The organism is Streptomyces sp. JJ38 (assembly GCF_019303475.1).
Classification (GTDB): Bacteria; Actinomycetota; Actinomycetes; order Streptomycetales; family Streptomycetaceae; genus Streptomyces.
Window position 1 is genome coordinate 1 of record NZ_JABLSI010000031.1, and the last position, 57,302, is coordinate 57,302.

A 57,302-nucleotide genomic window follows, 5' to 3' on the forward strand; every position below is an offset into this window, starting at 1 on the left:
CCGGCCCCCACGGCCTGCGCACGGCGGCGGCCGCCGGAGCGCTGCGCCGCGCGCCGGGCCTCGGCCCGGCCGCCCTGCGCCTGCCCGGGCATGCCGTAGGAGCTGGTGGTGGGACCAGTGGGCGGCGCCGCGGCCCGACGTCCGGACGTCGACGGCTGCGCTGCGCGTCGGCCGCGTTGCTGCGGCGGCTTGCGGCGGTGCTCGCTCATGGGAACAGCTACTCCTCGGTCAGGCACCCGCGCCTGAAGGCGGCAGTGTACTTCCGGTCCCCCCACGTGCGTCCCGTTGGCCTCATGGGCGCACTGCATCCAGGACGAAGACGCGCTCGCGCGTCCTGTGGTTCCTGGAGGACTCCTGCACAGCGTCAGCGTACGGAAGACCAAAACCTGTTTTTCCAGACATTCACCTGAAAGCGGACGGAAGAACACCGGCGAATCACGGAAGTGACCGCGAACACCCCCATCCCGGCCTTGCCGCATGCCTCGGGCCGTTCTATCGTCGGGATGTATCGAAGCGATACATCACAGCGGTACATCACTCCGGCACACGACTCCGGGACGCCGCTCTGGCACATCGCGGCGGTACATCGAACGGTCAGCGCACGGAGCGGTGGGACGAGAAGGGGAGGGGCGTCCATGAGCAGACGGTCCGGCATCCTCGAGTTCGCCGTTCTGGGGCTGCTGCGCGAGGCCCCGATGCACGGTTACGAGCTGCGCAAGCGGCTCAACACCTCACTCGGGGTCTTCCGGGCCTTCAGCTACGGATCGCTCTACCCCTGCCTCAAGACGCTCGTCCAGCAGGGATGGATCACCGAGGAAGAGGCCCAGCTCGCGAACGACGCCCGTGGGGCAGCGTTGACCGGCCGGCGGGCCAAGATCGTCTACCGGCTCACCGCGGAAGGCAAGGAGCACTTCGAGGAGCTGCTCGCGCAGACCGGACCCGACGCCTGGGAGGACGAGCACTTCGGCGTGCGTTTCGCCTTCTTCGGCCAGACCTCCCGGGATGTGCGCATGCGGGTGCTGGAAGGGCGCCGCAGCCGCCTCGAGGAGCGCCTCGACAAAATGCGGGCCTCCCTGGCCCGCACCCGCGAACGGCTGGACGACTACACCCTCGAACTGCAGCGCCACGGCATGGAGTCCGTGGAGCGCGAGGTCCGCTGGCTCAACGAGTTGATCGAGAGCGAACGCGCGGGGCGCGATCGACGCGATCAACGACAGTCAGGAGATACGGGCGATCTGCCCCGGCATCGGGGCGGTACCCGACCGGATTCGTCCGACGACACCACCTGAGTTCCGCACCGTGCGGGATTCTTCGAGTACACAAGGGGAGCAACCGGAATGGGTTCGGTTCGCGTAGCCATCGTCGGTGTGGGTAACTGCGCCGCCTCGCTGGTGCAGGGCGTCGAGTACTACAAGGACGCCGACCCGGACAGTCGCGTCCCGGGTCTGATGCACGTCCAGTTCGGCGACTACCACATCTCGGACATCGAGTTCGTGGCGGCCTTCGACGTGGACGCCAAGAAGGTCGGCCTTGACCTGGCCGACGCCATCGGCGCCAGCGAGAACAACACCATCAAGATCTGCGACGTGCCCAGCACCGGAGTCACGGTGCAGCGCGGCCACACCTACGACGGTCTGGGCAAGTACTACCGCCAGACCATCGAGGAGTCGGCCGAGGAGCCGGTCGACATGGTCAAGGCGCTCAAGGACGCGCAGGCCGACGTCCTCGTCTGCTACCTGCCCGTGGGCTCCCAGAGCGCCGTCGAGTACTACGCCCAGGTGGCCATCGACGCAAAGGTCGCGTTCGTCAACGCCCTCCCGGTGTTCATCGCCGGCACCAAGGAGTGGGCGGACAAGTTCACCGAGGCCGGTGTGCCGATCGTCGGCGACGACATCAAGTCCCAGGTGGGCGCCACCATCACGCACCGCGTGATGGCCAAGCTCTTCGAGGACCGCGGCGTCATCCTGGACCGCACGATGCAGCTCAACGTCGGCGGCAACATGGACTTCAAGAACATGCTGGAGCGCGAGCGGCTGGAGTCGAAGAAGATCTCCAAGACGCAGGCGGTCACCTCCCAGATCCCCGACCGCGAACTGGGCGAGCACAACGTGCACATCGGCCCGTCGGACTTCGTGGCCTGGCTGGACGACCGCAAGTGGGCCTACGTCCGTCTGGAGGGCCGTGCCTTCGGTGATGTTCCGCTGAACCTGGAGTACAAGCTCGAGGTCTGGGACTCCCCGAACTCCGCCGGCGTCATCATCGACGCGCTGCGCGCGGCGAAGATCGCCAAGGACCGGGGCATCGGTGGCCCGATCCTCTCGGCCTCCTCGTACTTCATGAAGTCCCCGCCCGTGCAGTACTTCGACGACGTGGCCCGCGAGAACGTCGAGAAGTTCATCAAGGGTGAAGTCGAGCGCTGAACCGCGCCCGGCTGAGCCGAACGGCGAAGGGTCGTGTTTCACGTGAAACACGACCCTTCGCCGTTTCTCATGCCTGCCGCTCGCGCTCGTCCGACGTTCCCCGTGCGGAACGCCCGGGGCGTGCCTCCGCGCAGTCCGCCGGAGGCGGCTTAGCGCTCGACCAGCCGGTCGTACTGCGTCGTGGTGTGGCGCAGGTGGGCCACCAACTCATCGCCGACGCGCGGCTCGGCCGCCTCGGCGGGGATGAAGAGGATGGAGACCTGCATGTGCGGGGGCTCGGCGAACCAGCGCTGCTTGCCGTCCCAGACGAACGGCGACAGGTTGCGGTTCACCGTCGCCAGCCCCGCCCGGGCGACCCCCTTGGCCCGGGAGGTCATTCCGTGCAGCGCCTTGGGGGCCTCCAGCCCCACACCGTGCGAGGTGCCACCGGCCACCACGGCAAGCCAGCCGTCCCCCGGGGCCTTCTGCTGCCGATAGCCGAACCGGTCGCCCCGCGTCACCCGCGTCACGTCGAGGATCGAGCCCTTGTACTCGGTGGCCGTGTGGTCCCCGAGCCACAGCTTCGTCCCGATCCGCGCCCGGAAGCGGGTCTGCGGGAACTGCTGCTGGAGCCGACGGAACTCCTCGGACCGCAGATGGCTCACGAACATGGTGTCCAGCGGCAGCCGGGCGGCGCGCAGCCGGTCCATCCAGCCGATGACCTCCTCCACCGCGTCGGAACCGTCCGTCCGGTCGAGCGGCAGGTGGATCGCGAAGCCCTCCAGGCGAACGTCCTCGATGGACGACCGGAGCTTGCCGAGTTCCTCCTCACGCACCCCGTGCCGCTTCATCGAGCTCATGACCTCGATGACGACGCGGGCACCGACGAGCGCCCCGACACCGTCCACCGAGGACACCGAACGGATCACCCGGTCGGGCAGCGGCACCGGCTCCTCGCCCCGCCGGAAGGGCGTCAGCACCAGCAGATCGCCGCTGAACCAGTCCTTCATCCGGGCGGCCTCGTAAGTGGTGCCCACGGCCAGGATGTCGGAGCCGAAACGGGTGACCTCCTCGGCCAGACGCTCGTGTCCGAAGCCGTAGCCGTTGCCCTTGCAGACGGGCACGATACCCGGGAACTGCTGCAACACCGTTTGCTGGTGCGCTCGCCAGCCGGAGGTGTTGACGTAGAGGGAGAGCGCCATGCCGGTGGGGGTCCTTTCTCGTGGGCGGTGACCGGACCGTGGGCGGAAAAGGGTCAGCGCCGGGACATGTAGATGTCGAGCGCCTTGTGCAGCAGCTTATTCAGCGGGAAGTCCCATTCGCCCAGGTACTCGGCCGCCTCACCGCCGGTGCCCACCTTGAACTGGATCAGGCCGAACAGGTGGTCGCTGTCGTCGAGCGAGTCCGAGATGCCCCGCAGGTCGTAGACGCTCGCGCCGAGCGCGTAGGCGTCCTGGAGCATGCGCCACTGCATCGCGTTCGACGGGCGCACCTCGCGCTTGTGGTTGGCGGACGCGCCGTAGGAGTACCAGACGTGGCCACCGACGACGAGCATCGTGGCCGCGGCCACCGGCTCCCCCTCGTGCACCGCGAAGTACAGCCGCATCCGGTTGGGGTCCTCGTTGTTGAGGGCCTTCCACATCTGCTGGAAGTAGCCGAGCGGGCGCGGCCGGAACTGGTCGCGCTCGGCCGTCACCTCGTACAGCTGCTGCCACTGCTGCAGATCGTCGAAGCCGCCCTGTACGACCTCGACCCCGGCCTTCTCGGCCTTCTTGATGTTGCGTCGCCACAGCTGGTTGAAGCCCTTGTGCACGTCCTCCAGGCTGCGCTGTTCCAACGGCACCTGGAAGACGTAGCGCGGCTGGACGTCCCCGAAACCGGCGCCGCCGTCCTCGCCCTGCTGCCAGCCCATCCGGCGCAGCTTGTCCGCCACCTCGAACGCCCGGGGCTCGATGAACGTGGCCTCGACGTCCCGCAGCCGTTTGACCTCCGGGTCCTGGATGCCCTTCTTGATGGCGGGGGCGTTCCAGCGCCGGATGACGACCGGCGGGCCCATCTTCACCGAGAAGGCGCCCTGGCGCTTGAGGTGCGCCAGCATCGGCTTGAGCCACTCCTCCAGGTTGGGCGCGTACCAGTTGATGACGGGGCCCTCGGGCAGATACGCGAGATAGCGCTTGACCTTGGGCAGCTGCCGGTAGAGCACCAGCCCGGCGCCGACCTGCTCCCCCGTGCGCTCGTCGAACCAGCCCAGGTTCTCCGCGCGCCACTCGGTCTTCACGTCGGCCCACGCCGGGATCTGGCAGTGGCTGGCCGAGGGCAGGCTCCGGATGTACGCCAGATGCTCTTCGCGGCTGATGGTCCTCAGGGTCAGGCTCATTCGGGGGCGCTCCTCCGGCGTACTTCGCAGGGTCTGGCGCGAAGCCTACTGCGCGGAGCAGCACCCCGTACGGGCACAGTCACCCTCACCAGGACCGTCGGCCCCCGGCGCCTACACCCTGTGCGGCGGATCAGCCCACCACCCTGCTCGGCGGGGCCGTTCCGGGTGAGGCCCTAGTCGAAGAGCCCGACGAAGAAGCCGCCGTTGGCCATCCCCAGGTAGAGCCCGAAGGCCGCCGCACCGAGGCCGATGATCAGCACGAAACGCTCGGCCGTCGTCGCGGAGATCATCTGCCCCCGCAGCCCGGTGAGGACGCCCACGAGGCCGACCCAGGACGCGAGCACATGGAGCCCGCTGAAGAAGGACGTCACGAACGCGACAAGCCCCAGGACCAGCGTCGCCGCGGTGAAGGCGTTCTCCACGGGATGGGGCCTGCCGTCGGTGTTGAGGAGGTCGAAGAGGCCGTGTCTGTGGCCCTGAGGTCGTACTGCCTGTGCCATGTGGCACCTCCCAGCGGAAGGCGGCGAGCTGTGGCGCCGCTCACACCCGTTGTGTCCAGATTGCGGGGTACTCGGGCCGGATTTCAACCGGAAGGGCGAGCACGGGTACGCTGTACCGTCTGCACCGGTGCCTGCCCGGCCACCCCTGATCCGCTCCGGCGAAGTCCGGCGCTGTCAGAGGCGGCCTGTACAACGGCAGGGACCGTGGCTGACACGCATACGACCCTCCTGCCACGGAACGACCGTGGCCGCTGAGTCCAGAGGAGGTGGGTTCCACATGCGTCACTACGAGGTGATGGTGATCCTCGACCCCGATCTCGAGGAGCGCTCCGTCGCACCGCTGATCGAGAACTTCCTTTCCGTTGTCCGTGAGGGCAAGGGGAAGGTCGAGAAGGTCGACACCTGGGGCCGTCGTCGTCTCTCCTACGAGATCAACAAGAAGCCCGAGGGCATCTACTCGGTCATCGACCTGCAGGCCGAGCCTGCGGTCGTGAAGGAGCTCGACCGCCAGATGAACCTGAACGAGTCGGTCCTCCGGACCAAGGTGCTCCGTCCCTCCGCTCGCTGAGCCCCGGCCGGCGAACGAAGGTTCCGAGTAGCGCCACGCAGCCCAAGCAGCCAGCAGCAGCACGCCGAGAGGTACCCCCATGGCAGGCGAGACCGTCATCACGGTCGTCGGCAATCTGGTCGACGACCCCGAGCTGCGCTTCACCCCTTCCGGTGCGGCGGTCGCGAAGTTCCGCGTCGCGTCCACCCCGCGCACCTTCGACCGGCAGACCAACGAGTGGAAGGACGGCGACAGCCTGTTCCTCACCTGCTCGGTCTGGCGCCAGGCGGCGGAGAACGTCGCCGAGTCCCTCACCCGGGGCACCCGGGTCATCGTGCAGGGCCGGTTGAAGCAGCGGTCGTACGAGGACCGTGAAGGGATCAAGCGCACGGTCTACGAGCTGGACGTCGACGAGGTCGGCGCCAGCCTGCGCAACGCGACCGCGAAGGTCACCAAGACCAGCGGCCGCGGCAGCCAGCAGGGTGGCGGTGGCTGGGGCGGCGGCCCCGGCGGCCCCGGTGGTCAGCAGGGCGGGGGCGGCGCCCCCGCGGGCGACCCGTGGGCGACCGGCGCCCCGGCTGGCGGTGGCCAGCAGGGCGGTGGCAACGGCTGGGGCGGCGGCTCCGGCGGCTACTCGGACGAGCCTCCCTTCTGACCGGTCCGTGACCGGTTCGAGGGCGGGCTCTCCCGCAACTTCTTGAACTCACTGGAGAGAGACCATGGCGAAGCCGCCTGCTCGCAAGCCGAAGAAGAAGGTTTGCGTGTTCTGCAAGGAGAAGATCTCCTACGTCGACTACAAGGACACGAACCTGCTGCGGAAGTTCATTTCCGACCGCGGCAAGATCCGTGCCCGCCGGGTCACCGGCAACTGCACCCAGCACCAGCGTGACGTCGCCACGGCTGTGAAGAACAGCCGTGAGATGGCGCTGCTGCCCTACACGTCGACCGCTCGCTGAGGAAGGGTGACCGCATCATGAAGATCATCCTTACCAACGAGGTTTCCGGTCTCGGCATCGCCGGCGACGTCGTGGACGTGCGTGACGGGTACGCCCGCAACTACCTGCTCCCCCGTGGTTTCGCGATCCGCTGGACCCGCGGTGGCGAGAAGGACGTCGAGCAGATCCGCCGCGCCCGCAAGATCCGCGAGATCGCCACGATCGAGCAGGCCAACGACGTCAAGGCGCAGCTCGAGGGCACCAAGGTGCGCCTCAAGGTCCGCGCGGGTGAGGGCGGCCGTCTCTTCGGCTCCGTCACCCCCGCCGACATCGCCACCGCGGTGAAGTCGGCCGGCGGTCCGGACGTGGACAAGCGCCGCGTCGAGCTGGGCTCGCCGATCAAGACCCTCGGCTCGCACGAGGTCTCGGTCCGGCTGCACACCGACGTCGTCGCCAAGGTCGGCGTCGAGGTCCAGGCCGCGTAAGGAATACGCTGCCAACGGCTCGGGAGCGGGCCGCACCCTGCACGGGGTGCGGCCCGCTTTCCGTGTCCGTTGCGCCCCGCACGAGCCCCGGGGTCTCAGCCGCGGACGGCGCCGGTGACGAGCCAGCGCCCGGAGCGGGCCCGCCACCACAGGGTGGCCAGCCGCGTCGTCATCATCAGCCCGGCGATCGTCCACCACAGGGCCGTCAGCCCGCCGCCGAGCGTCGGCACGGCGAGGGCAACCGGAGCGAAGACGGCCAGGACCGCGAGCATCGCCCCGGCGAGGTAGGGCCCGTCGCCGGCGCCCATGAGTACGCCGTCCAGCACGAAGACGACGCCCGCGACGGGCTGGGTGACGGCGACGACGAGCAGCGCCGGGAACAGGGCGTCGTGCACGGCCGGGTCGCCGGTGAACAGCGGCAGGATCAGGGGGCGGGCCAGCAGGACCAGTACCCCGAGCACGACGCCGGAGAGCACGCCCCACTGCACCATCCGACGGCAGGCCGCCCTGGCCCCGGCGGCGTCGTCGGCGCCCAGGTAGCGGCCGATGATCGCCTGGCCCGCGATGGCGATGGCGTCCAGCGCGAACGCGAGGAGGGCCCACAGGGTGAGGGTGATCTGGTGGGCGGCGACGGAGGCGTCGCCCAGCCTGGCGGCGACGGAGGTGCCGATCAGCAGCACCGCGCGCAGGGACAACGTGCGGACGAGCAGGGGAGCGCCGGCCTGGGCGCAGGCCCGGATCCCCGACGGATCGGGGCGGAGCGAGGCGCCGTGCCGACGGGCACCGCGGACGACGACGGTGAGATAGACGGTGGCCATGCCCCACTGGGCGAGTACCGTGCCCCAGGCGGACCCGGCGATCCCGAGGCCCGCCCCGTACACGAGCAGCACGTTGAGTCCCGCGTTCGCCGTGAAGCCGCCGACGGCCACGTAGAGCGGCGTGCGGGTGTCCTGGAGGCCGCGCAGAACGCCGGTGGCGGCGAGCACGGTGAGCATCGCGGGGATACCGAAGAGACTGATCCGCAGATAGGTCACCGCGTGCGGGGCGGCGGTGGCGGAGGCCCCGAAGAAGTCCACGAGCGCCGGGGCGAACGGGTATCCGGCGGCGAGGACGGACAGCCCGAGGAGGAGGGCGAGCCAGATGCCGTCCATGCCCTGCCGGATCGCCGCGGGGAGCTCGTTCGCTCCGACCCGGCGCGCCACGGCGGCGGTGGTGGCATAGGCGAGGAAGACGAAGACGTTGACCCCGGTGGTGAGGATCGCCGCCGCGATGCCGAGCCCGGCGAGCTGCGGGGTGCCGAGGTGCCCCACGATCGCGCTGTCCGCCAGCCGGAAGAGCGGCTCGGCGACAAGGGCGCCGAAGGCCGGTACGGCCAGGGCGAGGATCTCCCGGTCGTGGCGGCGCATCGCCGAACGCCGCGTGCCGGCGGCTACCGGCTCCGGGCGTTCCTCGGCGGCGCTGCGGTCGGTTGCGGGGCGCGAGGAGGGCATGCGGTGATTGAAGCATCCACAGGTAATATCCGCAACCGATAAGCGGTCCTTACATTCCGTGCCCTTCGCATCGCCCCGACCGCCGTCGTCCACGGATCTCCCCGGTTGTCGGCGACTTTTTCTCCTGCACAGCCGGTGGACGGAGAATCCGCAGGTGAACGCATGATTCCCAGAGGCGGTGCGGGCTTCTCCACAGCACTGTCCCCCGGGTCGTACACAGGAAGCCCCGGGTTCTCCACAGGATGTGCCCCATCACCCACAGAGCCCTGTGGATAACCGAATTGGCCCTGCCCGCCCCCGGCTCTACCGTTGTCCGGCGCCCGCCTTCCGTTCCCCCTTTCTTCGCCGCGCGACCGATGCGCCGTAACCGGAGTAGGGCGCCTCAGTTGTCAGAGCTGTGCCGTAGAAAGCCAGAGGAGCTGTGCACTGCGGCTCGCACGGGAGGAGGTGGCAGGGTGACCCAGCCCGAGCACCTGGAGGACCCCTGGGCCGCCACGCCGGCGGCCCGCCCGGCCGAGCACCTCCCCGTCTCCCGGCAGCGCCGTGGCGAGGAGCCCGGGAGCGAACAGCACGACCGCGGCCAGGACACCTTCTCCGGCAACACCTTCGAGCGCGTCCCCCCGCAGGACCTCACCGCCGAGCAGTCCGTCCTCGGCGGCATGCTCCTGTCGAAGGAGGCCATCGCCGACGTCGTGGAGGTCCTCCAAGGGCAGGACTTCTACCGGCCGGCCCACGAGACCGTCTACCAGGCCATCCTCGACCTCTACGCCAAGGGCGAGCCGGCCGACCCGATCACCGTCGCCGCGGAGCTCACCCGGCGCGGCGAGCTGGCCAAGGTCGGCGGCAACGGCTACCTGCACTCCCTCGTCCAGACGGTCCCCACTGCCGCCAACGCGGAGTACTACGCGGAGATCGTGCACGAACGTGCCGTTCTCCGCCGTCTCGTCGAGGCCGGCACCCGCATCACCCAGATGGGATACGCCGCCGACGGCGACGTGGACGAGATCGTCAACTCGGCACAGGCCGAGATCTACGCCGTCACCGAGCAGCGCACCTCCGAGGACTACCTGCCCCTCAACGCGATCATGGAGGGCGCGCTCGACGAGATCGAGGCCATCGGCTCGCGCAGCGGCCAGATGACCGGCGTCCCCACCGGTTTCACCGATCTGGACTCCCTGACGAACGGTCTCCACCCCGGCCAGATGATCGTCATCGCGGCCCGTCCCGCCATGGGTAAGTCCACCCTGGCGCTCGACTTCGCCCGGGCCTGTTCCATCCGCAACAACCTGCCGAGCGTCATCTTCTCCCTGGAGATGGGCCGCAACGAGATCGCGATGCGCCTGCTGTCGGCCGAGGCCCGCGTCGCCCTCCACCACATGCGCTCCGGCAGCATGACCGACGAGGACTGGAACAAGATCGCCCGGCAGATGCCGCAGGTCACCGAAGCGCCGCTCTACATCGACGACTCGCCCAACCTGACGATGATGGAGATCCGGGCCAAGTGCAGGCGCCTCAAGCAGCGCAACGACCTCCAGCTCATCGTCATCGACTACCTCCAGCTCATGCAGTCCGGTGGCGCCCGGCGCCCCGAGTCCCGCCAGCAGGAGGTCTCGGAGATGTCCCGGAACCTCAAGCTGCTGGCCAAGGAGCTGGAGGTTCCGGTGATCGCCCTCTCCCAGCTCAACCGAGGCCCCGAGCAGCGCACCGACAAGAAGCCGATGGTCTCCGATCTGCGTGAGTCCGGCTCCATCGAGCAGGACGCCGACATGGTGATCCTCCTGCACCGCGAGGACGCCTACGAGAAGGAGTCGCCCCGCGCCGGCGAGGCGGACCTCATCGTGGCCAAGCACCGCAACGGCCCCACCGCCACCATCACCGTCGCCTTCCAGGGCCACTACTCGCGCTTCGTCGACATGGCCCAGACCTGACCGCGGGCTGCCGGAGACACCTTTCGGGGCCCGGGGAGCGGCACGCGCCATGGGATGGGTCGATGATGTCGATCAAGAAGATCCACGTCGCCTTCGCCTGCGCGGAACCCGAACGCCTCCCTCGCTTATGGTGCCTCGGCTGAGGGCCCGCGAACGGGGCCTGGTTCTGTCCCCGTCGGCGACGGGCCTGGACATCCCCGCACCCCCTTCGGCGACACCGTGTGCGACCCGAGCCGAACACGGTGACCGGAATCGTGGTGGAGGACCGGGAAGGCGGCGCGGGGCGTAGGGCAGGATGTGGGGCATGACGAGCGTGCGTGACGACGAGGTCGTGCGACCCACCGTCGAGGACGAGGTCGCCGCCGCGGGCAGCGAGGCGATCGGCGGACCTCTCGGCAAGCGGGCGCTGGTCGGACACCACTGGTGGTCGCCGGTGCGGATCATCGTGCTGTGCGCCCTCGGTCTCTTCGCCCTGGGCATGGTGCAGAAGCTCCCCTGCTACGAGGGCGGCTGGTTCTTCGGCCGGGGTGCGCAGTACACCCACGCGTGCTACTCCGATATCCCGCACCTCTACACCGGCCGTGGATTCGAGGCGGGGGTGACCCCCTACGTCGACCGCATCACCCAGTTCTCCGGCGGGATGGAGTTCCTGGAGTACCCCGTGCTCACCGGGGCCTTCATGCAGGTCGCGTCCTGGCTGACCCCGGACTTCGCCCATACGATGCAGGAGCAGCAGGCGTACTGGCTGGTCAACGCCGGGATGCTGATGATCTGCACCGCCGTCCTCGTCGTGTGCGTGGCCCGCACCCATCGTCGTCGCCCCTGGGACGCTCTGCTGGTGGCGCTGGCTCCGGCGTTCGCGCTGACGGCCACGATCAACTGGGACCTGCTGGCGGTGAGCCTGACGGCGGCCGCCATGCTCATGTGGTCGCGCAGTCGCCCCCTCGCCTTCGGCGTGCTGTTGGGGCTGGCCACCGCGGCCAAGCTCTATCCGGTCCTGCTGCTCGGCCCCCTGCTCGTGCTCTGCTGGCGGGCCGACCGCTGGCGGGCCTTCGGGGCGGCCCTCGGCGGGACCGTGGGCACCTGGCTCCTGGTCAATCTGCCGGTGATGCTCTTCGCCACCGAGGGCTGGGCGAAGTTCTACACCTTCTCCCGGGAACGGCCGGTGGACTTCGGCTCACTCTGGCTCATCATCGCCCAGCGCACGAGCTTCCCCACGGAGACCGCGAACATCGCCGGCATCGTCCTGATGCTGCTGGGCTGCGCGGGCATCGCGATGTTGATCCTGTTCGCGCCGCGGCGTCCACGCTTCGCGCAGGTCGCCTTCCTCGTCGTCGCCCTGTTCATCCTCACGAACAAGGTCTACTCCCCGCAGTATGTGCTGTGGCTCATCCCGCTGGCCGCCCTCGCCAGACCCCGGTGGCGGGACATGCTGATCTGGCAGTTCTGCGAGGTCGCCTACTTCCTCGGCATCTGGATGTATCTCGCGTACACGACCAGCGAGAACAACCAGGGGCTGCCGCAGGAGGGCTACCACCTCGCCATCGCGGTGCACCTGCTGGGAACGCTGTACCTGTGCGGCATGGTGGTGCGTGACGCGCTCAGGCCCGAGCACGATCGTGTGCGCCGGGACGGCTCCGACGATCCGTCCGGCGGTGTACTCGACGGCGCTCCGGACGCGTTCACGTCACATGGACTGCAGCCCGCCTTTCCAGATCCACCGATCACCCCTGAAGGCGGCACCGTACGCTGGGGTACCCCGAGACGCTGACTGATCACTGTCGACCGCTGTTTCACGTGAAACATGACGGGCGACGGGAACCGAGGCCCGATGCCTGCCGGACGTGGTGGACTGATCCACGACGCGCGAGTGCTGATCCGTTTCAGGGATTTCCGCCGCCTGCTGGCCGTCCGCCTGCTCTCCCAGCTGGCCGACGGAGTCTTTCAGGTGGCGCTGGCCACCTACGTCGTCTTCTCACCCGAGCGACAGGCCTCAGCGGGCGCCATCGCCGGTGCGCTCGCCGTGCTTCTGCTCCCCTACTCGCTCCTCGGGCCTTTCGCCGGCGTCCTGTTGGACCGGTGGCGGCGCCGTCAGGTCCTGCTGTACGGCAACCTCCTGCGCTCCCTGCTCTCGCTGGGCACCTGCGCTCTGGTGCTGGTGTCCGTACCGACCTGGCTCTTCTACCTCTCCGCCCTCTCCGTCACCGCCGTCAACCGCTTCATCCTCGCCGGCCTCTCCGCCGCCCTCCCCCGGGTCGTGGACGGCGAGCGGCTGGTCATGGCCAACTCCGTGTCCCCGACCGCCGGCACTCTCGCCGCCACCCTCGGCGGCGGCCTCGCCCTGGGGCTGCGGGCCGTCCTTCCCAACGGCACAAGCGTCGACGCCTGGGTGGTCCTCTGTGCTGCCGCGGTGTACGCCACGGCCGGGCTCTCGGCACTGCGGATGGGCCGCGAACTCCTCGGCCCCGAGCCCGGCCAGCGACAACCCCACATCCTCGCAGCGATCGTCAGCACCGCTCGCGGCCTGCTGGACGGCCTCCGGCACCTCGCCCACCGTCGCACAGCCGCCCAGGCGCTCATCGCCATCGGGGTGCTGCGCTTCTGCTACGGCGCGCTGACGGTCATGCTGCTGATACTGGCCCGCTATGCCTGGAGCGAGGATGTCGACCACGGGGTGGCTCTTCTCGGGCTGGCCCTGGCCGTCTCCGGTCTCGGATTCTTCACCGCCGCGGTGATCACCCCCTGGGGCGCCCGACGCCTGGGCCGGCTGGGCTGGATGGCCTGGTGTGCCACTTCGGCGGCCGTGCTCCTCCCGGTGCTCGGCCTGTGGTTCCGGCCCGGGCCCATGCTCGTCGCTGCGTTCCTGCTGGGCGCGGCGTCCCAGGGGGCGAAGATCATCACGGACACGGTGGTCCAGGCGACGGTGGACGACGGCTACCGCGGTCGGGTGTTCTCCCTCTACGACATGCAGTACAACGTCGCCTTCGTCGCCGCTGCCGCGGTCGCGGCTCTCGCCCTGCCTCCCGATGGCCGCTCCGCCCCGCTCGTGGTGGCCGTCGCTCTGCTCTACGGCCTCACCGCGCTGGGGGTGTTCCGCCTCCGCTCCTCGGCGTCGCCATCGCTCTGAGCCGCGGCTCTCGGGAAGGACGACGGAGACGCGTCCAAGGAGGGGCGAGAAGCTGGGATGCGGGGCATGTTTCACGTGAAACACGCCCCGCGCTCGGCTCGGGCTCAGCGGCTCGGCCGACGCTCAGTCCTCGCGGGACGCCCACCACTTCTTCAGCGCGGCCACCGCGGCCTCTCGCTCCATGGGACCGTGCTCAAGCCGCTGGTCCAGCAGGAACCGGTAGGCCGCACCGATCTCCGGGCCAGGCTTCAGCCCCAGCACCTCCATGATCTCGTTGCCGTTGAGATCGGGACGGATGGCGTCCAGCTCCTCCTGTTCCTGGAGTTGGGCGATGCGGTCCTCCAGGCCGTCATAGGCCCGTGCCAGCGCGTTGGCCTTGCGCTTGTTCCGGGTGGTGCAGTCGGAACGGGTCAGTTTGTGCAACCGGTCCAGCAGGGGCCCGGCATCGCGCACGTAGCGCCGTACGGCCGAGTCCGTCCACTCGCCGGATCCGTAGCCGTGAAAGCGCAGATGCAGCTCCACCAGCCGTGAGACGTCCTTCACCAGCTCGTTGGAGTACTTCAGCGCGGTCATCCGCTTGCGGGTCATCTTGGCGCCCACGACCTCGTGGTGGTGGAAGGAGACGCGGCCGTCCTTCTCGAAACGGCGCGTCCGCGGCTTGCCGATGTCGTGCAGCAGGGCGGCGAGGCGCAGGGTGAGGTCGGGCCCGTCCTGCTCCAGGTCCATGGCCTGCTCCAGCACCGTCAACGAGTGCTCGTAGACATCCTTGTGCCGGTGGTGCTCGTCCCGCTCCAGCCGCAGGGCCGGGAGCTCCGGCACCACCCGCTCGGCGAGCCCCGTCTCCACCAGGATCTCCAGCCCCTGCCGGGGGTGGTCGGAGAGCACCAGCTTGTTCAGCTCGTCCCGCACCCGCTCGGCGGACACGATGTCGATGCGCTCCGCCATGTCCCGCATGGCCGCACGCACGGGCGCGTCCAGGGCGAAGTCCAGCTGGGCGGCGAACCGGGCAGCCCGCATCATCCGCAGCGGGTCGTCCGAGAAGGAGGCCTCGGGTGTGCCCGGGGTGCGCAACACACGGCGCGCGAGATCCTCCAGCCCCTGGTGAGGGTCGATGAACTCCTTCTCCGGCAGAGCGACCGCCATGGCGTTCACCGTGAAGTCGCGCCGGATCAGGTCTTCCTCGATGGAATCCCCATAGGAGACCTCGGGCTTGCGGGAGGTGCGGTCGTAGATCTCGGACCGGTACGTCGTGATCTCGATCTGGTACTCCTCGGGCCCCGCCTGCTCCGCCTCGGTGCCCTCCGCGGCCTTGATGCAGCCGACGGTGCCGAAGGCGATGCCCACCTCCCAGACGGCGTCTGCCCAGGGGCGGACGATCTTCAGCACATCCTGGGGACGCGCGTCCGTGGTGAAGTCGAGATCGTTGCCGAGCCGCCCCAGCAGAGCGTCCCGCACCGAGCCGCCGACGAGCGCGAGTGAGAAGCCCGCCTCCCGAAAGCGGCGGGCCAAGTCGTCGGCCACGGGAGACACCCTCAGCAGCTCACTCACCGCACGGCGCTGCGCGGTGCTGAGCTCCTGGTTCGGCTGCTGGACGTTGCTGTCAGTCTTGGCGTTCGGCACAACAGCACAGGGTACGTGCCGTCTCCCCACTCGCGCTCACCCGTTCCACCGGCTCCCCGCCGCAGGGAGCCGGTGGCGGGCGCTGTCGGGCGCACACCGCGGCACCCACGACGCGCGGGGCTCGTTAGCATCGGGGACAGCGGCAGAGCACCAGCGGCAGACCTGCAGCGGCAGGGCGACCAGACGGGACGGACCATCGCGTGGCCGAAGCGCCGAAGAACCAGGGGAGCCACACCCCGGCTGTGCCCGGACGCCGACTCCGCCGTGCCGCCGCGGCCCTGATCATGCCCCTGTCGCTGCTGCTCGCGGGCTCTCCCCACGCCGGTGCCACCACGGTCGCCCCGCACACCGCCGCGCCCGGCGTGGGCCCCGTCAGCGGTACGAGCGACGTGGCCGCCCTGGAGCCCGCCACCAGTGAGTCCGCCACCGGCTCCCGCACGGCGGAGGTCGCGATCACCGGAGTGACACCCGTGACCCCCGGCGAGGAGGACACCCTCACGATCAAGGGCTCCGTGACCAATCGGTCCCAGGAGACGATCACCGGTCTGGAGGTGAACCTGCGCGCCGGCCCACGGCTGACGACCCGCAGTTCGATCGACCGGGCCGCCGGTCGTGAGGGCTTCTCCTACGCGCAGGACGGCAGAGAGGTCACCGACGAGGACTCGGCCTTCGCCCTCGACGACGTCGCCCCAGGCGGCACGCGTCCCTTCACCCTCAAGGTCCCGGTGGAGGAGCTGGAGCTGGACGCGAGCGGCGTGTACCAGCTCGGCGTGGCCGTCTCCGGCCGCGGCGGCGGCTCCGGGGAACAGGTTCTCGGTATGGGGCGGACTTTCCTGACCTGGCAGACCGAACCCGCGTCGGACCGTACCGACGTCACCTTCCTCTGGCCCCTCGTCTCCACTCCGCACCTCACCGCCCGCACTGCCTCGGACGAGCAGCAGACCCCGGTGTTCCGGGACGACGACCTCGTGAACGAGATCTCCCCGGGCGGTCGGCTCTACGAGCTCGTCCGCCACGGCGCCGATCTCCCGGTCACCTGGGTCGTGGACCCTGACCTGCTGGCGTCGGTCAACGCCATGACCGAGCCGTACCAGGTACAGACCCCCGAAGGCCCGGTCGCCGGGACCGGCCGCGACGCGGCGAACCGATGGCTCAACGAGCTCCAGCGGGCCGTCGAGGACGAGGAAGTCGTCGCCCTGCCCTTCGGCGACCCCGACGTGGCCTCGCTCGCGCACCGCGGGCGCGACGTCTCCGGCGCACTGGGCCATCTGCAGTCGGCGACGGAGGCCGCCCAGGTCACGGTCGAGACCATCCTCAACACGCCACCGAGCACGGACTTCGCCTGGCCGGTGGAGGGGGCCATCGACCCGTCGGTCGTCTCCGTTGCCACCTCGGCCGGAGCCCGCAACGTCATCGCCCGCAGCGACAGCCTGCGGGAGGACCGCAGCCTCCCGTACACCCCGAACGCCGCCCGTCCCATCGGCGGTGGCATCACGGCGGTGTCGGCGGACGCCACCCTGTCCACCCTGTTCCAGGGCGATATGACGCGGGCCGACAACTCCACCTCAGCCGTCCAGCGCTTCCTCTCCCACACCCTGGCGATCACCGAGCAGAACCCCACGAAGCAGCGCAGCATCCTCGTCGCTCCCCAGCGCATGCCGACGGCCAGCCAGGCCGCCACCATGGCCACGGCCATCGAGGCCGTGACCGACAGCGGCGGCTGGGCGCGCTTCGTGGACCTCGGCGAGACGGCGAAGGCCAAGCCCGATCCGCAGGCGAAGCGCCAGGTGCCCGGCCGCTCCGCCTACCCCAAGCACCTGCGCGAGCAGGAGCTGCCGACCGCCGCGTTCGAGGCGATGCGCGGGACGCAGAGCACGCTCAACGACTTCACGGTCATCCTCAGCCAGGAGGACCGGGTCGTGACGCCGTTCGGCAACGCCATTCGCCGGGAGATGTCCACGTCGTGGCGCGGCCGGGCGGAGGACGCCGCGGACTACCGCGACTCCGTGCAGGACTACCTCGTCGGACTCACCGACCAGGTGCGTCTCGTGCCAAAGTCCCCCATGACACTCTCCGGCCGCAGCGCGACCATCCCGGTCACGGTGCAGAACAACCTGGTCCAGGAGGTCGACGGGCTGGAACTGCGGCTGACCTCCGGGCGCCGGATCGGCCTGACGGTCGACGACGACGTGAAGCCGGTGGTGGTCGAGGGGGGGCACAGCCAGTCGATCACGTTCGACACGACGGCCAACGCCAACGGACGGACCTTCCTGACCGCACGGCTCTACACGAAGGACGGCGACCCCTACGGTGAGCCGATGACCTTCCAGGTGGACGTCACCGAGATCACGTCCACCGTGCTGCTGGTCATCGCCGGCGGTGTCCTGCTCGTCGTCCTGGCCGGGGTGCGGATGTACACACAGCGCAAGCGCCGCGGCCCGCAGCCCGACCCCGACGCTCCGCTGGCCTCCCAGCGGGACGAGGCCGAGGCCGAGCCGGAAGCCGCGGCGGAGGACGGCGCGGAGAACGGTGCCCGGAACAACGCGACGGCGGACACGGAGACCGAAGCCTCCCCACGCCCGGCCCGTGAGGCTCACGATGACACCCGGCCCGAAAGCGGGGAGTCCTCGGGGCCAGGTGAGAAAGTGGACTGTTGAGCGAGGCAGCGGGCCGAACGCCGGCGCGAATGATGAGGTGGGGTACGCAGTGAATGTGCCGTACGACCGCGACCGCGGCGAGCGGGGTCCGTCCACGCCCGAGGAGGAGGGGCAGGACGCGCATCCGCGGAGCGCCCACGGCGGCGCCCCCCACGGCTACCCGGACCCGGCCGCGCAGCCCTCGGTGGACGAGGCGGGGTACGGGCGTACCCCGTATCCGCCCCCGGGCCCGCAGCCGCCGCACCAGCAGCCGCCCGCGTCTCGCCATTCCTCCGAGCCCCACCACTGGCCCGGCCCGCCCGCCGCCGGGCACCACACACCGTCTCCGCAGGCCCCGCATACCGCCTACGGCGCCGAGCCCGCGCACGCGTCGCACCCAGGCGTCCACGGGCTGGCCGCTCGGGGCCCCGAACACGACGGACGTCCCTCCGCCGTTCCCCCCACACAGCCCGACGACGCCTTCGAGTACCTCTTCCGGGACCAGCAGCAGATCCCTCAGCAGCAGCCGCAGCCGAGGCTCGACGCCGCGGGGCCGCCCCCGCCCCCGCAGGACGGCACGTACCCGCAGCCCGGCCCGCACTACCAACAGCCCCACCCCCAGCAGCCTCACCCGTACCCGCAGCAGCCCCCGTCCGCCCGCTACGAAGCGCCGACACCCGCACCGCAGTCGTATCCACAGCAGCCGTCGGCCTCCCCCGAGCAGCCACCGGCGCCACCGCTCGCCCCCGAGGCCGGGCCCGCCGGTGCGGCGGGCCCGCCGCAGGGCCCGGGCGGCACCCCGCAGGCCCCCGCCGCGGAGCAGCCCGGCGGGCGGGGCGGCGGGCTGCTGCGGTCCAGCGCCGTGATGGCGGCCGGGACGCTGGTCTCCCGCGTCACCGGTTTCGTCCGCAGCCTGGTGATCGCCGCAGCGCTCGGCGTCGCCGTCCTCGGTGACGCCTACACCGTCGCGTACACGCTGCCCACCATGGTCTACATGCTGTCGATCGGCGGCGGTCTCAACTCCGTCTTCGTACCGCAGCTCGTGCGGGCGATGAAGAACGACGAGGACGGCGGCGAGGCCTACGCCAACCGGCTCCTGACCCTGGTGATGGTCATCCTCGGCGCTCTGACGCTGCTCACCGTGGTCGCCGCCCCGCTGCTCGTGCGGATGCTCTCGGTGTCCATCGCGGACGATCCGGACGCCAACAACGTGGCCGTGACCTTCGCGCGCTACTGCCTGCCCACGATCTTCTTCATGGGCGTGCACGTCGTGATGGGACAGATCCTCAACGCCCGCGGCCGCTTCGGCGCGATGATGTGGACGCCCGTCCTCAACAACCTCGTCATCATCTTCGCGTTCGGCTCGTTCATCTGGGTCTACGGCACCTCGGCCAGCTCCGACCTGGGAGTCGCGACGATCCCCCCCGAAGGTGTCCGGCTGCTCGGCGTGGGCACCCTGCTCGGCCTCGTGGTCCAGGCGCTGGCCATGCTCCCCTTCCTCCGGGCCGCCGGCTTCCACTTCCGGCCCCGGTTCGACTGGAAGGGCCACGGGCTGGGCAAGGCTGCCAAGCTCGCCAAGTGGACGTTCCTGTTCGTGCTCGCCAACCAGGCCGGCCTGCTCGTCGTCACCCAGCTCGCCACCGCGGCGGGTGCGGACGCGGCTGCTGAGGACATCGAGGGCGCGGGCATCCTCGGCTACCAGAACGCCCTGCTGATCTGGCAGATGCCGCAGGCCATCATCACCGTCTCCGTCATGGCGGCCCTGCTGCCCCGGCTCTCGCGTTCCGCGCACGACGAGGACAGCGACGCCGTCCGTGAGGACCTCTCCCACGGACTGCGCACCTCGGCGGTCGCCATCGTGCCGATCTCGTTCTCGTTCCTCGCGCTCGGCGTGCCGATGTGTCTGATGCTCTACGCCTCCGCCGGAGCGGACGCCGCCGCCTCCATGGGCTTCATCCTCATGGCCTTCGGGATCGGTCTCATCCCGTACTCGGTGCAGTACGTCGTCCTGCGCGCCTTCTACGCCTACGAGGACACCCGGACGCCCTTCTACAACACCGTGATCGTCGCCATCGGCAACGCAGCGGGTGCCGGGCTCTGCTACCTGCTGCTGCCCAGCCGGTACGCGGTCGCCGGAATGGCGGCGGCCTACGGTGCTGCCTACGCCGTGGGCGTCGGTGTGGCGTGGCGTCGGCTGCGCAGAAAGCTCGACGGCGATCTGGACGGTTCGCGTATCGCCCGTACCTACGCCCGACTGTGCCTCGCCAGCGTGCCCGGCGCCCTGCTGGCCGGCGCCGCCGCCTACGGTGTGATCCGCGCCCTCGGTGACGGCTTCACCGGGGGACTCACGGCGCTGGTCGTCGGTTCGCTGGTGCTGGGCGCGATGTTCGTGGTCACCGCGAAGCGGCTGCGCATCCAGGAGATGACGGCCATGATCGGCATGGTCCGGGCGAAGCTCGGCCGCTGAGACCACCCGTACCGCCGACTCGTGTCGTGCACCACAGCGAGCTGCGGGCACAATTGACGGTGGCCGGTCCCACGGCCGGCCACCGTGTCGGCTGAGTGCACCGGTCGAGGGGATGCGACAACGGGGAGGCAGGAGCGACGGTGGCGGAACGGAGCACTACCGTCGACGTGGCGTACTCGGGCGGCAAGGGCGGCGGGGCCGACAAGCCCCGGTCGGCCGGGTCCGGCGGAGCCGCGGCCGACGGCACCACGTCCCAGGAGGGCCGCGAGGGCGCGGACGGCGCCTCCGGCGAGAACACCGGCGCCGAGTCCGCGCCCGAGCACCGCCCGCGCCGCGGCGTGCGGGACCCCGCGGCGACGGCCGGGGCCGAGCGAGGACGAGCCGGCCCGCCCGACGACGCAGACGACGACGCCCAGGACGGCGGCGGAGACTCTCACGAAGCGCGCAACGAGGGTGAGGACGCCACGGAGGACGACAGGACCGCGGAGCGATCCGAACCCGCGCCGGAGCTTCACAGCGGACACAAGCTCGCACGCCGCTACCGGCTGGAGGAGTGTGTCACCCGGCTGGACGGGTTCAGCAGCTGGCGTGCCGTGGACGAGAAGCTCCGCCGGGCCGTGGGCGTCCATGTCCTTCCGGCGAACCACCGCCGTGTGCGCCCCGTGCTGGCCGCGGCCCGCTCCGCCGCCCTGCTGGGCGACCCCCGCTTCGTGCAGGTGCTGGACGCCGTCGAGGACGGCGAGCTGGTCTACGTCGTCCACGAGTGGCTTCCGGACGCCACCCCGCTCACCACGCTCCTGGCGGCCGGACCGCTGCCCGCGCACGAGGCGTACGAGCTGGTGCGCCATCTCTCCCAAGCCATGGCCGCCGCCCACCGCGAGGGGCTGGCCCATCTGCGGCTCACCCCCGGGGCCGTGCTGCGCACCGGGACGGGCCAGTACCGCATTCGCGGCCTGGCCGTGAACGCGGCGCTGCGCGGGATCACGTCGCACACCCCGCAGCGCACCGACACCGAGGCGATCGGTGCACTGCTCTACGCGGCGCTCACCCAGCGTTGGCCCTACGAGGACGACGCCTACGGGCTCAGCGGTGTCGCGCGGCTCTCCGGCGGTACCGTCATGCCGCCCGACCAGGTCCGGGCCGGCGTCCACCGGGGCCTTTCCGAGCTGGCCATGCGGGCGCTGGTCAACGCCGGCGCCACCGCGTCCGGTGAGAACTCCCCGTGCACCACTCCGGAGGAACTGACCCGCGCGGTGTCCGAGCTGCCGCGCATCCGTCCTCCGGAGCACGGCTTCCTGAATCCGGCACCGTACGAGCGCACCACCTACCAGCAGGGCGTCCTCTCCCCCGATGTCGCGCCGCCCGGCGTCCGGGCGCGCCCGGGCACCGTGGGCGACGCACCGCCCACGCTGCCGGGCCGGACGGGCAAGGTCCTCAAGTGGGGGGTCTCCGCTCTGCTGGTCGCCGCGCTCGGCCTGGGGAGCTGGCAGATCGCCGATGCCCTGCTGCGCGGGGAGCGTCAGACGGACTCGGCCTCCCAGGGGCAGGGCGGCACGGAGAAGCAGAGCGAGGAGTCGCCCGCGGCCAAGCCGGAGACCGGCAAGCCGGTCGACATCGCCTCGGCCCGCATCCTCGACCCCGGCGGTACGGGACGGGAGAGTGCTCAGCACGCCGAGCGGGCCTTCGACGGTGACCCCGACAGTTACTGGCAGACCCTCTACTACGCGAACGCCACCTTCGGAAACCTCAAGCCGGGTGTGGGACTCATCCTGGATCTCGGGTCGGTGCAGCAGGTCAGCACGCTCGACCTCCGCTTCCGTGGCGACACCTCGGTCGACTTCCTCGCCGCCCCGGCCTCAGCCGGGACGGAGCCGGATTCCCTGGGCGACTTCAGCAGGGTCGACAGCGGGAGCGGCAGCGAGGTGTCCCTCCAGACCAAGAAGCCGATCATGACCCGCTACGTTCTGGTGTGGCTCACGGAACTACCGCGCACCGAGGACGACGAATACCGTGGCCGCATCACGGAGATCGGCATCAAGAGCTGATCGGCAGACGGCCAAGGGAGGGCCTTGCGGTGGGCGACGACGCCATGAGGCGCACCCCGGACGGCGACGACGTGGCCCCGGTCGAGGACGGCGAGCTGCTCGCCCGGCATGTCGCGGGGGACCCCGAGGCCTTCGGGGAGCTCGTCCGCCGGCACCGGGATCGGCTGTGGGCCGTGGCGCTGCGCACCTTGGGGGATCGTGAGGAGGCGGCGGATGCCGTGCAGGACGCCCTCGTGTCCGCCTACCGCCGCGCCGAGACCTTTCGCGGGCAGTCGGCGGTGACCACCTGGTTGCACCGCATCACCGTGAACGCCTGTCTCGACCGGGTCCGGAAGGCGGCGTCCCGTCGGACAGCGCTCACCGACGACACCGAGCGCCTCGACCGTCTGCTGGAGCCCGAGGAGTCCGCTTCGGCACCTGCCGAACGGGCCGACCTCCATCGTCAGGTTCTCGAGGCGCTGGCCCGGCTCCCCGCCGAGCAACGGGCCGCCCTGATCCTCGTGGACATGCAGGGCTACCCCGTGGCGGAGGCGGCCGAAGTGCTCGACGTCGCGGTCGGCACCGTGAAGAGCCGCTGTGCCCGGGGCCGGGCCCGACTGCTGCCCCTGCTCAGCCATCTACGGGCGGACAGCGCGTCCCCGGGTGGCTCGGCCGCGAGCAGCTCCCCCGCAGCCCGTGGTGCATCAGGCGACGGAAGACGGAACCGGACGTCGAGGGCATCCGTCCCACCGAGGCAGGGCATCGAGGGAACCGGAGCCATGAAGGGCGGAGGTGGAGCAGCATGACCGCGTCTTTCGCGACATCCGGCGACGGACATCCCGAGGTCGAGGAGATCGCCGACCTGGCAGAGGAGCTGCTTGCTCCGCGTGACGCCGAGCGGCTCCGCGCCCACCTCGCGGAGTGCGGTCCGTGCCGAGACATCCGGGTGGCCCTGGACGAGGTCCACGGCGCCCTCAGCACGCTGCCCGACCCCGGGCCGATGCCCGGGGAGGTGGCGGACCGGATCGACGCGGCGCTCGCCGCCGAGGCTGCGCAGCGCTCCACCCCACCGAGCCCGACCTCCACGACGCCGACGGGTCCACGCTCTGTTTCACGTGAAACACGGCGACCACCCTCCGCAGGGTCGGGGGGGACGACGGGTCCCGGCCGGTCCCCTCGCCCCGGAGGACGCAGGCGGTCTCGACGCCACGCCGTCCTGCTGGGGGCGGCGGGGATCGCGGCCGTCGCCATCGGTGGGCTCTTCGCCGCCGGGATGTTCACCGACAACGGGACCGGCAGCACCAACCAGGTCGCTGGAAAGCAGCAGGAAGCCTCTGCCGACCGGCTGGAAGAGCAGGTTCACGCCCTGCTGGCACCCGCCTCGAAGGCTCCAGAGGACGATACCGCTCGGCCGGAGAAGGTGCCCGAGGGTCCGGGGCCGCAGCAGCAGCCCCAGCACCCCTTCACGGTGGAGACGGCCGACCCTGCCCTGCCGCAGTGCATCGCCCGGGGCGTCGACCGCGAGGAAGTGCCGATCGCGGTGGGCCAGGAGGACTACCAGGGGACGGCTTCCTTTCTGGTGGTCCTGCCCCACCCCGGCGACACCAGCCGCATCGACGCCTACGTCATCGACGCGGCGTGCGTCACACAGGCCCCCGAGTCCCAGGGCGAACGGCTCGCCTTCCGCACGCTCGACCGCCCCTGAGCCAACGCCCCGATGAGGCGCCAGGCCCCGACAGGGCGCGGGCAGGGCGCCGTCGGGGCTCAGCGCACGGAAGAACACGGCGGCGGCCCGCACCACCCGTCCGTGGGGAGCAGCCTCGGGGCGCGGACCCTCGGGAATGCCCGGCCCGTAGTATCCGTTGGGCGGGGTGTGAGCCTCGTCAGAGGAACCGGAAACCGTCGGCAGACAAGGAAGACATCCGTGAGTGACGTCCGCAATGTGATCATCATCGGTTCCGGGCCTGCGGGCTACACCGCTGCCCTCTACACCGCGCGTGCCTCGCTGCGTCCGCTGATCTTCGAGGGCTCGGTCACGGCGGGCGGCGCCCTGATGAACACCACCGAGGTCGAGAACTTCCCGGGCTTCCGCGACGGCATCATGGGTCCGGAGCTGATGGACCAGATGCGCGCCCAGGCCGAGCGCTTCGGCGCGGAGCTGATCCCGGACGACGTCACCGCCGTCGAGCTGACCGGCGACATCAAGACCGTCACCGACTCCACCGGCACCGTCCACCGTGCCCGGACCGTCATCGTCGCCACCGGCTCGCAGCACCGCAAGCTCGGCCTGCCGGGCGAGGACGAGCTCTCCGGCCGTGGCGTGTCCTACTGCGCCACCTGCGACGGCTTCTTCTTCCGCGACCAGGACATCGCCGTCGTCGGCGGTGGTGACACGGCTATGGAAGAGGCCACCTTCCTCTCCCGCTTCGCCAAGTCCGTCACCATCGTCCACCGCCGCGACGCCTTGCGGGCCTCCAAGGCGATGCAGGACCGCGCCTTCGCCGACCCCAAGATCCGTTTCGCCTGGGACAGCGAGGTCGCCGAGATCCACGCCACCGACGGCAAGCTGTCCTCGCTCACCCTGCGCTCGACCAAGAACGCGGAGACCTCGGAACTCCCCGTCACCGGGCTGTTCGTCGCCATCGGCCACGACCCGCGCACCGAGCTCTTCCGGGACACGCTCGACCTGGACGACGAGGGCTACCTCCGCGTGGACGCCCCCTCGACCCGGACCAACGTCCCCGGCGTCTTCGCCGCCGGCGACGTCGTCGACCACACCTACCGCCAGGCGATCACCGCCGCCGGCACCGGTTGCTCCGCGGCGCTGGACGCCGAGCGCTTCCTCGCCGCCCTGTCGGACGGCGAGCCGGCCGAGCCCGAGAAGACGGCGGAGGCCACTCCGGCCGCCGCCACCGCCTGAGCCGCGGCATCGAAGCTTCCCCACACAGACAACCTGAGGAGACCCCATGGCCACCCTGACCGTTACCGACGCCGACTTCGAGCAGGTCGTGCTGAAGAGCGACAAGCCTGTGCTCGTCGACTTCTGGGCGGCGTGGTGCGGCCCGTGCCGTCAGATCGCCCCCTCGCTGGAGGCGATCTCCGAGGAGCACGCTGAGAAGATCACCGTCGTGAAGCTGAACATCGACGAGAACCCGGAGACGGCCGCCAAGTACGGGATCATGTCCATCCCGACGATGAACGTCTACCAGGGTGGCGCGGTCGCGCAGACGATCGTCGGTGCGAAGCCGAAGGCCGCGCTCGAGCGCGAGCTGGCCAACTTCCTCGCCTGACCCTGACGCCGAGGGCTTCTCGGCTCGTCGCCCGGCGTTTCACGTGAAACGGCCCAGCCCGATCAAGGGCTGGGCCGTTTCCTTGTCTTCCACACCGTCCCCGCTGTGCGTCCTGACCGCATGCGTCGCCCGAGTCATGGACCACCACTTCACGCGCCGGGTTCATGGGCTGGCCCGTGGCACGCACGGCCTACAGCGGTCGCGGCACCGGGTCCTTGTGAACGGCCCCGAGAAGCTGGTCGAGTGCCCGCTCGACATCTGCCTTCCAGGACAACGTCGTGCGCAGCTCCAGCCGGAGGCGGGGATAGCGCTGGTGCTGTCGCACCGTCTTGAACCCCACCGCCCGCAGCGGCTCGGCCGGGAGCATGCAGCGCGGTTCCTTTCCCCGAGCATCCGCGATCACCTCAAGCGCGCGGAATCGGCGCTGAAGAGCGTCCTTCGCCACGGTCTGCACCATCACCCGGCCGAGTCCCTGTCCCCGGAACTCCGGCAGCAGGGCGGCCGTCATGAGCTGCACCGCGTCCGGGGACACGGGGCCGGTGGGAAAGGCCGTGGCCCGGGGCACGAAGGCGGGCGGGGCGTACAGCGCGAATCCCACGGGCCTCCCGTCCACCAGGACGACCCGGCCACAAGAGCCCCACTCCAGGAGCACGGCGGAGACCCAGGCCTCCTTCTCCGCCTCGGATTCCCCGGCACGTTCCGCTCGTCCGCCGCGTACCGGATCCAGCTCCCAGAACACACAGCGACGGCACGTCGGTGGCAGATCGGACAGACGGTCCAGGGTCAGCGGAACGAGTTGACGCCCCATGGATCCATCGTATCCATGGGGCGTCGACGGGGATCGCTCAGCCGCTGCTTCCCGGCGGAACGCCCGGCCCAGCGGCTCCTTCTACCTGGCGGTGTCCTCGTCCTCCTCGGCTGCGAGCCGCTGCTCCAGCACGCGCCCCTCGCCGGGCGCGAGGGAGCCCAGAATCCGCTCCAGATCCTCTATCGAGGCGAACTCGACGACGATCTTTCCCTTCTTCTGCCCGAGGTCGACCTTCACCCGGGTCTCGAAGCGGTCGGAGAGCCGGTGGGCCAGATGGTCCAGGGCGGGGGAGAGCCGCTTGCCGGCTCTTGGCGCCTTGGCCTTGGTGGGCCGGCCCGGCTTGTCGTTCATCAGGGTGACGATCTCTTCGACGGCCCGCACCGAGAGCCCCTCGGCCACGATGCGATGGGCCAGGCGGTCCTGCTCCTCCGAGTCGTCGACGGAGAGCAGAGCCCGCGCGTGGCCCGCCGAGAGCACCCCGGCGGCCACTCGACGCTGCACGGGAGGCGACAGACGCAGCAGCCGGAGGGTGTTGGACACCTGAGGCCGCGAACGGCCGATCCGGTCGGCAAGCTGGTCATGCGTGCACTCGAAGTCCTTCAGCAGCTGGTCGTAGGCCGCTGCCTCTTCCAGCGGATTGAGCTGCGCCCGGTGCAGGTTCTCCAGCAGGGCATCCAGGAGGAGTTGGTCATCGCCCGTGGCGCGGACGATGGCCGGGATCGCCTCCAGACCGGCTTCACGGCAAGCGCGCCAGCGGCGCTCACCCATGATGAGTTCGTAGCGCTCCGCTCCGAGTTGCCGCACGACGACGGGCTGGAGCAGACCCACCTCCTTGATGGAGGTGACCAGCTCGGCCAAGGCGTCCTCGTCGAAGACCTCACGAGGCTGACGCGGGTTGGGCGTAATCGCGTCGAGCGGGACCTCGGCGAAGTGTGCGCCCGCCACCTCCGCGAGCTCCGGCCCGCTCGGAGCCTCCGAGGCCTGGGCCGTTGCCCCGCTGCGCCCCGCGACGGGCTGGCCCTCCTCGGCCATATCCGGAAGGGCGGTCACGGCAGCGGCGGCGACGCCTCGCTCGGAGTTGATCACCGGGACCGCTGAGGGCGAGGTGGCACCGTTGATTCCGATCGTCGGAACCGGGGCGTTGTCGTCCTGACTCTTGGGGGCCTCGGGAATCAGCGCGGCGAGCCCGCGGCCCAGTCCCCTACGTCGTTCGCTCACTGGATCCCCTCCGCCGTACTGTGCTGGTGGTTCTGATGCGCCTCGGTGTTGCGCAGAGCGATTTCCCGGGCGGCTTCCAGGTAGGAGAGCGCACCGCTGGAGCCCGGGTCGTAGGTGAGTACTGTCTGCCCATAGCTGGGTGCCTCGGAGATCCGTACAGAGCGCGGGATGTTGGTGCGCAGGACCTCGTTCTGGAAGTGTCCTCGGACTTCGTCGGCCACCTGGGAGGCCAGCCGGGTCCGCCCGTCGTACATCGTGAGCAGAATGGTGGAGACATGGAGCGCGGGGTTGAGGTGCCCCTTGACCAGGTCCACATTCCGCAGCAACTGCCCGAGTCCTTCCAGCGCGTAGTACTCGCACTGAATCGGGATGATGACTTCGGTGCTCGCCACGAGCGCGTTGACGGTCAGCAGACCCAGCGATGGCGGGCAGTCGATGAGGATGTAGTCCAGCGGCTGTTCATAGGCGGAGACCGCGCGCTGTAGCCTGCTTTCCCGCGCGACCAGTGACACGAGTTCGATCTCCGCACCGGCGAGATCGATCGTGGCAGGCGCGCAGAAGAGGCCCTCCACGTCCCGGACGGGCTGGACCACCTCGGACAGCGGCTTGCTTTCCACGAGGACGTCGTAGATCGAAGGCACTTCCGCGTGGTGATCGATGCCCAGCGCGGTGGACGCGTTGCCCTGTGGGTCCAGGTCGACCACGAGAACACGGGCACCGTGCAACGCCAGCGAGGCTGCGAGGTTCACCGTCGTCGTGGTCTTCCCCACGCCACCCTTCTGGTTGGCGACGACCATCACGCGGGTCTGAGCGGGCCTGGGAAGCCCCTCACCGGCGCGGTGCATCGCCTCAACGGCCTGCTGGGCGGCACGGCCGATGGGAGTGTCGTCCATGGGAGGCAGCGTCTCACGCGTTTCACGTGAAACATCCGCCAGTTCAGCGCGGGGACCAGGGACCGGGTCGGCCATCGGTCCCGCGGTATCAGCGTCGGACCGCAACGGTTCACTCTCCTCGGAAGGCACCTTCGCAGAGTCAAAGACTGCCATGCTTTCCGAACGGTGAACCACTGAGCCCCGCTGTTCTGTGGACAACTCGCCAGTTGTGGACAAGTTCTCCGGGCGGGAAGGACGCTTGGTACGGGCCTGCGGCTCGGCGGCAGCACGACCCCGACTGATGATTCCATGCAGAAGGGAGCGGCGTTTCACGTGAAACACGATGCCCCCGCGGCGCGCACCACCTCGGCCGACACTCCGCAATTGGGCATTTTTGCCGCTTTTATGGAGTAGGCGGGTCCGGGGCGGTGCCGGCTCCCCCGCCCTGACGGGAGGCCAGGCCCGCACCGAGGAGAATCCCGGCGGACCCAGCCTGGCAGGCCCAGAAACCTAACGTCGCCGGCGTCCGGAACGGCCCGCCCGCGCCGCCTTGGCGCGTTTGGCCGCGAAGCGCACACCCCCGGGGCTCTCACCCACCTCGGCGCGCACCACGGTCGACAGAGGATCGACCACGCCAGCCCCCACCTGGACGACCGAGGCCTTCACCACGCCGAGCTTCTGCAGCGCCGAGCGGGCGCCCTTCAGCTCCTCCTCCGCGGTGTCGCCCTTCAGCGCGAGCATCTCGCCGTACGGCCGCAGCAGGGGCACACCCCAGCCGGCGAGCCGATCCAGCGGAGCCACCGCCCGCGCCGTGACGACGTGTACCGGGGCCAGGGTGCCCAGGACCTCCTCGGCCCGGCCCCGCACCACGGTGACATGGTCCAGGCCGAGCAGCTCCACGGCCTCCTGGAGGAACGTCGTCCGCCGCAGCAGCGGTTCCAGCAGCGTGATCCGCAGATCCGGGCGTACGAGCGCGAGCGGAATCCCGGGCAGGCCGGCGCCGGACCCCACGTCGCAGACGGTCACGCCGTCCGGAACGACCTCGGACAGCACCGCACAGTTCAGCAGGTGCCGGCCCCACAACCTGGGGACCTCACGCGGGCCGATCAGCCCGCGGCGCACTCCCGCGTCCGCCAGCAGTTCGGCGTAGCGGATCGCGTCGGGCAGGCGGTCCCCGAAGACCGCCTCCGCATTCTCCGGGGGAGGAGCGAGTTCCTGCGAGACAGGGGCCTCGCCGTTCTCGCCCTCACCCCTGACGCCGCCCTCCGCTGTCACGGCAGGACGACCACACAGCGCTGCGGCTCCTCACCCTCCGACTCGCTCCGCAGCCCCGCCGCCTTGACGGCGTCGTGGACGACCTTGCGCTCGAAGGGTGACATCGGCTTGAGCTTCACGGCCTCGCCGCTGCTCTGCGCCTGCTCCGCGGCCTCGGTGGCGAGCTTGGTGAGCTCCTCGCGCTTACGTGCGCGGAACCCGGCGATGTCGAGCATGAGCCGACTGCGGTCGCCGGTCTCCCGATGCACGGCGAGCCGGGTCAGCTCCTGCAGGGCCTCCAGCACCTCGCCATCCCGGCCGACGAGCTTCTGCAGGTCGCGGCTGCCGGCGTCGCTGATGATCGAGACGGCGGCACGGTCGCCCTCGACGTCCATGTCGATGTCGCCGTCCAGGTCCGCGATGTCGAGCAGACCCTCCAGGTAGTCGGCCGCGATCTCCCCTTCCTGCTCCAGGCGGGAAAGGGTGTCGGTGCCCTCAGCGGCTTCGGTGGTGTCCGTCACTGATGGACTCCCTCTCACTTCTTCGACTTCGCGGACTGCGGCTTCTTCTTGCCCTGCTGGGGCTTCTTGCCCTGCTGCGGACGGTTCGGCTTGGCCTGCTCCGTCGTCGGCTGTGCGGGCTTGCCCGGGGCCTGCTTGGTGCCGCCATGGGCGGCGGCCGTCTGGCGCTGGGACTTGGACTGTCGCTTGGGCTGGGTGCGGTTGGCCCGCGCCTGCTCCACGGCCTCCTTGGCCGCGACCTCGACCGGGTCCTCCTTGATCTTGCCCTTCGCACGCAGCTTCTCCTGCCGCTGCTTGAAGGCCAGGGACCCCGGCGTCGGGTTGCGCTTGATCACGTACATCTGCTGGCCCAGCGTCCACACGTTGGTGGTCAGCCAGTAGACGAGGACACCGACCGGGAAGTTGATGCCGAAGACGGCGAACATGATCGGGAAGATGTACATCAGCAGCTTCTGCTGCTGCATGAACGGCGTCTTGACCGTCAGGTCGACGTTCTTCGTCATCAGCTGGCGCTGCGTGTAGAACTGCGACAGCGACATCAGGACGATCATGATGACGGTGACGACCCGCACGTCCATCAGCGTGGCTTGCAGCGCCTCAACGGTGCTGGCGCTGTCCATGAACTTCGCCGCGATCGGGGCACCGAAGATCTGGGCGTTCCGGGCGCTGTCGACCATCTCCTGGTTGTCGATCACGCCGACCGTCTGGTCGTTGGCGATCTTGTTCAGCACCTGGAAGAGCGCCAGGAAGAACGGGGACTGCGCCAGGATGGGAAGGCAGCTGGAGAGCGGGTTGGTACCCGTCTCCTTGTACAGCTTCATCATCTCTTCGGACTGACGCTGCTTGTCGCTCTTGTAGCGCTCCTGGATCGCCTTCATCTTCGGCTGGAGCGCCTGCATGTTCCGCGTGGCCTTGATCTGCTTGACGAACAGCGGGATCAGGGCGATCCGGATGACCACCACCAGGCAGACGATGGACAGACCCCAGGCCCAACCGCTGTCCTCGTCGAAGACCAGGCTGAACAGCGAGTGGAACTGGACGATGATCCAGGAAACTGCGGTATAGAGAGGACCGAGGATCGTGTCCACGAATCAGGCTCCTTGGGCGTGGGACTGGGTCCGATGCTGCCAGCGGCTCCGCAGCCGCTGATGCCAGACCGGGTGCTTCCGGGCAGGAACATGGTCGACGCCACCGGGCGACCAGGGGTTGCAGCGCAGGATGCGCCAGGCGGTCAGTGCCGTGCCCTTCACCGCGCCGTGCAGGCGAATGGCCTCATAGCCGTAGTGCGAGCACGACGGGTAGTACCGGCACACCGGCCCGAGCATCGGGCTGATGGTCCACTGATACAGCTTGATCAGCCACAGGAGCGGGTACTTCACGTCGGCGGCCCTCCAAGCAGCCGCTGCAGCGCGGAGTCGAGATCACGGGCGAGCGAGTCATGACCCGCGTCTCCCGCGCCGGGCAGCGCCCGTACGACAACCAGGCTACCGGGGGCCAGCAGCCTCAGCCGCTCACGCATGAGATGCCGCAGGCGCCGCTTCACCCGATTCCGGACAACGGCGTTCCCCACGGCCCGGCTCACGACGAAACCCGCACGCGGCGGGGGAGCGTTCTCCCCCGTCCCGTGCGGGTCCGTTCCGCTGCGCAGATGGACGACGAGTAGCGGGCGGCCGGCCCGCCTCCCTCGCCGTACCGCGGCCGAGAAGTCCTCGCGCCGCCTCAGCCGGTGCTCGGTAGGCAGCACGTCATGGACCTGAGGCCGAGGCTCAGGCCGACAGGCGGGCGCGGCCCTTGCTGCGCCGGTTCGCGACGATGGCGCGGCCGGCGCGGGTCCGCATGCGCAGCCGGAAGCCGTGGGTCTTCGCGCGGCGGCGGTTGTTCGGCTGGAAGGTGCGCTTGCTCACTCGGGGGCTCCAGAAATGCTTGTGTCTCACTGAGACGATGTGGGGCGCCGACTGGCTGTCACCGTGCGCCCACGAGTAGCTCGCAACGCCCGAGTGCACCGCTTCTTCTTCCCGATCTCCGGCTGACCGGAGCGTCGGGATCGTGCCCATCGGAGGCAGGCGGCAGCAGCCATCGACAACTCGACCTGGTTACGGTACGCGCGGCTGAGCCATCCGGTCAAACCGGGGTTGTTCGGGGGACATGATCACGCCCCTCCACAGACTGACACAGCCATTCCGCACCCGACCGGACGGGCGCGGGGAGGAGCAGCCGCCGACGCATGGCACAGTTGTGCACACCCTGTGGACAACAACTTGAGCAGCGCCAGCCGGGCCGACTACCGTAGCCGGACTCCGATTCCTTCCCAGCCGTCCCAAGAGCCACACTTTCGCGGAAAGTGTCCCCCAGCGAGTGAGAGAGCGTGCCCTGTGGCTGACGTACCTGCCGATCTTGCCGCAGTGTGGCCACACGTTCTCGAGCACCTCCTGGGTGACGGACAGGGCATCGAGGCGAAGGACCAGCGCTGGCTGCGCGACTGCCAGCCCCTCGTCCTCGTCTCCGGCACGGCTCTGCTCGGGGTGCCGAACGAGTACGCCAAGGGCGTCCTCGAAGGCCGCCTCGCCCCCATGATCAGCGAGGCCCTGAGCCGCGAGTGCCAGCAGCCGATCCGGCTGGCGATCACCGTCACGGGCCCGGCGCCCGACCCCGGCCCACCGCCCGCCCCGGGCCCGCCCACGGCGGGGCAGCCGGCCCCCGGACAGGCCCCGGCCCCCGTCCCCGAGCAGCGCACGCCGCAGCACCGCTATGACGAGCAGCCGCGCTATGAGGACGGCCGCTACGACGACAGCCGCTACGAGGACGCCTCCCGGTACGACAAGCGGCCCTACGAAGAGGCCCGCTACGAGGAACCGGCCCGGTACGACGAGGCGCGCTACGAGGAACCGCGGTACGAGGAGCCCCCGCGCTACGACGACACGCGGTACGAGGAGCCCCGCTACGAGGAGCCCCCGCGCTACGACGACACGCGCGAGCTGCCCACCGTCCGACCGGCGTACCCGAACTACCCACACGCCCCGCAACCCGGGCGGCAGCACCAGCCCGGGGCCTGGCCGCGCCAGGCGGAGGCCGAGAGCTGGGCACCGCCGCGGGACCCGTACCCGCCTCCGCAGCAGCACGGCTACGGCGGGCGGCCGGGCCAGTCCGCGTACGACCCGCAGCACCAGCCGCCCCCGAAGCGGTTCGACGAGCCTCCGCAGCTGCCGGCTCCCAGCGGCGCTCCCGGTCCGCTGGCCGCGCAGCCCGCGCCGGCGGCGGGCCCGGGCGAGCCCACGGCCCGCCTCAACCCCAAGTACCTCTTCGACACCTTCGTGATCGGCGCGTCGAACCGGTTCGCCCACGCCGCGGCGGTCGCGGTGGCCGAGGCCCCGGCCAAGGCGTACAACCCGCTCTTCATCTACGGCGAGTCCGGTCTGGGCAAGACGCACCTGCTGCACGCCATCGGCCACTACGCCCGCAGCCTCTATCCCGGCACGCGGGTGCGCTACGTGAGCTCCGAGGAGTTCACGAACGAGTTCATCAACTCCATCCGGGACGGCAAGGCGGACGCCTTCCGCAAGCGCTACCGGGACATGGACATCCTGCTCGTGGACGACATCCAGTTCCTCGCGAGCAAGGAGTCCACGCAGGAGGAGTTCTTCCACACCTTCAACACGCTGCACAACGCGAACAAGCAGATCGTGCTGTCCAGCGACCGGCCGCCCAAGCAGCTCGTCACGCTGGAGGACCGCCTCCGCAACCGCTTCGAGTGGGGCCTGATCACCGACGTCCAGCCCCCCGAGCTGGAGACGCGCATCGCGATTCTGCGGAAGAAGGCGGTCCAGGAGCAGCTCAACGCGCCGCCGGAGGTCCTGGAGTTCATCGCCTCGCGCATCTCGCGGAACATCCGCGAGCTGGAGGGCGCGCTCATCAGGGTCACGGCCTTCGCGAGCCTGAACCGTCAGCCGGTGGACCTGGGGTTGACGGAGATCGTCCTGAAGGACCTCATCCCGGGCGGCGAGGACGCCTCTCCGGAGATCACGGCCGCCAACATCATGGCCTCGACCGCGGACTACTTCGGGCTGACGGTGGACGACCTGTGTGGCTCCTCGCGCAGCCGTGTCCTCGTGACCGCGCGGCAGATCGCGATGTACCTGTGCCGTGAGCTGACGGATCTGTCGCTGCCGAAGATCGGCGCGCAGTTCGGCGGCCGGGACCACACGACCGTCATGCACGCCGACCGGAAGATCCGGGCGCTCATGGCCGAGCGGCGGTCCATCTACAACCAGGTGACGGAGCTGACGAACCGGATCAAGAACGGCTGAGCCCTCCGCGGGCCCGCGCCGCCGCTTCTCCCTCCCTCTCCCCTTCCAGACTCCCTCGGGTTCTCCTGGCTCTCGCGACCGGGCGGGCAGTCGGCCCATCCGGTCTCCCGGCCTCCGTCATGCCGCCCCGCTGCCGCGCCACGTCGCCGCGCGCCCCCGCCGTGTGATCCCGCGCTGACCGGGAGGCGGGCGGGGGTCCATCGCTGTTCGAATGAGCCCCGAGCGTCCACAGCTACGGCTGTCTTTCCACGTCCACAGCCTGGGGACCGGTGAGTTGTCCCGACTGTGTCCACAGCGGAAGCAGGATGGACGGCATCATGGCAGGTCGGACGGCTGGGGACATGTGCACTCGCGGCCTCCACAGGCTGTGGACGGAAAATCGCACGTCAACACCTGTCCAGAGTTGTCCACGCACCGCCCACAGCCGAGCGGCCGTTGTCCCCAGGACGAAGGGGGTTCTCCACACCACTGTCCACTGTTCGACAACGCGACGCGGCCGCTCACCGCTCGGAGTGAAAGCGGTCACATGGGCGGGGTGGATTGGGCTGTTGAGAACCTGGGTAAATCTGGGGACGCCGCTGTGGGCAAGTAGCCGTCTCCTGTGAACCGCGTGTGCACAGAGCTCTCCCATCCACAGCACCCCCCTGTTCGTCCACCGCCGCGCCCACAGGGCCCGTGGACAAAAAATGGTGCCTGACCTGCGGGGATCGAGTTATCCCCGGAATCCACAGCACCTACTACTGAGACCACAGAGATAAGCCGGGAAACTCGTGTCGAAGCGGGTCCTGTGCACAACTCGGCTCTCCGCCTCGTCCCGGCCACCCCGCCGAGTTGACCCGAGCGCTCACGGCTGTCAGCGACGTGCGTCAGACTGGTGCCCGGCAACCAGCAACAGCAGGAGGCGGCTGAAGGTGAAGATCCGGGTAGAGCGCGATGTCCTGGCGGAGGCGGTGGCATGGGCGGCCAAGAGCCTTCCGGCCCGTCCGCCGGTGCCGGTCCTCGCCGGCCTGCTGCTGAAGGCGGAGGAAGGTCTGCTCAGCCTCTCCGGGTTCGACTACGAGGTGTCCGCGCGGGTCTCGGTGGACGCCGAGGTCGAGGAGGAGGGCACGGTCCTCGTCTCCGGCAAGCTGCTGGCGGACATCAGCCGTGCGCTCCCCAACCGCCCCGTGGAGATCTCCACAGACGGTGTACGGGTCACCGTGGTCTGCGGATCCTCGCGGTTCACGCTCCACACCCTGCCGGTGGAGGAGTACCCCGCGCTGCCGGAGATGCCGTCGGCCACCGGCACCGTGCCGGGTGAGGTCTTCGCCTCCGCCGTCTCCCAGGTGGCCATCGCCGCCGGCCGTGACGACACGCTGCCGGTGCTCACCGGTGTGCGCATCGAGATCGAGGGCGACACCGTCACCCTCGCCTCGACGGACCGCTACCGCTTCGCCGTCCGCGAGTTCCTGTGGAAGCCGGAGACGCCGGACGCGTCCGCTGTCGCTCTGGTCCCCGCGAAGACGCTGCTGGACACCGCGAAGTCGCTGAGCGGCGGCGAGCAGGTGACGCTGGCGCTGTCGGGTTCTGGCGCGGGCGAGGGCCTGATCGGTTTCGAGGGCGCCGGCCGACGGACGACGACACGGCTGCTGGAGGGTGACCTGCCGAAGTACCGCACCCTGTTCCCCACGGAGTTCAACTCGCTCGCGACGATCGAGACGGCGCCGTTCGTCGAAGCCGTGAAGCGTGTGGCGCTGGTGGCCGAGCGGAACACCCCGGTGCGGCTCAGCTTCGAGCAGGGCGTGCTCACGCTGGAGGCCGGTTCGAGCGACGACGCACAGGCCGTGGAGCGGGTGGACTGCACGCTGGAGGGCGACGACATCTCCATCGCGTTCAACCCGGGCTTCCTGCTGGAGGGGCTGAGCGCGATCGACTCCCAGGTCGCCCAGCTCTCCTTCACCACCTCCACCAAGCCGGCGCTGCTGCGGGGCAAGCCCGCGGTCGACGCCGAGGTGGACGACGCCTACAAGTACCTGATCATGCCGGTCCGGCTCAGCGGCTGATCCGGGGCCGAGGTCGAAGCCGGGCGTGGCTCCGGGCGTAGGCTCGGAGCCGGGCGGGGCGCGCTGGTGCGCGCCCGGACCTGGAATCCGCGCCCACACGCACTGCGAGAAACGTCAAGGAGAGCCCACAGATGGAGCTCGGTCTCATCGGCCTCGGCAAGATGGGCGGCAACATGCGCGAGCGCATCCGCCGCGCAGGCCACACCGTCATCGGCTACGACCGCAACCCGGAGCTCGCCGACGTCCACAGCCTGAGGGAACTGGTGGACGCGCTGCCGAGCCCGCGTGTGGTGTGGGTGATGGTGCCGGCCGGCGAGCCGACCCAGGCGACGATCGACGAGCTCGCCGGGCTGCTCTCCCCCGGTGACGTCGTCGTGGACGGCGGGAACTCCCGCTGGACGGAGGACGAGAAGCACGCCGCGGAGCTGGCGGAGCGTGGTATCGGCTTCGTCGACTGCGGCGTCTCCGGCGGGGTGTGGGGGCTGGAGAACGGCTACGCCCTGATGTACGGCGGTGCGGCCGAGCACGTGGCGCGGGTGCAGCCGGTCTTCGACGCGCTGAAGCCGGAGGGCGAGTTCGGTTCGGTGCACGCGGGCGACGTCGGCGCCGGGCACTTCGCGAAGATGGTCCACAACGGCATCGAGTACGCCATGATGCAGGCCTTCGCCGAGGGCTGGGAGCTGCTGGAGGCCGTCGACTCGGTGACGGACGTGCGGGAGATCTTCCGCTCCTGGCAGCAGGGCACCGTGATCCGCTCCTGGCTGCTGGACCTCGCGGTGAACGCGTTGGACGACGACCAGCACCTGGAGAAGCTGCGCGGCTACGCACAGGACTCGGGCGAGGGCCGGTGGACGGTGGAGGCCGCGATCGACCACGCGGTGCCGCTGCCCGCGATCACGGCGTCGCTGTTCGCGCGGTTCGCCTCGCGGCAGGAGGACTCTCCGCAGATGAAGATGATCGCCGCGCTGCGCAACCAGTTCGGCGGGCACGCCGTCACCGCGAAGAGTGACGCACTCGGTGCCGACGCCCCGGGCGCCGACGTCGAGCCGCCGGTCGGTGGCTGACGGGGCTGGCGGTCACGGTCACGGATGCACGTCGCGCACCTTTCCCTAGCCGACTTCCGGTCGTACGCCCGGGCCGAGGTTCCGCTCGGCCCGGGCCCGACGGCGTTCGTCGGGCCCAACGGCCAGGGCAAGACGAACCTCGTCGAGGCGATCGGCTATCTGGCGACCCTCGGCAGCCATCGGGTGGCGTCGGACGCCCCGCTGGTGCGGATGGGGGCCGACCGGGCGGTGGTGCGGGCCGCGGTGGTGCAGGGGGAGCGCCAGCAGCTCGTCGAGCTGGAGATCAATCCGGGGCGGGCGAACCGGGCGAGGATCAACCGGTCCTCCCAGGTCCGACCGCGGGACGTGCTCGGCATCCTGCGCACCGTGCTGTTCGCTCCGGAGGATCTGAGCCTGGTCAAGGGCGATCCGGGTGAGCGGCGGCGGTTTCTGGACGAGCTGGTCACCGCCCGCTCGCCGCGGATGGCGGGGGTGCGCTCGGACTACGAGCGGGTACTCAAGCAGCGCAACACGCTGCTGAAGTCGGCCGCGATGGCACGGCGGCACGGCGGCAGGTCGCTGGACCTGTCGACGCTGGACGTGTGGGACCAGCATCTGGCCCGGGCGGGGGCGGAGCTGCTGGCGCAGCGCTTCGCGCTGGTGGCTGATCTGGAACCGCTGGCGAATCGATCGTATGAGCAACTCGCCCCGGGCGGTGGCCCGTTGGCGCTCTCCTACCGTAGCCCGGTGGAGGGCGGCGGACGCGAGGAGCTGTACGCCCAGCTCCTCGCCGCTCTGGGGGAGGCCCGGCGGCAGGAGATCGAGCGCGGGGTGACGCTGGTGGGTCCGCACCGGGACGATCTGCTGCTGAACCTCGGGGGGATGCCCGCGAAGGGCTACGCCAGCCATGGGGAGTCGTGGTCGTACGCGCTGGCCCTGCGCCTGGCCTCGTACGAGCTGCTGCGGGCCGAGGGCAACGAGCCGGTGTTGATCCTGGACGACGTGTTCGCCGAGCTGGACGCCCGACGGCGGGAGCGGCTGGCGGCCTCGGTGGCGTCGGCCGAGCAGGTACTGGTGACGGCCGCGGTCGAGGAGGACGTGCCGAAGACGCTCGCGGGGGCACGGTTCTCCGTCGCGGACGGGGAGGTCACGGCGGTATGAGCGATCAGGAGCTGCCGGAGGGCGACGTCCCGTCGGACGGGCGGACGGAGGCCCCGGCCCCGCCGGTGTCGGGTGTCGATCTGGCCCGTGTCGCGCTGCGGGCAGCCAAGGAGCAGGCCCGGGCGCGCGGCGAGGCGACGCGGCAGAAGCAGCAGGCGCGACGCGGCGGGCTGCGCTCGGGGGCACGGCGGGACGGCCGTGACCCGATGCCGCTGGGGGCCGCGCTGGAGCGGCTGAAGACGGAGCGGGGCTGGGAGATGCCGATCGCGGTCGGCGGGGTCATGGGGCGCTGGCCGCTCATCGTGGGAGAGAAGAACGCCGAGCACTGTCGTCCGGAGCGGTACGACGAGGAGCGCCGGGTTCTCCATGTCCGCTGTGACTCGACGGCGTGGGCCACGGAGCTGCGCCGCCTGGCGCCCCAGCTGGTGCGGCGTCTCAACGAGGATCTGGGGCACGGCACCGTCTCCGTCATCAAGGTGCTGGGCCCCGGAGGGCCGCCGCCGCGCTACGGCCGGCTGCGTGTGCGCTGATCCGGCCTCGGGCGCCCTTCCGAGGTCCGGACGTTTCACGTGAAACAGACACCCCGACGTGATCCCGGTCACGGTAACGGTAGGTTGACAGTCCGAAGCGCTGAGGGCGCCCGTGAGCCTCCTGAAGCCCCCAGTCGCATATGGGGAGTCGGTGGTCGCTCCCTGAGGGCGCCACATGGGGACTCAGGCGGCGGCAAACCCCCATTCATGTCGGCGCTACCGGTAGACTGAACTACAGCCGCCGTACCGCGGATCAAGTCGAACGACGCAGTCGCTCCCGTCGGATCGGGAGACGCTGTGTGCTGTGCCAGAAAGGGCGCTTCGTGGCCGACTCCGGCAATTCCATCGAGAATCCCCTGTCCCCCGTCGAGGACGCCGCCGCTGCCTCCGTACCCCTGGGTGAGCCGTCGTATGACGCCAGTGCGATCACCGTCCTGGAGGGGCTGGACGCGGTCCGCAAGCGTCCCGGCATGTACATCGGTTCGACCGGTGAGCGGGGCCTGCACCACCTGGTGCAGGAGGTCGTGGACAACTCCGTCGACGAGGCGCTCGCCGGCTTCGCGGACCGGGTCGACGTGACCCTGCTCGCCGACGGCGGTGTGCGAGTGGTGGACAACGGCCGAGGCATCCCGGTGGGCATCGTCCCCTCGGAGGGCAAGCCGGCCGTCGAGGTCGTCCTCACCGTGCTGCACGCGGGCGGCAAGTTCGGCGGTGGCGGCTACGCCGTCTCCGGCGGTCTGCACGGCGTCGGCGTCTCCGTGGTGAACGCCCTGTCGCAGCGGGTGTCCGTCGAGGTCAAGACGGACGGCTACCGCTGGACGCAGGACTACAAGCTGGGCGTCCCCACGGCTCCGCTGCAGCAGAACGAGGCCACCGAGGAGACGGGCACCAGCGTCACCTTCTGGGCCGACGGCGACATCTTCGACACCACGGACTACTCCTTCGAGACGCTGTCGCGCCGCTTCCAGGAGATGGCCTTCCTCAACCGGGGCCTGACGATCTCGCTCACGGACGAACGTGCGGCGGCCAAGCAGACGGCCGGCGCCGACACCACCGACTCCGCCGACGACGACCAGGCCCGCTCGGTCACGTACCACTACGACGGCGGCATCTCGGACTTCGTCCGGCACCTGAACTCCCGCAAGGGCGATCCGGTGCACCCGACGATCGTCTACTTCGACGCTGAGGACTCGGAGCGCAGCCTCTCGGCGGAGATCGCGATGCAGTGGAACACCCAGTACAGCGAGGGTGTCTACAGCTTCGCCAACATCATCCACACCCATGAGGGCGGTACCCACGAGGAGGGGTTCCGGGCGGCGCTGACGGGCCTGGTCAACCGCTACGCGCGGGACAGGAAGCTGCTGCGGGAGAAGGACGACAACCTCACCGGCGAGGACATCCGCGAGGGCCTGACGGCGATCATCTCCGTCAAACTGGGCGAGCCGCAGTTCGAGGGCCAGACGAAGACGAAGCTGGGCAACACGGAGGTGAAGACCTTCATCCAGAAGATCGTCCACGAGCACGTCACCGACTGGTTCGACCGCAACCCCAACGAGGCCGCGGACATCGTCCGCAAGGGCATCCAGGCGGCCACGGCACGGGTCGCCGCCCGCAAGGCCCGCGACCTCACCCGCCGCAAGGGCCTGCTGGAGACGGCCTCGCTGCCGGGCAAGCTGTCCGACTGCCAGTCCAACGACGCCAGCAAGTGCGAGATCTTCATCGTCGAGGGTGACTCCGCGGGCGGCTCGGCCAAGTCCGGCCGTGACCCGCAGTACCAGGCCATCCTGCCGATCCGCGGCAAGATCCTGAACGTGGAGAAGGCGCGCATCGACAAGGTGCTGCAGAACGCCGAGGTGCAGGCGCTGATCTCCGCCTTCGGCACGGGCATCCACGAGGACTTCGACATCGACAAGCTCCGCTACCACAAGATCATCTTGATGGCGGACGCCGACGTCGACGGTCAGCACATCAACACGCTGCTGCTGACGCTCCTCTTCCGCTTCATGCGTCCCCTGGTGGAAGCCGGGCACGTGTACCTCTCCCAGCCGCCGCTCTACAAGATCAAGTGGGGCCGCGACGATCACCAGTACGCCTACTCCGACCGCGAGCGCGACCAGCTCATCGCCCTCGGCCGGGAGCAGGGCAAGCGCATCCGGGACGACTCGGTGCAGCGCTTCAAGGGTCTGGGCGAGATGAACGCCGAGGAGCTGCGCGTCACGACGATGGACACCGAGCACCGGGTGCTGCGCCAGGTGACCATCGACGACGCCGCGGCCGCCGACGACCTGTTCTCCATCCTCATGGGGGAGGACGTGGAGTCGCGGCGCTCCTTCATCCAGCGCAACGCCAAGGACGTCCGTTTCCTCGACATCTGAGTCGGCCCGCCGTAGGCACGATGGCCGCCAGAAAGGGACTTTGAACAGCAATGGCCGACGATATGACCGTGGGAAACCCGGACCAGCCGGACGATGTTCCGGTGACGGCGCCGCCTGTCGACGAGGAGGGCGCCCTGCGCATCGAGCCGGTGACGCTCGAGACCGAGATGCAGCGCTCGTATCTCGACTACGCGATGAGCGTCATCGTCTCCCGCGCCCTGCCCGACGTCAGGGACGGTCTCAAGCCGGTGCACCGGCGCGTGCTGTACGCCATGTACGACGGCGGGTACCGACCGGAGCGGGGCTTCTACAAGTGCGCCCGCGTCGTCGGCGACGTCATGGGCACGTACCACCCGCACGGTGACTCCTCCATCTACGACGCGCTGGTGCGCCTCGCCCAGTCGTGGTCGATGCGGATGCCGCTGGTCGACTCGAACGGCAACTTCGGCTCACCGGGCAACGACCCGGCCGCGGCCATGCGGTACACCGAGTGCAAGATGGCCCCGCTGGCCATGGAGATGCTCCGGGACATCGACGAGGAGACCGTCGACTTCCAGGACAACTACGACGGCCGCAACCAGGAGCCGACGGTCCTGCCGGCGCGCTTCCCGAACCTGCTGGTCAACGGCTCGGCGGGGATCGCCGTCGGGATGGCGACGAACATCCCGCCGCACAACCTGCGCGAGGTCGCGGCCGGCGCCCAGTGGTACCTGGAGAACCCCGAGGCCTCCAACGAGGAGCTGCTGGAGGCCCTGCTGGAGCGGATCAAGGGGCCGGACTTCCCGTCCGGCGCGCTGGTCGTCGGCCGCCGGGGCATCGAGGACGCCTACCGCACCGGCCGCGGCTCCATCACCATGCGGGCCGTGGTCGAGGTCGAGGAGATCCAGGGCCGGCAGTGCCTGGTCGTCACCGAGCTGCCCTACCAGGTGAACCCCGACAACCTGGCGCTGAAAATCGCGGAGCTGGTGAAGGACGGCCGGATCGGCGGCATCGCCGACGTCCGGGACGAGACGAGCTCCCGTACCGGCCAGCGGCTCGTCGTCGTCCTCAAGCGGGACGCGGTGGCCAAGGTCGTCCTCAACAACCTCTACAAGCACACCGATCTGCAGACGAACTTCGGCGCGAACATGCTCGCGCTGGTCGACGGCGTGCCGCGCACCCTGTCGCTGGACGCGTTCATCCGCAACTGGGTCACGCACCAGATCGACGTCGTGGTCCGCCGCACCCGCTTCCGGCTGCGCAAGGCCGAGGAGCGTGCCCACATCCTGCGCGGTCTGCTCAAGGCGCTGGACGCGATCGACGAGGTCATCGCGCTGATCCGGCGCAGCGAGACGGTCGACGTCGCGCGCACCGGCCTGATGGGGCTCCTGGAGATCGATGAGATCCAGGCCAACGCCATCCTGGAGATGCAGCTGCGCCGGCTGGCCGCCCTGGAGCGGCAGAAGATCACCGCCGAGCACGACGACCTCCAGGCCAAGATCGACGAGTACAACGCGATCCTCGCCTCGCCGGTGCGCCAGCGCGGCATCATCAGCGAGGAGCTGGCGGCGCTGGTCGAGAAGTTCGGCGACGACCGGCGCAGCAAGCTGGTGCCCTTCGAGGGCGACATGTCCATCGAGGACCTGATCGCCGAGGAGGACATCGTCGTCACGATCACCCGTGGCGGCTACGTCAAGCGCACCAAGACCGTCGACTACCGGGCGCAGAAGCGCGGCGGCAAGGGCGTGCGCGGCACGAAGCTGAAGGAAGACGACATCGTCGACCACTTCTTCGTGTCGACGACGCACCACTGGCTGCTGTTCTTCACCAACAAGGGCCGGGTCTACCGGGCGAAGGCCTACGAGCTGCCGGACGCGGGCCGCGAGGCGCGCGGCCAGCACGTGGCGAACCTGCTGGCCTTCCAACCGGACGAGCAGATCGCCGAGATCCTCGCCATCCGCGACTACGAGGCGACGCCGTATCTGGTGCTGGCCACGAAGTCGGGCCTGGTGAAGAAGACGCCGCTGAAGGACTACGACTCGCCGCGCTCCGGCGGCGTCATCGCGATCAACCTCCGGCAGATGGAGGACGGCCGGGACGACGAGCTGATCGGCGCGGAGCTGGCCTCGGCCGAGGACGACCTGCTGCTGATCAGCAAGAAGGCCCAGTCGATCCGGTTCACCGCCACCGACGAGGCGCTGCGGCCGATGGGCCGCGCGACCTCCGGCGTGAAGGGCATGAGCTTCCGCGAGGGCGACGAGCTGCTCTCGATGAACGTCGTCCGGCCCGGCACGTTCGTCTTCACCGCGACGGACGGCGGCTACGCCAAGCGCACCGCCGTGGACGACTACCGCGTGCAGGGACGCGGCGGTCTCGGGATCAAGGCGGCCAAGATCGTCGAGGATCGCGGCGAGCTCGTCGGCGCGCTCGTGGTGGAGGAGACGGACGAGATTCTGGCCATCACGCTGGGCGGCGGCGTGATCCGCACGCGGGTCAGCGGTGTGCGGGAGACGGGCCGTGACACCATGGGCGTCCAACTGATCAACCTGGGCAAGCGGGACGCCGTCGTCGGTATCGCCCGGAACGCCGAGGCCGGCCGCGAGGCGGAAGAGGTCGAGGCGGTGGTCGACGAGGCGGTGGCCGGGCAGGACGCCGCCGAGCCGGGCGCCGTGTCCGACACCGAGGCCGGTTCCGTGGCGGGTGAGCCGGTGGCCGGGCAGGCCACGGACAGCGAGGAGTGAGGCGTGAGCGGTACCTCGGGCGGGGCGGGCCAGGGCCCGGTCCCCGGCGGTAGCCCCGGGCCCTCGGCCGGTCGGGCGCATTATCCGGGTCAGCCCGGCGACGTCCTGGCCGACGGCGGGACGACGATGACGAGCGCGGCCGAGCCGCACCACCCGCCGCACGCCTACCCGGCGCCCGGTCACGGTCCGGGCGCCCCCCGTTCGTCCTCGGAGCCGTCCGCCGTGCGGCTGCCCCGCACCGGGGCACGCACGGTGCCGCGCACCCGCAAGGCGCGGCTGCGGGTGGCCAAGGCGGACCCGTGGTCGGTGATGAAGGTCAGCTTCCTGCTGTCCATCGCCCTGGGCATCTGCACGATCGTGGCCGTGGCGGTGCTGTGGATGGTCATGGACGCCATGGGCGTCTTCGCCACCATCGGCGACACGGTCACCGACGCCACGGCCTCGCCGGAGGGCTCGGGCTTCGACGTGGAGGCGTTTCTGTCGCTTCCGAGGGTGCTGATGTTCACCAGCCTCATCGCGGTGATCGACGTCGTGCTGGCGACGGCGCTCGCGACGCTGGGTGCCTTCGTCTACAACCTGTCGGCCGGTTTCGTCGGCGGTGTCGAGCTCACCCTCGCGGAGGACGAGTAAGCCCAGGCCGGGGGCTCGCACGTGCGGCGGGCCCCCGGCGGGGAACCGATTTTGGGCCAGCGCGGGAATGCGCTAATCTTTCGGTGCAGCGCGGGGCTATAGCTCAGACGGTTAGAGCGCTTCCCTGATAAGGAAGAGGCCACAGGTTCAAGTCCTGTTAGCCCCACAGAAGCAGAACGCGGAACGCCCGGATCCTCCTCGAAGGGGCCGGGCGTTCCGCGTTTCCGGGCGTGGTTCTTCGCGGGGCACGGTCTCCGCCCCGGAGTGGGGCCGTCCGGCAGGCGACAGGCCCCCTGCGGAAGCTCCCTGCGCTCGGGCTGGGGGCCCGAGGACGTCGCGGATGTGGTTCTCGGCGAGACCGGGCGGCCAGGGTCTCGGGCCTGGGCTGCGAAGGGTTCCTCGAAGCGTGGGTCCGACCTCCGTACGAGGGCGTCCCCCAGCGGGCCGTTCTCCCGCCCCGGCCGGGATCCCCGGCGGCACCGCTGCCCTCGCACACCACGTGGGGGATGAACACGGGGGCGCTTCCGCCGTGTGGTCCTCCAGCTCCCAGAGCTGTGTGCGGCTGAGCCGCGGCGGCTCGCCGGTCGTGTACCGCTCGGCGGGCACGGTGTTCACGTCGGCGTCCGGCGGCTCCGCCCGCGTGTGCAGCTCGTCCTGACCGGCACGTGGGAACTCCGCCTCGGCGGTGTCGTAGGACGACATGGCTCCCTCTGGGCTCCGGAGAGTTCTCTGACTAGAGTCAGAGGATGGACGTGACAGAGATCGAGCAGGTGCGACGGTTCCAACGTGCCGTGACCGAGCGCGTGGGTGTGCTCCACGACCACTTCCTGGGCCGCGACCGGCCCTTCGGCGAGGCCCGGCTGCTCTGGGAGATCGGCGAGCGCGGGCGGGACGTGCGGGAGCTGCGCGAGCGGCTCGGGCTCGACTCCGGGTACGTCAGCAGGCTGCTGCGCTCCCTGGCGGACGACGGCCTGGTGACCGTCGAGCCGCATCCCGGGGACCGGCGGGTGCGGACCGTCCGGCTCACCGAGGCGGGGCGGGCGGAGCGCGCGGTGCTCGACGGCCGCAGCGACGAGCTGGCCGCATCGCTGCTGGAGCCGCTGAGCGGTGTTCAGCGGGCCCGGCTGGTCGGGGCCATGGCCGAGGTCGAGCGGCTGCTGACGGCGGCCACCGTCGCGCTGGACGTCGTCGACCCGGATCACCCGGACGCCGAGCACTGCCTGCGCGCGTACTTCACCGAACTGCAGGAGCGCTTCGAGACGGGCTTCGACCCGGAGCGGAGCCTGTTGCCCGACGCGGGGGAACTCCGCCCGCCGCGTGGAGAGTTCCTCGTGGCCCGGCTGCACGGTGAGCCCGTCGGCTGCGCGGGGCTGAAGCTGCCGGCGGGGGCTCCGGCCGAGATCAAGCGCATGTGGGTCGCCCCGCGGGCGCGGGGCCTCGGGCTGGGCCGCCGGTTTCTGGCCGAGCTGGAGGCGCGGGCTGCCCGGCACGGCCGCGAGCTGCTGCGCCTGGACACCAACAGGGCCCTCGAGGCCGCGATCGGGCTGTATCACGCGTACGGCTTCCGGGAGGTGCCCGCGTTCAACGACGAGCCGTACGCCCATCACTGGTTCGAGAAGCGGATCGCCGTGCCGTGACGGCACGGGTCCGAGTCCGGCCCGACCGCTTTCCTACTGGGGGGTTGTATCATCGGGCGCCAGTAGGGTCTGACGTCGTTGAAGGACGAGGTAACGCCGTGAAGAAGCTTCTCCTGTTCGCGCTTGCCGCCATCGGCGGACTCCTCGTGTACCGCCAGATTCAGGCGGACCGTGCGGAGCAGGACCTGTGGACGGAGGCCACCGACTCCGTGCCCGCGGGCACCGGAGTGTGAGCAGCTCCGCAGTCCGACGCGAGCTCGGTGAAAGCCCCGGCCACGAGGCCGGGGCTTTCACCATTCCCGGGGCGTGACCACTCGCGAATCTGTGCGACAGCAAATGCTTCGAGGGTGCCTCTGGTCGGCCCGGCGGCCCGTCGGCCGAGCTGACGGTGCGTCAGATCAGCGGAATGATCAACGTATCGGTGGTGCCGGACCGTTCCCCGCGCCGGTACCGGGGGTTAGCGAAGGCGACGCGGCGCGGGCGGTGCGGCGGGCGGGTGTCGGGCGGCCCACGGGGGCGGGGCAGGATGGTCGGCGTCGGCCGGCGCACCGCGCGGGGCGCCGGGTGGCACGTCCGACACGGAGGAGGGGCGACGCATGGTGAAACGGCGTGGGACGAGGGCGGGGATCGCCGCCGCTGCGGCGGCGCTCTGCGTGGCCGGGAGCGTCCCGGAGACGGCGGTGGCGGCGGAGCTGCCCGAGTACGCCATGGCCGTGGACGCCGAGCCGGTGAAGGGCGCGGAGAGCAGCGCGGGCGGTCCGGAGCTGGCCCCCGGCCGGTACACGGACAGCATCGGCCCGGGTGAGGAGAAGTTCTACAGCGTCACCCTCGACGCCTCCTCCACCGTCTACCTCGCCGCCACGGCGGCCCCCAGGCCCGGCGCCGAGGTGAAGGGCTACGGCGACGGCCTGTCCATGCGCCTGCTGACGACGGACGGCGAGGAGTGCGAGACGCGCGGCCGGACGAGGTTCGACGCCGCGGGCTCGGCCTACCCCGTCAGCGACTACGCGGCCCGGCGCGTCGGCGGCGGCATCGAGGAGTGCCAGCAGGCCGGCCCGTACCTGTTCGAGGTGGTGCGCGAGAGCCCGGAGGACTCCGACCAGTCCCGGTGGCCCATCGAGATCAGCCACCTGGTCGAGCCCGGGCTGAAGGGCACGGTCCCCGGGCCGCCGTCCACCCTCCCCGAGGAGGACGAGGAAGCGCCCACGCTGCCGGCGGGCACGCCGAAGAAGGCCCGGGGCGGGACGGGCTTCAACGACGCCGGAGGCGTCGGGGCCGGGGTGTGGCAGGACCGGCTGCGGCCGGGGGAGTCGCGGTTCTACCGGGTGCCGGTCGACTGGGGGCAGCGGCTCTTCGCCCGCCTGGAGATGCCCAACGCCCCGGAGGACGGGGGCGCTTCGCCCGGCTTCCTCGCGGACGCCTTCGCCCTCCAGGTGTACAACCCGGCGAGGGCCGGTCTGTACGACAACACCTTCGAGTCCTACACCGGCGAGCATGCCTCCGGGGAGCTGTCCACCGGCGTCGTCCAGTACGGCAGCCGGTTCGCGGACAAGAGCCGGGGCACGAGCATGGCCGGCTGGTACTACCTCCAGGTGACCCTGCACAAGGAGCTGGCCGCATACTTCCCGGACGGCACCGACGTCACGCTGCGCGTGGTGCTGACCGGGGAGCCGAAGGAGGCGCCCGAGTACGACGGGGACGCCGTCGAGGCCGGGTTCGGCGTCACGGACGAGGACCGTGAGGCTGCGGCGGACGGGTTGACGGCGGCGGAGGTGGCCGATGCCGCGGCCGACGGCGAGACCATGCGGCTCGTCGCCTACACGGGCTTCGGCACGGGCACCCTGCTGCTGGCGGGCCTCGCCGTGTGGTGGCTGGTGGCCCGGCGGCGCCCGGCGGGGCCTCCCGGGCCGCCGGCGGGCGCCGTGCCGACGGGATACGGCTACCCCCAGCAGGGCCACGGCGCGCCGTACCGGTGAGCCGTCAGGGCCCCGGGGCGGCCGTCAGGACTGCGTGAGGGCCCAGGCGCCCACGACGTAGCACAGCAGCGCGAGCGCGATCATCGGGACGGCGACGGCCGCGCTCGGCCCCGCCCGTCGGCCCGGAGCCGGGGCCACGGGCGCCGTCGGGGCCGGGGCGCCCGTCCCGTACCCCTGGGACGCCTGGGCGCCCGGCAGGGGCTGGAGCGGCGTGGGGCTGGGCGTCCCCGGCCCCATCGGCACCCCGGCGGGGGCGGGCCCCGGCGGCGGGCCGGGCGGCGCCAGGTGGAAGCTCCCGGTGGCCGAGGCCGAGGCCGAGGCCGCAGCGGCGGAGCCGTCGGCCGGCGCCGCCTCCGTGCCGCGCGCGGGGCCGCCGGGGTCGTGCCCCGTGCCGAGGGGGCCGTCGGGCCCGAAGCCCTGCGGCAGCGGCCCGAGCTGGTCGAAGACCTCCACCGTCTCCGCCGCCCTCAGGGCCACCGTGGCGCCGTCGTCCAGCAGCTCCAGGGCCCCGCTCAGCGCCTTGCGGACCCCGGTGGCGGTGCGGAACCGGGCGTGCGGATCGGGCTGGAGCAGCCCGCCGAGAACCTGCCACAGCGGCTCGGGCACGCCGTCGGGGGCGGGCGGCACACCGTGCTCGTACGCCTCGACGAGCGCCTGGGAGTCGGGCTTGCGCCCGGTGAGCAGGTAGAGCCCGAGGAGGCCGACGGCGTAGAGGTCGGCGGGGAAGTCCGGCTCGGCGCCGAGCATCTGCTCGGGGGCGAAGTAGCCGGGGGTGCCGACGACGTAGGCCGTCTCGGTGAGCCGGGGCTCGCCCTTGCGCATGGCGATGCCGAAGTCGGACAGCCGCAGGTGCGGGCGGCCGCGCCCGGTGGCGTCGAGGAGGATGTTGGCGGGCTTGATGTCCCGGTGGACGACGTCCTCGGCGTGCACGGCGGTGAGGCCCGCCAGCAGCTGGTCGAGCAGGACGCACACGAGGCGGGGCGGCAGGGCGCCGTAGTCCCCGATGAGGTGGGCGAGGGAGCCGCCGCGGACGAGGTCCATGGCGAACATGACCTTGTCGTCGTCGGCGGCCCAGCTCGTCGGGGCCAGCACGTGCGGGTGGTCGATCCGCAGTGCCTGCTCGCGGACGAACCGCAGCAGGGAGTGGGCGTCGCTCTGCTGGAGGACCTTCGCCGCCACGTACCGCTTCCTGCGGTGGTCCCAGGCCCGCCAGACGGCGCCGGCGCCGCCTCGGCCTATGGGGTCGACCAGCTCGTACCGGCCCGCGAAGACCTCGCCCATCCCGGACTCCCGCCCCTCTCCGCTCCCGCGGCTCAGCTCTGGTGGGCCTCGTAGTGCTTGACGGCGTCCGCCGTCTTGCCCGCCCCGTAGACGCGCAGGAACTCCGCGAGCTCCGGGTGGCTCGTGGCGAGCGCCGCGGAGGCGTCCAGGATCTCCTGCGCGTCCGAGACCGCCCGCAGCAGGGACTGGATCTCGCGCACGACGCGCTTGACGGTGTTCTGCTGCCCGGAGGCGGTGTGGTTCGTGCCGCCCCCCAGCACGCTCTGTCCGGCCGAGCGGCGGATCTCCTCCATGCGCCGGGTGGCGTCGGCGGCGCTGACCTGCCCGTCCGCCACCTCACCGGCCAGCTCCTGGAGCGCCTGCACGCGCTGGACGACGGCCGGGTTGCCGATCTTGGCCCGCTGCCCGCTCATGAGCTGCGACAGCATCGGGGCCGACAGGCCGAGCACGGAGGCCAGCCGTGCCTGGTTGAGTCCCAGGTCGTCGATGAGCCGCCGGAACAGCGTGCCCAACGGCTCGCCGTACCAAGCGCTCTGCAGCTCCCGGGCCTTGGCCGTGGGGTCCTGCTGTGCTGCGTCCATGTGTCTCCCCTGAGTCTCCCCTGTTCGCTTCGCGCCAGCGAACTTGCCGTGCATCCTACGGAGCCGGGCCCTCCGGTGCGATACCCGGTCGGAATGGAGCTGCCGGAGCGGGTACTCTTGTGGCCGACGGGGCCTTAGCTCAGTTGGTAGAGCGCTGTCTTTGCATGGCAGATGTCAGGGGTTCGACTCCCCTAGGCTCCACGTGACAGGACCTCTCTGACCTGCCGAAACGCGGTCAGAGGGGTCTTTTTCGCGCCAGCGCGGCGCCGTGCCTCGGGTGAGCCAGCGCGGTGTGCGTGCCCGCCGCGCGCGGGGCGGCTCGCGGCGGCCCGTGACCCCGCATGGCCGGGGTTTCAGAGGTAAGGGGTCGGCGCAGGGAACCTTCCAGGCCCGAGGCACGCTGTGACTGTAGTAGTCCAAGGACGGAGATGCGCACGCATGATTACGCTCACCAAGGAAGACGGCCCGGCCGATCTGGACGGCGTGACCCACATGTCCATTGGCGTGTCCTGGGATCCGACGGCCGGGAGCAGCGGCGGGGTGCTCGGTCAGCTCCGCCGTAAGAAGGGCACCGACCTCGACCTGATCGCCATCGCGATGCACGGGGAGGACCCGGTGCGCCTGGCGGGCATCGACTCTCTCGACCCCATGGGCAACGGCTCCCTGCTGCACAGCGGCGACAACCAGACCGGCCACGGGGACGGCGACGACGAGACCGTGACCGTCGAGTTCGCGCAGATCCCGGCCCACATCACGTCGATCGTGTTCATCGCCGCCGCGTACAAGAAGGGCAGCTCCTTCCAGAAGGCACGCAACGTCAGCTTCAAGGTGTACGACGCGACGGGCGGCAGCACGCAGCAGGTCGCGGACATCTGGCCCAGCATGCTCACCCAGGACAACGGCTGCGCCGTGGCCAAGGCCATGCGGTCCGGCAACAGTTGGAAGCTTCAGGTGATCAACGAGACCGGGAAGATCAAGCAGGGCGACGAGCACTCCCTGATGCGCTTCGCGGTCAGCAAGTAGGACGAACCGGGCCCGGGCCGCGGGCCGCGAGCGGTGCCCTTCGAGACGGCCCGCCGCCGGTTCGGCTCCGCGTCCGGCGCCGTCAGTCCCAGCGGAAGGCCCAGGTGCGTCGGGTGCGTACCGCCTCGGCCGCGTACGTGTGCAGGTTCGTGCGGTGATGCCGGGTCACCCCGTCGGGGCAGAAGGCGAGATGCTCGGCGGCCACGGCTTCCGCCTCGGCCGGGGTGGTGGGCGGGGCGGCGACGGAGAGGGTGAGCTGGTCGGCGGTCAGGGCCACGACCCGCGTGCCGAAGCGGGTCTCCCAGGAGCGCAGGACGGCGGAGAGGACCCCGGGGTCGTCCTCGTGGTTCAGCGAGCCGGTCCAGCCGATGGCCGCGAGGACGTCGGCGTTGCGCTCCGCCGGGACGAGGGCGAGGTGCGGCTCTCGCAGCAGGGTGTCGCCGTCCAGCAGGGTGTCGGCGGTCTCGGCGGCGAGGGCGTCCGGGTCGGCGTCGGGCCGCCGTGCCGGGGCGAGCCCGGGCCAGGCCCGGCCGGAGGGGGCGGTGGGGCCGCCCTGGGGCAGGGCGTTCCAGTAGTCGGCGAGTATGTCCTCGGCTTCGAAGTCCTCGGGGTAGGACAGGTTTCCGCACATCAGGTCCCAGCCCTCCGGGCCGCCCCGGTGCCCGCCGACGTCCACCAGCACCGGGAGGAGGCCGACCGCCCGGCACCCGGCTTCCAGGGCGGACCACTGGCCCCGGGTCGCGGGGGCGTCGGCCTGCCAGAGCAGCGGGTAGGGCCACGTGCCCTGGTCGGTCTCGTCGATGAGCCTGCCCGGGGGCAACACGAGGCCGAGGGAGCGTCCGCCCGGGTCGTCCGCGAGCTGGGTCAGGGGTTCCGGCGCCATGTGGGGCACGGTAGCGGCGGCGGTGGCCGAATGGCGGGGCCGCCCCCAGGAACCCGGCACGTTGCGCCGGGTCGGGGCGGTTACGGGGTACCGGGGGTGCCCGTCGGCGGCGGTGGGGCGGGGCAGTCGACGGCGCCGCGCCGCACGCTGAGGTCGAGCTGGGGCGTCGTCAGCAGGCCGGGGATCTGGATGTCCTGGACGGTTCCGGTGATCTTGTCGAACTTGGCGTAGCGGGCCTGGATGCCGAAGCGGTGTTCCGGGGCGCCGAGGGGGTTGTCCACGGGGTTGCCGGCGTCGTCCTCGATGGTCTTGACGTCGGCGCCGTTGACGTTGAGGTCGACGATGCCGTCCATGTCGAGGACGCCGGTGGCGTCGCGCACGTCGAGCACGGTGTTCTCGGTCCTGATCTCCCACGAGCCGGGGTCCTCGTCGCCGAGGGTGAACAGGAGGGTGTAGGTGACGCCCATGATGTCCTGCCGCTGGCTGAGGCAGAGCCCGTTGATGACGCCGTCGGCGAAGCCCATGCGCAGGACGCGGACGGTGCCGGTGGTGCCGTCGGGGCGGGTGTAGGGGACGTCGACGACGGCGGCGCCGTACTTGGTGCCGTAGACGCTGCTGGTGGCGAGGGAGAGCGGACGGTCCTGGATCCGCAGGTCGAGGGCGAGCGCGCCGGCGGACAGGGCGGCGCCGAGGCCGCCGGCCGTCAGCAGGGCGGGGAGGGCGACGAGGGCTCCGCGCCGCCAGTGGGTGCGGCCTTCCGTCAGTGGCTCGGTCAGCGGCTCGGTCAGAGGCTCGGTCCGCGGCTCGGACGTGGCCGGCCGGACGGCGGCGCGGAGTAGGTCTCGGAGGCTCATGGCGAGGTCACCGTGATCGTTCCGGGGAGGTGGACGGGGTTGTTCGTGGAGTCGAGGGCGGCGTGGTCGTCCGTTGTGCGGATGGCGTAGACGGTGGCGTCGAAGTCCTCGGCCCCGGCGGTGAGCGGGATGATCGAGCCGAAGAAGTCCAGCAGCCCCTGGACGCCGCAGATCTTGATCAGGACGCGGACGCAGATGTTGTCGATGTCGCCCCACATCTCGGTGGTCTCGGGGTTGCCCTGGGTGTCGTAGCCGCCGAGGGAGCCGGTGTCGGGGACGTCGAGGACGACGGTGTGGCCGTCCGCGCGCTGCGTCATGTTGAGGTGCTCGCGGATCTTGAGCTTGGTGAAGGTGTACTTGTTCGTGGTGCGGGTCGTGCCGTCGGACAGCCGGATGGTGACGCCGGTGTCCACGGTCAGCGAGACGGCGACGAGGCTGTCGATGGTGACGTGCATCGGGTCGGCCGAGGGCAGGAACGGCATGCCCAGCGGGGTCGTCTCGGCGGCGACGGGCCCGGCGGCGGAGCTGTCCCGCTGGGGCAGGACGGCGGTGGCGACGGCGAGCAGCAGGACGGCGGTGACGGCCAGGGCCCGGCGCCAGGGGCGGCGGAGGGTGCGGTGTGCCGGTTCCATCACTCGGCCTCCGCGAGCGCGGGTTCGGCGAGGGCCGGCCGGGAGTGGGCCGCGGCGGCCCGGCGCTCCCGGCGGCGTGGCCGTTTGGGGCCCCAGCCGACCATCATCGAGGAGCCCAGGACGCCGAGGAGCATGCCGACGACGAAGCCGCCGAGGTTGGAGACGACCAGGGACACGACGGCGAGGACGGCGCCGATCAGCCCGAAGGTGTAGCGCTGCCGGGGGGCGGCGAGCGGGATGAGCCCGCACAGGATCATGCCGCCGCCGGTGAGGTAGCCGGCCACGGCGCCGAAGCCCGTCTCGACGACCAACTGGAGTGAGCCGAGGGAGAACTTGAGGACGGTCCAGCCGCCCAGGACGAGCCACACGGCGCCCCAGAACGGGCGGGTGCGGCGGAAGGCGCGGAACCACAGCCAGGCGGCGCGGCCGAGGGCCGGGGCGCGGCTCAGCATGACGTGGCCGTTCCCGCGACGACGCGGAGGTTGAGCTTGGGCAGCACCAGGGAGCCGGCGATCTCGGCGTCGTAGGCGGTGGCGTCGAGGCCGTACAGCTTGATGGAGCTGCCACCGTTCTCGCCGGTGGAGCCGAGCCCGAAGGCCCCGGGGACGGCGCCGGTCAGGGGCCTGCCGTCGACGAGGACCTGGTCGGCGGACTGGCCGATGACGGCGTTCTCCAGGGTCGTCGTCCCCGCGGACTTGATGTCGGTGGCCTGGAGGAAGAGGTTCGAGGCGTCGATGTCGGTGGTGAACTCCGCGGGCGGCTCGGCCGTCACCTCCTGCCCGGCCGTCAGCAGGAGCGAGTAGGGGACACCGGCGATGGACTGGTGGACGATGCCGCACAGCCCGGCGAGGTCGGCGCTGGCGAAGCCCATGCGGGTCATGCCGACGTCCGTGCTGGTGCTGCCGTCGCCGTGGCCGACCGACGGCGTGTTGACGATGGCGCCGAAGCCCAGCCCGTCGATGCCGTTGGAGGTCAGGGTGAAGGGCTTGTCGGTGACGTTGAAGCTCGCGGCGAGCGCGCCCTGGGAGATGGCGGTGCCGAGCGCTCCGACGGCGAGTGCGGTGGGGACGAGGGCGAGGGCGCCGCGCCCCCACCGGGTGCCGCGCCGGGTGTCGTCGGCGGCCTCGTCCAGCATGCGCCGGTTCCAGGAGGTCACGCCGTCGAGGGAGGCGTCCCGGAGCCGGCGGAGGGCCCGCAGGGCCTGGCGGGGGGCCCGCAGGGCCTGGCGGGGGTGAGCTGGAATCTTCATGCCCGGGTTCTCCCTACGCGTGGGGCGGGTCTCAGACGTGTTGGGACGAGGGGGTGGTGCTCGGACGGGCGCTCGGCTCAGCAGCCCGGTTCCCGCTGGCGGCGTCGGTGGCGTGAGTGTCCTCGGCCGGGGCGTCGGCGGGCTCGGCCGGGGCGTCCTCGGCCGTCCCGGCGGCCACCGGGACGCGCCGGAACCGCCGCCACCTGCGGGCGGGCTTCTCCGGCAGCCAGCCGAAGGCCATGGAGCCGCCGAGTACGGCGAGGAACATGCCGACGAAGAAGCCGCCGAGGTTGGAGAGCGGGAACGAGGCGACCCCGGCGATGACGGCGATGACTCCGGCGGTGTGCCGCTGGCCGGGCAGCGCGAGCATGAGCAGGGCCATGGCCATCAGGACGATGCCGCCGGCCATTCCGGCGATGCCGCCGATGCCGACCTGGAGGATCTTCCCGAGGGGGGCCATGGGCAGGAAGAAGATGATGAACCCGCCCAGGCCGGTCCACACGGCGGACCAGAAGGGCCGGGTGCGGCGCCAGCGGCGGAAGGCGCTCCGTCCACGGGTCAGCGCTGCGCGTGGGGTGGGTTCCGGACCCGTCGTCATGGCTGGCCTCACAGGGTGCTCGGGTGCGGGCGAGATCGCGCTGACGCGATCGTGGGGACGTCGGTGCCAGGCGGGGCCGGGTGCGGGGCCCCGCCTGGCGGGTGCGGGACGCGGGTGGAACGGTTCAGCAGCCCACGTCGCCGTGCTTGATGCCGATGGAGAGGTTCGGCAGGGTGATGGCGCCGGAGAGCGTGGCGCCGTTGGCGTCGGCGTCGAGGCTGGCCAGGTTGGTCTGGCCGCCGGTGGCGTCCAGGCCGAACTGGCCGGGGGTGCCGTCGGTGATGCCGGCGGCCTTGATGTTGTCGCTGTCGGCGGCGGCGCCGATGACGTTGGGCGAGGTCGGGCTGGCGTTGAGGGTGGCCGTCGCGGCCTGCACGGACTGGGCGTCCAGGACGAGCCGGTTGGCCTGGAGGCCCTCACCCGCGGCGAGTTGCTCGGGAGTGAGCGGGGTCGCCGACTCCGGTGAGGAGATGTTGAGGGACCAGGTGCCCAGGTCGCCGACGATGGGCAGGTTGACGGACTGGGTGGCGTGGACGCAGATGCCGTCCAGCCCGGCCTTCGGGATGCCGACCTCGGCGGTGGAGGTGGGGCCGCCCGCGTCGACGGTGCTCATGACGGCGGCGATGCCGTCGGGCGCCGCGACCGTCTTGGAGCTCAGCGTGAAGGGGACGCTGGTCAGGGAGAGGTTCGCCGCGAGGGCGCCCTGCACCATGGCCATCGTCATGCCGCCGATGGCGAGCGTGGCGGGCAGGGCGAGCAGGGCGGACCGGCGCCAGCGGGTCACGCCCCTGGGCTCGACGGCCGTCTGCGGCTTCGCTCCCGGGCCCTCGGGTCTCGCCTCGGCGGTTCTGTCGTCTCGCATGTGGTCTCCAACCGTGTGTTCCGCGCGTTGTCGCGTGGGTGCGGATGTGTCGCGGCCGTGCGGCGCCGGCCTCCCGGGGTCGGGTGGGGCCGGACGTTTCAGGGGACGGGTCCGGAGGTGGGGGTGAGGGCGGGGCGGTCGCCGAGGTCCCGGGGTGCGGAGGGCGGCCAGACCCGGACGCCGACCCGGCCGGTGACGTCGTCGAGGTGGCCCCAGCCGTGGTCGCGGGAGTCGTCGGACGCGTCGGGGTTGTCGCCGAGGAAGAAGAACCGGCCCGGGGGGACGGTGCGCATCCGGGGCTGGGCCGACCGGGTGCCGTCGGGGGCGCAGCAGTTGCCGGTGTGGCGGGCGCGTTCGGTCCAGGCGGGGTCGGTGACCCGGTACACGGTGTCCTCTCCGGCCTTCCGCAGCAGGACCTGGTAC

The 57,302-nt window shown here is 70.8% G+C and carries 53 protein-coding genes and 2 tRNA genes (1 of these 55 running past the window's edge); 30 read left to right on the plus strand and 25 right to left on the minus strand.

Going from position 1 to position 57,302, the window contains the following annotated elements; all coding sequences use genetic code 11:
* Positions 1–209: hypothetical protein (locus HPT28_RS17470; protein ID WP_219092046.1), on the minus strand; the 209-nt coding region annotated here is incomplete at its 3' end.
* Between the two features lie 426 nt (positions 210–635).
* Between HPT28_RS17470 and HPT28_RS17475 the strand changes: the two genes are divergently transcribed.
* Positions 636–1,289 (plus strand): PadR family transcriptional regulator, encoded by a 654-nt coding sequence (locus HPT28_RS17475; protein WP_219092047.1) that lies wholly within the window; start codon positions 636–638, stop codon positions 1,287–1,289.
* A 48-nt stretch (positions 1,290–1,337) separates the two neighbouring features.
* Positions 1,338–2,420, plus strand: a complete 1,083-nt coding sequence (locus HPT28_RS17480) for an inositol-3-phosphate synthase (protein WP_219092048.1) — start codon at positions 1,338–1,340, stop codon at positions 2,418–2,420.
* 149 nt (positions 2,421–2,569) lie between these two features.
* On the opposite strand, the gene HPT28_RS17485 is transcribed toward HPT28_RS17480, so the two are convergent.
* The 3 genes from HPT28_RS17485 to HPT28_RS17495 all read right to left on the minus strand — a co-directional run bounded on the left by HPT28_RS17485 (position 2,570) and on the right by HPT28_RS17495 (position 5,276).
* Complete coding sequence (locus tag HPT28_RS17485; protein ID WP_219092049.1) at positions 2,570–3,601, minus strand: alanine racemase; 1,032 nt, start codon at positions 3,599–3,601, stop codon at positions 2,570–2,572.
* A gap of 53 nt (positions 3,602–3,654) precedes the next feature.
* Entirely contained in the window at positions 3,655–4,776 is a 1,122-nt protein-coding gene (locus HPT28_RS17490) for a peptidoglycan bridge formation glycyltransferase FemA/FemB family protein (protein ID WP_219092050.1), read from the minus strand.
* A 173-nt stretch (positions 4,777–4,949) separates the two neighbouring features.
* Positions 4,950–5,276 carry a hypothetical protein gene (locus tag HPT28_RS17495; RefSeq protein WP_219092051.1) on the minus strand — a complete coding sequence of 109 codons (327 nt, stop codon included), beginning with the start codon at positions 5,274–5,276 and terminating at the stop codon, positions 4,950–4,952.
* A 277-nt stretch (positions 5,277–5,553) separates the two neighbouring features.
* Between HPT28_RS17495 and rpsF the strand changes: the two genes are divergently transcribed.
* From rpsF to rplI, 4 genes are all read left to right on the plus strand, one after another.
* Positions 5,554–5,844 carry a 30S ribosomal protein S6 gene (gene rpsF, locus HPT28_RS17500; RefSeq protein WP_219092052.1) on the plus strand — a complete coding sequence of 97 codons (291 nt, stop codon included), beginning with the start codon at positions 5,554–5,556 and terminating at the stop codon, positions 5,842–5,844.
* Between the two features lie 79 nt (positions 5,845–5,923).
* Positions 5,924–6,478 (plus strand): single-stranded DNA-binding protein, encoded by a 555-nt coding sequence (locus HPT28_RS17505; RefSeq protein WP_219092053.1) that lies wholly within the window; start codon positions 5,924–5,926, stop codon positions 6,476–6,478.
* 64 nt (positions 6,479–6,542) lie between these two features.
* The gene (gene rpsR, locus HPT28_RS17510) at positions 6,543–6,779 is read left to right on the plus strand and encodes a 30S ribosomal protein S18 (RefSeq protein WP_003978893.1); all 237 of its coding nucleotides are present in this window, start codon (positions 6,543–6,545) and stop codon (positions 6,777–6,779) included.
* 17 nt (positions 6,780–6,796) lie between these two features.
* The gene (gene rplI / locus HPT28_RS17515; RefSeq protein ID WP_219092054.1) at positions 6,797–7,243 is read left to right on the plus strand and encodes a 50S ribosomal protein L9; all 447 of its coding nucleotides are present in this window, start codon (positions 6,797–6,799) and stop codon (positions 7,241–7,243) included.
* Between the two features lie 95 nt (positions 7,244–7,338).
* On the opposite strand, the gene HPT28_RS17520 is transcribed toward rplI, so the two are convergent.
* Positions 7,339–8,649: an MATE family efflux transporter gene (locus HPT28_RS17520; RefSeq protein WP_219092096.1), complete on the minus strand. Its 1,311-nt coding sequence runs from the start codon at positions 8,647–8,649 to the stop codon at positions 7,339–7,341.
* A gap of 539 nt (positions 8,650–9,188) precedes the next feature.
* On the opposite strand from HPT28_RS17520, the gene dnaB reads away from it, so the two are divergent.
* From dnaB to HPT28_RS17535, 3 genes are all read left to right on the plus strand, one after another.
* Positions 9,189–10,661, plus strand: coding sequence for a replicative DNA helicase (dnaB, locus tag HPT28_RS17525; RefSeq protein WP_219092055.1), 1,473 nt, complete (start codon positions 9,189–9,191; stop codon positions 10,659–10,661).
* A 304-nt stretch (positions 10,662–10,965) separates the two neighbouring features.
* On the plus strand, positions 10,966–12,432 hold the full coding sequence (locus HPT28_RS17530; RefSeq protein ID WP_219092056.1) for a glycosyltransferase family 87 protein: 1,467 nt from the start codon (positions 10,966–10,968) through the stop codon (positions 12,430–12,432).
* A 60-nt stretch (positions 12,433–12,492) separates the two neighbouring features.
* A complete protein-coding gene (locus HPT28_RS17535) occupies positions 12,493–13,788 on the plus strand; it encodes an MFS transporter (RefSeq protein WP_219092057.1) in 1,296 nt (431 codons plus the stop codon).
* 123 nt (positions 13,789–13,911) lie between these two features.
* Here HPT28_RS17535 and HPT28_RS17540 read toward each other — a convergent pair whose 3' ends face one another.
* Positions 13,912–15,408 (minus strand): CCA tRNA nucleotidyltransferase, encoded by a 1,497-nt coding sequence (locus tag HPT28_RS17540; protein WP_219092058.1) that lies wholly within the window; start codon positions 15,406–15,408, stop codon positions 13,912–13,914.
* 200 nt (positions 15,409–15,608) lie between these two features.
* Here HPT28_RS17540 and HPT28_RS17545 point away from each other — a divergent pair, with 200 nt between their 5' ends.
* The 7 genes from HPT28_RS17545 to trxA all read left to right on the plus strand — a co-directional run bounded on the left by HPT28_RS17545 (position 15,609) and on the right by trxA (position 25,825).
* Positions 15,609–18,065 (plus strand): DUF6049 family protein, encoded by a 2,457-nt coding sequence (locus HPT28_RS17545; protein WP_219092059.1) that lies wholly within the window; start codon positions 15,609–15,611, stop codon positions 18,063–18,065.
* Positions 18,066–18,114: 49 nt separating this feature from the next.
* Positions 18,115–20,511 carry a murein biosynthesis integral membrane protein MurJ gene (gene murJ, locus HPT28_RS17550; protein WP_374226979.1) on the plus strand — a complete coding sequence of 799 codons (2,397 nt, stop codon included), beginning with the start codon at positions 18,115–18,117 and terminating at the stop codon, positions 20,509–20,511.
* Between the two features lie 338 nt (positions 20,512–20,849).
* Entirely contained in the window at positions 20,850–22,556 is a 1,707-nt protein-coding gene (locus tag HPT28_RS17555; protein ID WP_374226981.1) for a serine/threonine protein kinase, read from the plus strand.
* Positions 22,557–22,600: 44 nt separating this feature from the next.
* Entirely contained in the window at positions 22,601–23,341 is a 741-nt protein-coding gene (sigM, locus tag HPT28_RS17560; protein WP_219092098.1) for an RNA polymerase sigma factor SigM, read from the plus strand.
* Positions 23,338–24,240 carry a zf-HC2 domain-containing protein gene (locus HPT28_RS17565; protein WP_219092061.1) on the plus strand — a complete coding sequence of 301 codons (903 nt, stop codon included), beginning with the start codon at positions 23,338–23,340 and terminating at the stop codon, positions 24,238–24,240. Before sigM ends, HPT28_RS17565 begins: the two co-directional genes overlap by 4 nt.
* Before the next feature lie 219 nt (positions 24,241–24,459).
* Positions 24,460–25,455 carry a thioredoxin-disulfide reductase gene (gene trxB, locus HPT28_RS17570; protein ID WP_219092062.1) on the plus strand — a complete coding sequence of 332 codons (996 nt, stop codon included), beginning with the start codon at positions 24,460–24,462 and terminating at the stop codon, positions 25,453–25,455.
* Positions 25,456–25,501: 46 nt separating this feature from the next.
* Positions 25,502–25,825, plus strand: a complete 324-nt coding sequence (trxA, locus tag HPT28_RS17575) for a thioredoxin (protein ID WP_219092063.1) — start codon at positions 25,502–25,504, stop codon at positions 25,823–25,825.
* A 190-nt stretch (positions 25,826–26,015) separates the two neighbouring features.
* Here trxA and HPT28_RS17580 read toward each other — a convergent pair whose 3' ends face one another.
* The 9 genes from HPT28_RS17580 to rpmH all read right to left on the minus strand — a co-directional run bounded on the left by HPT28_RS17580 (position 26,016) and on the right by rpmH (position 32,402).
* On the minus strand, positions 26,016–26,633 hold the full coding sequence (locus tag HPT28_RS17580; protein ID WP_219092064.1) for a GNAT family N-acetyltransferase: 618 nt from the start codon (positions 26,631–26,633) through the stop codon (positions 26,016–26,018).
* A gap of 81 nt (positions 26,634–26,714) precedes the next feature.
* Complete coding sequence (locus HPT28_RS17585) at positions 26,715–27,851, minus strand: ParB/RepB/Spo0J family partition protein (RefSeq protein WP_219092065.1); 1,137 nt, start codon at positions 27,849–27,851, stop codon at positions 26,715–26,717.
* The gene (locus tag HPT28_RS17590) at positions 27,848–28,897 is read right to left on the minus strand and encodes a ParA family protein (RefSeq protein WP_269737291.1); all 1,050 of its coding nucleotides are present in this window, start codon (positions 28,895–28,897) and stop codon (positions 27,848–27,850) included. Before HPT28_RS17590 ends, HPT28_RS17585 begins: the two co-directional genes overlap by 4 nt.
* Before the next feature lie 336 nt (positions 28,898–29,233).
* Entirely contained in the window at positions 29,234–29,998 is a 765-nt protein-coding gene (gene rsmG / locus HPT28_RS17595) for a 16S rRNA (guanine(527)-N(7))-methyltransferase RsmG (protein ID WP_219092066.1), read from the minus strand.
* Positions 29,995–30,498, minus strand: coding sequence for a R3H domain-containing nucleic acid-binding protein (locus HPT28_RS17600; RefSeq protein WP_219092067.1), 504 nt, complete (start codon positions 30,496–30,498; stop codon positions 29,995–29,997). The genes rsmG and HPT28_RS17600 overlap by 4 nt, the downstream gene beginning before the upstream one ends.
* Positions 30,499–30,512: 14 nt before the next feature.
* Entirely contained in the window at positions 30,513–31,586 is a 1,074-nt protein-coding gene (gene yidC, locus HPT28_RS17605) for a membrane protein insertase YidC (RefSeq protein ID WP_219092068.1), read from the minus strand.
* Between the two features lie 3 nt (positions 31,587–31,589).
* Positions 31,590–31,877, minus strand: a complete 288-nt coding sequence (gene yidD / locus HPT28_RS17610) for a membrane protein insertion efficiency factor YidD (protein WP_219092069.1) — start codon at positions 31,875–31,877, stop codon at positions 31,590–31,592.
* Positions 31,874–32,242 carry a ribonuclease P protein component gene (gene rnpA / locus HPT28_RS17615; protein ID WP_219092070.1) on the minus strand — a complete coding sequence of 123 codons (369 nt, stop codon included), beginning with the start codon at positions 32,240–32,242 and terminating at the stop codon, positions 31,874–31,876. The genes yidD and rnpA overlap by 4 nt, the downstream gene beginning before the upstream one ends.
* 22 nt (positions 32,243–32,264) lie before the next feature.
* Complete coding sequence (rpmH, locus tag HPT28_RS17620) at positions 32,265–32,402, minus strand: 50S ribosomal protein L34 (protein ID WP_016906158.1); 138 nt, start codon at positions 32,400–32,402, stop codon at positions 32,265–32,267.
* Between the two features lie 468 nt (positions 32,403–32,870).
* Between rpmH and dnaA the strand changes: the two genes are divergently transcribed.
* The 12 genes from dnaA (at position 32,871) to HPT28_RS17680 (ending at position 48,916) form a co-directional block, all read left to right on the plus strand.
* On the plus strand, positions 32,871–34,802 hold the full coding sequence (gene dnaA / locus HPT28_RS17625) for a chromosomal replication initiator protein DnaA (protein ID WP_219092071.1): 1,932 nt from the start codon (positions 32,871–32,873) through the stop codon (positions 34,800–34,802).
* A 911-nt stretch (positions 34,803–35,713) separates the two neighbouring features.
* Positions 35,714–36,844 (plus strand): DNA polymerase III subunit beta, encoded by a 1,131-nt coding sequence (gene dnaN / locus HPT28_RS17630; protein ID WP_219092072.1) that lies wholly within the window; start codon positions 35,714–35,716, stop codon positions 36,842–36,844.
* 80 nt (positions 36,845–36,924) lie between these two features.
* On the plus strand, positions 36,925–37,908 hold the full coding sequence (gene gnd / locus HPT28_RS17635) for a phosphogluconate dehydrogenase (NAD(+)-dependent, decarboxylating) (RefSeq protein WP_257578833.1): 984 nt from the start codon (positions 36,925–36,927) through the stop codon (positions 37,906–37,908).
* A 24-nt stretch (positions 37,909–37,932) separates the two neighbouring features.
* The gene (gene recF, locus HPT28_RS17640) at positions 37,933–39,048 is read left to right on the plus strand and encodes a DNA replication/repair protein RecF (RefSeq protein WP_219092074.1); all 1,116 of its coding nucleotides are present in this window, start codon (positions 37,933–37,935) and stop codon (positions 39,046–39,048) included.
* A complete protein-coding gene (locus tag HPT28_RS17645) occupies positions 39,045–39,578 on the plus strand; it encodes a DUF721 domain-containing protein (protein WP_219092075.1) in 534 nt (177 codons plus the stop codon). Before recF ends, HPT28_RS17645 begins: the two co-directional genes overlap by 4 nt.
* A gap of 299 nt (positions 39,579–39,877) precedes the next feature.
* Complete coding sequence (gene gyrB, locus HPT28_RS17650) at positions 39,878–41,953, plus strand: DNA topoisomerase (ATP-hydrolyzing) subunit B (RefSeq protein WP_219092076.1); 2,076 nt, start codon at positions 39,878–39,880, stop codon at positions 41,951–41,953.
* Between the two features lie 50 nt (positions 41,954–42,003).
* A complete protein-coding gene (gene gyrA / locus HPT28_RS17655; RefSeq protein ID WP_257578821.1) occupies positions 42,004–44,673 on the plus strand; it encodes a DNA gyrase subunit A in 2,670 nt (889 codons plus the stop codon).
* Between the two features lie 3 nt (positions 44,674–44,676).
* Positions 44,677–45,303, plus strand: a complete 627-nt coding sequence (locus tag HPT28_RS17660; protein WP_374226980.1) for a DUF3566 domain-containing protein — start codon at positions 44,677–44,679, stop codon at positions 45,301–45,303.
* 92 nt (positions 45,304–45,395) lie between these two features.
* Positions 45,396–45,469 (plus strand) — tRNA-Ile (locus tag HPT28_RS17665).
* Between the two features lie 580 nt (positions 45,470–46,049).
* Positions 46,050–46,940, plus strand: coding sequence for a helix-turn-helix domain-containing GNAT family N-acetyltransferase (locus tag HPT28_RS17670; RefSeq protein ID WP_219092077.1), 891 nt, complete (start codon positions 46,050–46,052; stop codon positions 46,938–46,940).
* Between the two features lie 98 nt (positions 46,941–47,038).
* On the plus strand, positions 47,039–47,173 hold the full coding sequence (locus HPT28_RS17675) for a DLW-39 family protein (RefSeq protein WP_219092078.1): 135 nt from the start codon (positions 47,039–47,041) through the stop codon (positions 47,171–47,173).
* Between the two features lie 363 nt (positions 47,174–47,536).
* Positions 47,537–48,916: a hypothetical protein gene (locus HPT28_RS17680; RefSeq protein ID WP_219092079.1), complete on the plus strand. Its 1,380-nt coding sequence runs from the start codon at positions 47,537–47,539 to the stop codon at positions 48,914–48,916.
* A gap of 24 nt (positions 48,917–48,940) precedes the next feature.
* Here the strand turns inward: HPT28_RS17680 and HPT28_RS17685 are convergent, their stop codons facing one another.
* Positions 48,941–50,197 (minus strand): serine/threonine-protein kinase, encoded by a 1,257-nt coding sequence (locus HPT28_RS17685; RefSeq protein WP_219092080.1) that lies wholly within the window; start codon positions 50,195–50,197, stop codon positions 48,941–48,943.
* A 32-nt stretch (positions 50,198–50,229) separates the two neighbouring features.
* Entirely contained in the window at positions 50,230–50,778 is a 549-nt protein-coding gene (locus HPT28_RS17690) for a DNA-binding protein (protein WP_219092081.1), read from the minus strand.
* 128 nt (positions 50,779–50,906) lie between these two features.
* Here HPT28_RS17690 and HPT28_RS17695 point away from each other — a divergent pair.
* Both HPT28_RS17695 and HPT28_RS17700 read left to right on the plus strand, forming a co-directional pair.
* Positions 50,907–50,979 (plus strand) — tRNA-Ala (locus tag HPT28_RS17695).
* A 237-nt stretch (positions 50,980–51,216) separates the two neighbouring features.
* The gene (locus HPT28_RS17700) at positions 51,217–51,801 is read left to right on the plus strand and encodes a TerD family protein (protein WP_219092082.1); all 585 of its coding nucleotides are present in this window, start codon (positions 51,217–51,219) and stop codon (positions 51,799–51,801) included.
* A gap of 82 nt (positions 51,802–51,883) precedes the next feature.
* On the opposite strand, the gene HPT28_RS17705 is transcribed toward HPT28_RS17700, so the two are convergent.
* The 8 genes from HPT28_RS17705 to lepB all read right to left on the minus strand — a co-directional run.
* Positions 51,884–52,684 (minus strand): DUF4253 domain-containing protein, encoded by an 801-nt coding sequence (locus HPT28_RS17705; RefSeq protein WP_219092083.1) that lies wholly within the window; start codon positions 52,682–52,684, stop codon positions 51,884–51,886.
* Positions 52,685–52,764: 80 nt separating this feature from the next.
* Positions 52,765–53,538: a DUF6230 family protein gene (locus HPT28_RS17710; protein WP_219092084.1), complete on the minus strand. Its 774-nt coding sequence runs from the start codon at positions 53,536–53,538 to the stop codon at positions 52,765–52,767.
* On the minus strand, positions 53,535–54,170 hold the full coding sequence (locus tag HPT28_RS17715) for a hypothetical protein (RefSeq protein WP_219092085.1): 636 nt from the start codon (positions 54,168–54,170) through the stop codon (positions 53,535–53,537). Before HPT28_RS17715 ends, HPT28_RS17710 begins: the two co-directional genes overlap by 4 nt.
* Complete coding sequence (locus HPT28_RS17720) at positions 54,170–54,622, minus strand: DUF6114 domain-containing protein (protein ID WP_219092086.1); 453 nt, start codon at positions 54,620–54,622, stop codon at positions 54,170–54,172. Before HPT28_RS17720 ends, HPT28_RS17715 begins: the two co-directional genes overlap by 1 nt.
* Positions 54,616–55,419, minus strand: coding sequence for a DUF6230 family protein (locus HPT28_RS17725; RefSeq protein WP_219092087.1), 804 nt, complete (start codon positions 55,417–55,419; stop codon positions 54,616–54,618). The genes HPT28_RS17720 and HPT28_RS17725 overlap by 7 nt, the downstream gene beginning before the upstream one ends.
* Positions 55,420–55,450: 31 nt before the next feature.
* Positions 55,451–56,017 carry a DUF6114 domain-containing protein gene (locus tag HPT28_RS17730; RefSeq protein WP_219092088.1) on the minus strand — a complete coding sequence of 189 codons (567 nt, stop codon included), beginning with the start codon at positions 56,015–56,017 and terminating at the stop codon, positions 55,451–55,453.
* A 124-nt stretch (positions 56,018–56,141) separates the two neighbouring features.
* Positions 56,142–56,879, minus strand: a complete 738-nt coding sequence (locus HPT28_RS17735) for a DUF6230 family protein (protein WP_257578822.1) — start codon at positions 56,877–56,879, stop codon at positions 56,142–56,144.
* A gap of 98 nt (positions 56,880–56,977) precedes the next feature.
* On the minus strand, positions 56,978–57,302 hold the 3' portion of the coding sequence (lepB, locus tag HPT28_RS17740) for a signal peptidase I (protein WP_219092089.1). Its footprint extends 284 nt past the window's final position; only the last 325 of its 609 coding nucleotides appear in the window; its start codon lies beyond the right edge, outside the window; its stop codon occupies positions 56,978–56,980.

Coding starts and splice junctions, on each gene's coding strand:
- HPT28_RS17475 (WP_219092047.1), top strand. CDS start 636: ATGAGCAGACGGTCCGGCATCCTCGAGTTCGCCGTTCTGGGGCTGCTG.
- HPT28_RS17480 (WP_219092048.1), top strand. CDS start 1,338: ATGGGTTCGGTTCGCGTAGCCATCGTCGGTGTGGGTAACTGCGCCGCC.
- HPT28_RS17485 (WP_219092049.1), bottom strand. CDS start 3,601: ATGGCGCTCTCCCTCTACGTCAACACCTCCGGCTGGCGAGCGCACCAG.
- HPT28_RS17490 (WP_219092050.1), bottom strand. CDS start 4,776: ATGAGCCTGACCCTGAGGACCATCAGCCGCGAAGAGCATCTGGCGTAC.
- HPT28_RS17495 (WP_219092051.1), bottom strand. CDS start 5,276: ATGGCACAGGCAGTACGACCTCAGGGCCACAGACACGGCCTCTTCGAC.
- rpsF (WP_219092052.1), top strand. CDS start 5,554: ATGCGTCACTACGAGGTGATGGTGATCCTCGACCCCGATCTCGAGGAG.
- HPT28_RS17505 (WP_219092053.1), top strand. CDS start 5,924: ATGGCAGGCGAGACCGTCATCACGGTCGTCGGCAATCTGGTCGACGAC.
- rpsR (WP_003978893.1), top strand. CDS start 6,543: ATGGCGAAGCCGCCTGCTCGCAAGCCGAAGAAGAAGGTTTGCGTGTTC.
- rplI (WP_219092054.1), top strand. CDS start 6,797: ATGAAGATCATCCTTACCAACGAGGTTTCCGGTCTCGGCATCGCCGGC.
- HPT28_RS17520 (WP_219092096.1), bottom strand. CDS start 8,649: ATGCGCCGCCACGACCGGGAGATCCTCGCCCTGGCCGTACCGGCCTTC.
- HPT28_RS17530 (WP_219092056.1), top strand. CDS start 10,966: ATGACGAGCGTGCGTGACGACGAGGTCGTGCGACCCACCGTCGAGGAC.
- HPT28_RS17535 (WP_219092057.1), top strand. CDS start 12,493: ATGCCTGCCGGACGTGGTGGACTGATCCACGACGCGCGAGTGCTGATC.
- sigM (WP_219092098.1), top strand. CDS start 22,601: ATGAGGCGCACCCCGGACGGCGACGACGTGGCCCCGGTCGAGGACGGC.
- HPT28_RS17565 (WP_219092061.1), top strand. CDS start 23,338: ATGACCGCGTCTTTCGCGACATCCGGCGACGGACATCCCGAGGTCGAG.
- trxA (WP_219092063.1), top strand. CDS start 25,502: ATGGCCACCCTGACCGTTACCGACGCCGACTTCGAGCAGGTCGTGCTG.
- HPT28_RS17580 (WP_219092064.1), bottom strand. CDS start 26,633: ATGGGGCGTCAACTCGTTCCGCTGACCCTGGACCGTCTGTCCGATCTG.
- HPT28_RS17590 (WP_269737291.1), bottom strand. CDS start 28,897: ATGGCAGTCTTTGACTCTGCGAAGGTGCCTTCCGAGGAGAGTGAACCG.
- recF (WP_219092074.1), top strand. CDS start 37,933: ATGCACGTCGCGCACCTTTCCCTAGCCGACTTCCGGTCGTACGCCCGG.
- HPT28_RS17645 (WP_219092075.1), top strand. CDS start 39,045: ATGAGCGATCAGGAGCTGCCGGAGGGCGACGTCCCGTCGGACGGGCGG.
- gyrA (WP_257578821.1), top strand. CDS start 42,004: ATGGCCGACGATATGACCGTGGGAAACCCGGACCAGCCGGACGATGTT.
- HPT28_RS17670 (WP_219092077.1), top strand. CDS start 46,050: ATGGACGTGACAGAGATCGAGCAGGTGCGACGGTTCCAACGTGCCGTG.
- HPT28_RS17680 (WP_219092079.1), top strand. CDS start 47,537: ATGGTGAAACGGCGTGGGACGAGGGCGGGGATCGCCGCCGCTGCGGCG.
- HPT28_RS17685 (WP_219092080.1), bottom strand. CDS start 50,197: ATGGGCGAGGTCTTCGCGGGCCGGTACGAGCTGGTCGACCCCATAGGC.
- HPT28_RS17690 (WP_219092081.1), bottom strand. CDS start 50,778: ATGGACGCAGCACAGCAGGACCCCACGGCCAAGGCCCGGGAGCTGCAG.
- HPT28_RS17700 (WP_219092082.1), top strand. CDS start 51,217: ATGATTACGCTCACCAAGGAAGACGGCCCGGCCGATCTGGACGGCGTG.
- HPT28_RS17705 (WP_219092083.1), bottom strand. CDS start 52,684: ATGGCGCCGGAACCCCTGACCCAGCTCGCGGACGACCCGGGCGGACGC.
- HPT28_RS17710 (WP_219092084.1), bottom strand. CDS start 53,538: ATGAGCCTCCGAGACCTACTCCGCGCCGCCGTCCGGCCGGCCACGTCC.
- HPT28_RS17715 (WP_219092085.1), bottom strand. CDS start 54,170: ATGGAACCGGCACACCGCACCCTCCGCCGCCCCTGGCGCCGGGCCCTG.
- HPT28_RS17720 (WP_219092086.1), bottom strand. CDS start 54,622: ATGCTGAGCCGCGCCCCGGCCCTCGGCCGCGCCGCCTGGCTGTGGTTC.
- HPT28_RS17725 (WP_219092087.1), bottom strand. CDS start 55,419: ATGAAGATTCCAGCTCACCCCCGCCAGGCCCTGCGGGCCCCCCGCCAG.
- HPT28_RS17730 (WP_219092088.1), bottom strand. CDS start 56,017: ATGACGACGGGTCCGGAACCCACCCCACGCGCAGCGCTGACCCGTGGA.
- HPT28_RS17735 (WP_257578822.1), bottom strand. CDS start 56,879: ATGCGAGACGACAGAACCGCCGAGGCGAGACCCGAGGGCCCGGGAGCG.